Below are 57,671 nucleotides of genomic sequence, written 5' to 3' on the forward strand. Positions count from 1 at the left end.
CTTTACTTTTTTGCATTTTGGTCCAATTCTTTACGCGGTGGTTCAAGTCATTCTCACGTTCCTTCGTTACATTAAAAGGGTGCCGGTCCTGTTTGAGGAAACAAAAATCGGGCGAGAGTTACGCGAGCTGATGGCCCTGGCCGTGCCCGTTGTCTTGTCGGAGCTTGGCTGGATGTCCATGTCCATTGTGGACACCATCATGGTGGGCCGCCTCAGCGCGGAGGCCATCGGGGCCGTTGGCATGGGCAATGCGGTCTATTATGCTCCGGCGCTTTTTGGAATTGGTGTACTGCTTGGGCTGGACACGCTGGTTTCCCAGGCCTATGGCCGCGGCGACTTTGATGAGTGCCATCGCTGGCTCTCGCAGGGCGTGTATCTGGCCATCGGATTTACACCTGTCCTGATGCTGCTGCTTTGGGCCGCGCCCCTGGCCTTTCCTTATTTGCATGTAAACCCCGTCGTCAGCGGGCAAAGCGCGGATTATCTGCGAATCCTCAACTGGGGAACCTTGCCGCTGCTGCTTTACGCGGCCTTCCGTCGTTATCTGCAGGGCGTGAAGCGGGTCAAGCCGGTGAGTTTTGCCCTGATTTCGGCAAACCTCATTAACTGGGGCGGAAACTGGGCTTTGATTTACGGACACCTGGGATGTCCTGCTATGGGGGTCCGTGGATCAGCACTCTCAACCTGTCTGGCCCGTGTCTATATGGCTGCGGTGCTCATTGTTGCCGCATGGAAAAATGAAGCCGAACGTGGGCACAATCTGTTCGCACACTGGCCGGGAGTGTCACGTCGCCGTGTTCGCGCTCTGATGAAACTCGGAACACCTGCTGCGGCGCAGATTGTGATGGAAGTCGGGGCCTTTGGCGCTGCTACCGTGATGGCCAGCAGGTTGACCCCTGTTGCTTTGGCCGCACATCAGATTGCACTCAACTGCGCTTCATTCACCTATATGGTCCCTCTGGGAACATCGGCTGCGGCCGCCGTTGCCGTTGGACATGCTGTTGGAGCAGGCAACGCTCCGCGCGCCCGGCGGGCAGGATGGCTGGCGCTTGCCGTGGGAGTGGCTTTCATGGCGTGTGCAGCCATGGTCTTCATTTTTGCCCCGCATCTGGTACTCGACATCTATACCAACCAGGAAGTGGTGGTGGGCACCGGAGTGCGTCTTCTGGCCATGGCCGCGGCGTTTCAGGTCTTTGATGGGATCCAGACCATTGCCACAGGCGCACTGCGCGGGCTGGGAGAGACACGCGCCACAATGGTGGCAAATTTTTGCGGTTATTGGCTTTTTGGCCTACCCCTGGGGTATTTTCTGTGCTTCTCCCAAGGGAAAGGCATCCTGGGTTTGTGGACGGGCCTGACGCTTGCGCTGGTGTTGATCGCAATCGTTCTCTTATTCCAGTGGTCGCGCCAGTCCGGAAGACTGGCGCAGGCTGCCTGAGAACGCTACTCGTCCTGTTCCCGCAATCTGGCGATCACGCTGAAGTCCTCCAGCGTGGTGGTGTCGCCTTTAATTTCCCCATTGGTGGCAAGCTCCCTTAACAGCCGCCTCATGATTTTGCCAGATCGTGTTTTCGGTAACTGGTCGGTAAAGCGGATGTCGTCCGGTTTTGCCAGCGCGCCAATCTCCTTTGCCACCCATGCGCGAAGCTCTTCCTTCAACTCACGAGATGGCTGATGGCCGCTTTCGAGGGTCACGAAAGCGGCAACGGCCTGCCCTTTCAAATCATCAGGACGGCCAACCACTGCGGCTTCGGCCACTTTGGGATGTGCGACGAGCGCAGACTCAACCTCCATGGTCCCCAGGCGATGTCCGCTTACGTTCAAGACATCGTCCACGCGCCCCATCAGCCAGAAGCAGCCATCTTCATCCACGCGGGCCCCGTCGCCGGTGAAGTATGCACCAGGGACCTCTGACCAGTAGGCATTCACATACCGGTCCGGATCATTAAAGATTGTTCGGGCCATCGATGGCCAGGGTCTGCGAATGATCAAAAGGCCACCATGCCCGGCAGGAACAGGACTGCCATCTTTGGCTACAACTTCCGGCACGATGCCAAAGAAAGGCCTTGTTGCGGAACCAGGCTTGGTGGGAACAGCGCCGGGGATGGGGGCAATCATGATGCCCCCGGTTTCGGTCTGCCACCAGGTGTCCACTATGGGACACCGGCCCTTGCCAATGACCTCTCGATACCACATCCATGCTTCAGGATTGATGGGCTCTCCGACCGTGCCCAGCAGCCGCAGCGAATCAAGACGGTGCTTTTGCGGGTACTGGTCTCCCCATTTCATGAATGCGCGGATTGCGGTCGGTGCTGTGTAAAACACGGTGACCTTATGGTCATCAATGATCTTCCAGAAACGGTCAGGGGCAGGGAAGTTCGGTGCTCCTTCATACATGAGCGTGGTCACACCGTTCTGCAGGATTCCATAGACCACATAGGAATGACCTGTCACCCATCCAATGTCCGCCGAGCACCAGTAGATATCCTCGTCCCGCAAATCAAAGATGTATTTGCTGGTCAGATAGGTCTGCACAGCGTATCCGCCAGTAGTGTGGACCAGGCCTTTTGGCTTTCCTGTGGTCCCTGAGGTGTAGAGGATATAAAGCGGGTCTTCAGAGTCCAGTTCTTCCGCAGGGCAATCCGCGGCGGCTTGGGCGATGAGCTCATGCCACCAGTGGTCACGCCCCGGTTTCATACTGACTTCAGAGCCAGAACGTTTCAGAACCACAACATTCTTTACCGAAGGGCAGTGGGCCAGGGCCTCGTCTACAGTGGCTTTCAGCCTGACTTCTGCACCGCGGCGGAAGGACGTGTCCTGCGTAATGATGGCTGTACACTGGGCATCGTTCACGCGGTCCACGATCGCGTGTGCCGCAAACCCTCCAAAGATGACCGAGTGGACAGCGCCAATGCGCGCACAGGCAAGAATGGCTATCGCCAGCTCTGGGGTCATTCCCATATAGACTGCGACGCGGTCACCCTTCTGAATACCAAGACCTTTCAGAACATTGGCGAAGCGCTGCACCTCGGCATGGAGTTCGCCAAATGTAATTCTGCGGACTTCTCCAGGCTCTCCCTCCCACAGAATGGCGACTTTGTCTTGTTTCCCACCGAGAACATGACGGTCCACACAGTTGTAGCAAAGGTTGGTTTTACCGCCAACAAACCATTTGGCCCAGGGTTGGTTCCACTCAAGCACCTTGTTCCATGGCTGGAACCAATGCAGCTCGCGTGCAGCATCGGCCCAGAAGCCCTCTGGGTCCTCCACCGAGCGCCGGTAGATCTGTTCATATTCCGCAAGGCTTTTCACATGGGCCTTTGCGGCAAATTCCGCTGGAGGAGGAAAGACGCGATTTTCGCGCAGAATGGAATCAAGATGCGGATTGGAACTGGTAGCCGAAGACGCCATGCGTACGATGAGACCTCTTTCCGGTAAAAATCTTCCCGCATTCACGTTAAAGGCTAGCGGTAACCAGTGGCAAGATACCACGGCAAGTCCTGAGCAACCCCTCGTGGATCTTGCTGCGCATGGGCCCGGCCTGTCGTGCCTTTCTCGATGCATCCAATTGTTACAATAAGATGAATCGAACGTTTCTGTGTGTGCTTTCCAAAGGAAAGAGCCTCTTCCATGAACCTATATATTCTGCGTCATGCAAGCGCCGGAACACGGCGCAAAAACCCGCTTCTTGATGTAAAACGTCCACTGGACAAGGAAGGCAAACAGCAATGTATGCTGATTGCCAGTTATCTGAATGCGCTGGATGTACAGTTTGACCTGGTGGCCTCCAGCCCTCTGAAGCGCGCCTTGCAGACCGCATCGCTGGTTGGGACCGAGGTCGGTTATGACCAAAAAATTCAGGTGACAGAAACACTTCTGCCGGAAGCGCCAATTACCAAATTCCAGGAATTTATTGGCGGCCTTGAGAAGTACGAGAATGTGCTACTTGTAGGGCATAATCCTAATCTGCCGCAGTTTCTGGGTGCGTTGATCGCTTCTCCGGGACGGGCTAGCATTCGCCTGCGCAAGGGGGCCATTGCCAGGGTGGACTATACGCGCCGCCCCGGTGTCCTGAACTGGCTGGTAGATCCGCGGATCCTGCGGGGCGTTTATACCAGAGTGACAAAGAGGTCTTTGCGAAAGACCTCTTTAAAATAGGCCGCTTCTTTGCGTAAAGACCACATTTCCAGCTCTGCACCGGTGGGGCCGGGATAAATCTGCAGCACTACTTGTTTGGGATAGACTTGCACCTTCACCCTCAGGACATCGCTGGCACGGTCCTGGTTGAGCGCCACAGCCAGACGCAGCAAGACCACAGCCCGCCGCACATGCTCATGTTCTTCCGCCGGCACTTGCCGCATCGTGCGACCTGTGGATTCCGGACGGCTTTTCCCTAAATAGCGGGCAATGGCCGAAGTGATCGTCCGCTGTACAGGAGTGAAACCGAACATCTCAGAATTGGCGATGATGTACTGCGCATGGCGGTGATATCCCTGATAATTCAGGAATTTGCCAATGTCGCGCAGCATCGCCGCAGCCTCAAGCCAAGTAAGATACTCTTTCGGTAATCTGTGGATCGAGTTGAGATCATGAAATAGCTGTACGGCGTGATGGCGTACCGGTTCTGCCTGCCTTGGGTCTACTCCATACTTACGGCAGATTTCCAAGACCGCTTCCCAGCGCTCGCGCTCGAACTGTCTATGGGCAAGCGCGCGCGGGTCCTGCTCAGCGAGCATCTGGGCCAGGATGCCATCACGAAGGCCCATGGGAGAGTAACGGAATCCTGGCAAAGAATAGGCCTCAAGCAGTTCCGCAAAAACATGGGCCCCGGCAACAATGATTTCAGAGCGGCGAGGTCCAATCCCCGGAACACCCATGCGTTCCGCATTGTTCATCTTCGTCAGCTTTTCGGCAAGCCGGCGAATGCTTTGAGTTGAGGTGATTTTTTTAAGGCCATCGGTACGGCTTTTTGTGGTCGCCCGTCCAGCCTCTGAAAGCGCCGCGGCAGTCCCGGACGTGGCAATCACCGTCTGCACCCGCGTGGGGCGAACCCGTCGCTCGGCACGACGTAACTCCCGTGCAATGAATTGCTTAAGACGAGCAATGTCTTCTTGTGAGGGCGGGTCACTGTGCAGAAACTCCTGCGTAAGTCGGACCGCACCTAAAGGCACACTCATGGTCTCCTTGATCCGCTTGTTTTCAGAAAGCGAGATCTCACAGCTTCCACCACCAACATCAATCAGCAAACAGCGGCCAGAGGTCCCAGGCTCATTGCTCATAACGCCGCGATGGATCAGGCGGCCCTCCTCCAGTCCGGAGATAATTTCTACCTCCCATCCCGTTTCATCGCGCACCCAGGCGAGAAAGGCACGTGCGTTTCTCGCATCGCGCATCGCTGCCGTGGCCACTGCCCGGACCCGGTCTGTGCCGTGCATCTGTACCGCGCGCTGAAACCGTTTCAGGGCGTTCAGGGTGGCGGACATGGCTTCCGGGGAGACCAGCCCAGTCTCAAAGACGCTGCTACCAAGCCGGGTGACTTCACGGTCCTCATGCAGGACCTTAAGTTTATGCTGTACAACGCGCGCGATTTTAAGGCGGCAGGAGTTGGACCCGATATCAATCGCAGCAAATGTCTGCATGAAAAAGAAGATACACGAGTATCACGGCACGGTAGGGGACGCTAGCGGCTTAATTCACCCTGCAGGGTCCGACGGGAGTGATGACCCCGGCTCTTTTGAAGAAAAATCTGACGGCAAATCTGGCATTCCCAGGGGTAGAGGCCCAGCTTGGGAAGAAGGTGCTCTTGCAAAAACCCACGCCGATGTGTACGCACGAGTGCTACGTTGTTGCAGTTAGGACAGGGGCGTTTCAAAGGGGCCATAGTAAGATCGAAAAATATTACCTAAGTAAGATTTATCGTGTTACCCGGCTATCGTCAAGAAAAAGTGGGGCCCCCGCAAAGGAAATCGTGCGCAAGTATGGCCCAGGAGGGAACGCAGAACAGGGACATGCCGCTCAGCGAGGGATAGGTGATACTCACCGACTGGTGAGTATCAGGCGGTGCGACTGAGGCGTTCTTCTGTTCCCAGAATGGAACGGGTGAGCTGAATCAAGTCCGTGGGGGCAAAAGGCTTCACGCGGCAAAGCACATTCAACCCTTTATATTCTTCTTCTACGCCCGGCATTCCGCTCAATACAAGGACGGGGACTGTAGGGTGAATTTTGCGGAGTTCAGAAACAAACCGTGGCCCGTGCATTGCGGGCATAAAGTGGTCGGTTATGACGAATCCGAACTGATCGCGCCGCTCTGGATTTTCCAGCAGTGCTAAAGCCTCTTTCGGGTCTCTTGTAACGACCACTGCATTCCCGGCGCTGGCGAGGATGGCCTTTCTGGTTGCGGCCTGAACAGGATCATCATCCAGCAGAAGAATTGTTGAGGACATCTTGTTTGGGTACCCGCCTCTCGATAAGCACAATTTTCATGAAAGATGCAGAAATTTTATCTTCGGGTTGCCTCAGGATCTCTTTTCCCGGATTCAGGACAGGGTAACTGAGTCTGTGACAGCGGGCAAGGCCAAACTTTTACGGAAATATTCCAGACATAGCTTCAGGCCGGTCTCCAGGTCGATTCGGGGCTCCCATCCCAGGAGTTCCTTGGCGCGCGAGATATCAGGCTTCCGCTGCGCTGGGTCATCCTCAGGAAGGGGACGGTGGATGATCCTGCTGGTCGAACCGGTGATTCGAAGTACGGCCTTGGCGCAATCGAGGATTGTCCATTCCTTAGGGTTGCCGATATTGATGGGCGAGTGTACCTCAGACTGCGAAAGACGAAGAATGCCTTCGATCTCATCAGAGACATAACAGAAGCTGCGGGACTGTGATCCGTCTCCGTAGACGGTGATGTCTTCGCCGCGCAGGGCCTGTATCAGAAAGTTGGAAATCACCCGTCCATCACTCGGTTTCAGACGCGGCCCATATGTATTGAAGATGCGCACGATACGAGTATCAGCTTTACGGTAGCGATGGTAGGCCATGACCAGCGCTTCAGAGAAGCGTTTGGCTTCATCATATACAGAGCGCGGACCAACAGGGTTTACGTTTCCCCAATAGTCCTCTGTCTGCGGATGGACCGCAGGGTCGCCATAGCATTCCGAGGTAGAAGCATGGAGAAATCGGGCCTGATATTTCTGCGCATACTCAAGCGCATTGCGGGTCCCCGTCGAGCCGGCATCCAGCGTTTCCACACCCAGTCGCAAATAGTCCTGCGGGCTGGCCGGAGAGGCAAAGTTAAACACATAATCGACTCTGCCAAAGTCAAACGGTTGGCAAATATCATGCTCGCGGAACTCGAAGCGCGGCTCCTTCGTGAGGTGGCTGAGGTTCTCCAGCGATCCAGTGCAGAGGTTGTCGATGCCAACGACGGAATGTCCTTCTGCTAAAAGAGCATCCGTCAAATGAGAGCCCAGAAAGCCTGCTGCGCCAGTAATAAGAATTCGCATCTTTTGCGTGTCTCTCTCAAAAGAGAATAACAAGGCCAACTTTTGGATGTATTGGGTGCGTTTTCAGGCTATATTCAGCTTTCCGGAGAAACTTCATGATGAACCTCGCCAGATGTGCCAGTGTATGGTTTGCTCTTACAGCCACAATTTTTGCCCAAAGCTTCAGTCTGGAACAGGTGATGAGTGCACCTTTCAACTCACAATTGACCGCGGCCCCCTCTCGCGTGGGATTTGCTTGGGTCAGTGATGAGCTTGGACACCGGAATTTATGGGCCGCTTGGAAGAACGGCAGCGGTTTTGCGGTAAAACAACTGACGCAATACACCCAGGATGATGGTCAGGAAATCAGCGGACTGACATGGACCCCAGATGGAGAATCAGTCATTTATGTACGCGGAGGAGATTCTGAATTTCCGGAAAAGCCGGCACCCAATCCGGCACTTATTCCGGAAGGGGTGGAGCAGCAGATCTGGATGGTCTCTGCGCGGGGAGGTGCTCCCCGTGAGCTGGCAGAAGGGGCCGCGCCTGCTGTCTCGCCTTCTGGCGATATGGTGGCTTATGTACTCAAAGGACAGATCTGGGCCGTCTCCTTGAAGGAAACCAATGCAAAGCCAGAGCAATTGCTGCATACGCGGGGAAGAGCATCGTCGCTGCTTTGGTCTCCGGACGGGAAATATCTGGCATTTGTAAGCCATCGTGGAGACCACGACTTTATTGGCGTGTATGTGCGAGAAACGAAGACGCTGCGCTATCTCGACCCAGGCACCGATCATGATGGATATCCGGTTTGGTCGCCGGACAGCAAACAGGTCGGGTTCGTTCGCGTTCCCTACAACAAAAAAGAAGAGATTTTTGCCCCAGTGCGGACGGGATATCCGTGGTCCATCCGCGTGGGCGATGTTGCAACAGGCAAAGGCCGCGAAATATGGCGTGCACAGAATGGCATGGGCAGCGTCTTTCACGAGACTGAGAGCCAGCACCAGCTTTTCTGGACGGCCCAACATTCGATTGTCTTTCCCTGGGAGCGCGACGGATGGCTGCACCTTTATGCGGTCGCAGAGACTGGAGGAGATGCCAGGCTGCTGACTCCGGGTGAATTTGAAGTCGATGCCGTCACCGGCAGTCCTGACGGAAGGCGCATTCTTTATTCTTCCAACCAGGGCGATATTGACCGCAGACATATTTGGAAGATAGACATCGCGTCAGGTGAGGTCACGCAATTGACGCATGGCGAGGGCATCGAGACGTTTCCTGCGTCCGGCAGCGACAATCAGACGATTGTCGCACTGCGGGCGGATGCGAATGTGCCGATTCGTCCCGCCGAGCTGGGACCCAATGGAACACTACGCGATCTTGCTCCCCAGATGATCCCGACTGATTTTCCAGCAGGAAGTCTGGTGGTTCCACAACAGGTCATCTTTTCTGCCGCCGATGGGCTGCGCATACACGGACAGTTGTTTCTGCCCCGAAATGTTGAGGATGGAAGACGCCACCCGGCGGTGATCTTCTTTCACGGAGGTTCACGCCGCCAGATGCTTCTGGGCTGGCACTACATGCAGTACTACTCGAATGCTTATGCAATGAACCAATATCTGGCCAGTCGCGGCTACATTGTCCTTTCCGTGAATTACCGCAGCGGCATCGGATATGGCGAGGAATTTCGCGAGGCCTTAAATTATGGGGCCACGGGGGCCAGCGAATTTAACGATGTCCTGGGTGCAGGCCTGTACCTTCGCGGACGTGCTGACGTAGATGCATCCCATATTGGAGTATGGGGCGGAAGCTATGGCGGTTATCTGACCGCACTTGCGCTGGCCCGCGCGTCTGACCTCTTTGCTGCCGGAGTGGACCTGCATGGGGTCCATGATTGGAATCTGGAGCTGGGAAACTGGCTCCCGGCCTATGATCCAGCAGCCGACCCCGAGGCTGCACGCACAGCCTGGAATTCTTCGCCAATGGCTTCGTTGAGCACCTGGCATTCGCCTGTACTGCTGATTCAGGGCGATGATGATCGCAATGTCCAGTTCTCGCAGACCGTTCAGTTGGCAGCAGCGCTGCGCAACCAGAAAGTAGATGTGGAAGAATTGGTCTTCCCCGACGAGATTCATGATTTTCTGTTGCATCGCGACTGGGTTGCCGCTTACGCAGCAGGAGCCGAATTTTTTGGGAGGCATTTGAAGTAGAAACATGGCTCGTGTCCAAGGACTGGAAATCCAGGGAAAGCCGCAACTTCCTCAGCTGAAACCGGGTTAGGTTGAGACGGGAAAGGAAACCATGATGAAACTCTTCTGGAACAAGTGCACTGCTTTGATTTTTGCTTTGCTGTTTGGTGCTGCCAGCGTACATGCCCAAATGGCACCGCCTCCACCGCCTCCTCCGCGCCCACATCCACCGATGATCTTTCTGGGAATGGCGCATGTGGATGGGTTAACCGACCACGACGATATCAAGGTCGGTCCCTATGCAGGGCGCTATCACTCCATTGTGCTGCGGGTCCGATACGCTCCTATACAGTTTGAGCAGGTGGTCATCCACTACGGCAATGGTACGTCGCAGGCCCTGCCAGTCAAGGCATTGATCCGTGCCGGAGGGCAGAGCCGACCGGTCATGCTGCCGGGTGGTGAGCGGGTCATTGAATCGTTGGAACTGTGGTATTCGCGGGCGAACCCCAATAACCCCAACAAACCGGAAGTGAGACTGTTCGGAATGCCATAACGCTTGCCCACTCAGGCCGATTTCAACCTGAGTGGGTCCGCCATCTTTACCGTCCCGTTGCTGAAAATAGAAAATTCACGCGTCGTTTCGGTCCGTATATGGCCAGCGAAACCCAGACTGCAGTCGCTTGGCTGAAGAATTTTCGCTGCCTGTGAGATTCGGCAAAATCTCTCTGGACGTTTCTTCGTGAAAGCGTGTACATTGCAGTGAGAACAGCTTGGTCCAAAGCTCTTTTTTCTTGATCTTTCCGGGCCAGGTTGCGTACCTTTACCCCTGAAAAGAAGGGAAGAACTGCGCACGTGGACCTGACACTCATCGACTGGCTCATCATGCTGCTTTATTTCACGTTTGTGCTGGGCATTGGCTTTGCACTGAAACGGTTCATGCGCACGAGCAAGGACTTTTTCCAGGCGGGCCGCTCACTGCCTGCGTGGATTTGCGGACTGGCCTTCATCTCAGCCAATCTTGGCGCACAGGAAGTCATTGGCATGGGGGCCTCGGGGGCCAAATATGGCATTGCCACGAGCCACTTTTATTGGATTGGCGCCATACCGGCGATGATTTTTGTCGGCGTCTTTATGATGCCGTTTTATTACGGATCCAAGGCACGGTCTGTCCCAGAATTTCTCCGGCTGCGTTTTGATGAAAAAACACGCGCCTACAATGCCTGCTCCTTCGCCGTCATGACGGTCTTTTCCTCCGGCATTTCAATGTATGCCATGGCGCGGCTGATTCAGACCCTGCACGTTTTCGATTCGCTCTTCATCCGGCTCAACATGCCCGTGGAGTGGATCTTCCACTTCGCCATTTTTGTTTCGGCAGTCATTGTGCTTGGATACATTTTTGCCGGCGGCCTGACCAGCGCCATCTACAACGAGGTGCTGCAGTTTTTTCTGATTGTGGCCGGGTTTCTTCCCCTGGTATGGGTGGGACTCAAAAATGTTGGCGGCTGGAGCGGACTGAAGGCGGCCCTGCCCGCTGCCTACACGCACTCCTGGCATGGCATGACCAATCCTCACAATAATCCTTTGGGCGTAGAGTGGTTTGGTCTGGCAGCAGGACTGGGCTTCGTACTGTCGTTTGGATACTGGTGTACGGACTTTCTTGTGATCCAGACCGCAATGGCTTCTGATTCGGAGGAATCGGCCCGTCGCGTTCCGCTCATTGCTGCGATTCCCAAGATGTTCTTTCCATTTCTTGTCATTCTGCCCGGATTAATTGCAATCGCTACCCCGGCCGTTACGCAACATGCGATGATGCAGCCAATCTCCTCGGGAACGACGGTCGCGAGCAGCGCTTCTGCAGATCTGGCCCAATCCAGCAAAGGACTGATTCCGGCCAAGGTCAATCCGGTCACAGGGAAAGTGATGACCGACGAGCACGGAAATCCCGTCCTGGATTACGATCTTGCCATTCCGAACATGCTGCTGCATTACTTCCCGACAGGCATTCTTGGTCTCGGTTTGACGGCGCTGCTGGCCAGCTTCATGTCCGGCATGGCAGGCAACGTGACCGCTTTCAATACGGTCTGGACCTATGACCTGTATCAGTCTTACATCAACAAAAATGCGCCAGATTCGCACTACCTGAAAGTGGGCCGTTGGACGACGGTGGTCGGCATCCTCATATCCATTGGGACGGCCTATATTGCCACGTCGTTCAACAACATCATGGATACGCTCCAGCTGGTGTTCTCTTTTGTGAATGCCCCTCTGTTTGCCACGTTTTTGCTGGGCATGTTCTGGAAGCGGACCACGGGCCATGGGGCATTTACAGGGTTGGTGAGTGGCACAATTGCCGCTGTTCTCCATCATGGGCTGACCCTGCCGGTCACAGCGCACCCGGGCATTCATGGTGGATGGATTGCGATTGTGCACACCTATCCGAGCGAAATGGCACAGAACTTCTGGACGGCCATCTGGGCATTTTCCACGAATTTTGTTCTTACCGTGGTCGTCAGCCTGATGACGAAGCCGCGGCCAGAGCCGGAACTGGTGGGCCTGGTCTATTCCCTGACCCCCAAGCCGGTGGAACATCATATGGCCTGGTATGCGCGCCCCAAGGTGATTGCCGTAGGCCTGGTAGCTTTACTGGTCGCGTTAAATTTGATTTTCCGTTAGTACTCCAAGTCTGACCGTGATCATGCGGAAGACAAGCACCCTGGTTAGAGGCGAGAAGAATGAGTCTGGATTTACGAATTCCGATGGGACTGATGTTCACGATTGTTGGATTAATCCTTTCCTCCTACGGCCTGTTTACGCGAGGAAGCACCATTTATGAAAGGTCCGCTGGGATGAACATCAATTTGATCTGGGGCATAGTCATGCTCGTCTTTGGCGTTACTATGTTCTTCCTGGGACGAGCCAGTGATCGACGGGCCGCCGCCCATCCCGTGGAGGGAACAAACCGTCCGTTAGGCGGGCATGGGCGTGGAATGGGGCATTGATATCGGGCTTTGCCTGTTCTTTTACGAAGAACTGAAGCGTTTGAGACGGATGTCCTTTGGATTCGAGGATGTTTTCTTTCTCTTTTAGGAATGAACTCGGAAAACTTCCTGCTTTCTTTACACTTTCACAATGCTGCTCTCGCTACACTAGCAGTAGATGAAGCATCGCACGATTAAGCATTATGAACTGGTGCGGCGGTTGGGTGCGGGCGGCAGTGGGGTCGTCTTTCTGGCCAATGACACGCTGCTGATGCGGCCTGTAGTGCTGAAGATTCTGAAGCGTGGCGCCCTGACTCTTGAACAAATGCGCACGACCGTATTGCGCGAGGCGCGTATGGCCTCAGCCATTGAGCATCCGAATGTCTGCGCCATTTATGAGGTAGGCGAAGAGGGAGAAGAGGCCTTCATCGTCATGCAATATGTGCCGGGGCAGTCGCTGGACAAGATTATTGCGAAAGGACCGGCCAGCATTCAACTTGTACTCTCTGTGGGCATTCAGATAGCCGATGGTCTGAACGCCGCGCACTCATTGGGCATCTTTCATCGCGATTTGAAGCCTGCCAACGCCATTTTGACCGATGGAGGACTGGTCAAACTGCTTGATTTTGGCCTGGCGCGGCGCATCAGTCCTGAAGAAGCAGAATTTGACCCGGCAAAGTCATCCCGACGCAAGCCCGGGCCGGTTGCGGCCACTTATACGGCCCGAGGTGGCACGATCGCATACATGGCCCCGGAGCAGTTCGTCACCGGCCAGAGCAGCGTGCAAAGCGACATCTGGGCCCTCGGCGTAATCCTGTATGAGCTGGTCAGCGGACGTCATCCTTTTGCCCGCCCCGATGCGGATGAGTTCCAGAGTATCCGTGCCATCCAGTTTGTGGACCCTCCACCTCTCTCTCGGTGCTGTCCGGAAGTACCTCCGGAACTCAGCTCGGTCATGATGCGCTGTCTTGAGAAGAACCCGGCAGAACGCTATGCCAGTGCGGCCGAGGTGCGAGAGGCGCTCAAGACCATCATGAAGGCGCTGCAAATTGAGACCGGCATCATCCCGGGGGAGGCCGCCGCGCAGCTACCTGTCTCTGCCCCGGAAGAGGAAAAGCGCACAACGGGTCTGCTTTCCATGTTGGCCGAGCGCTTTCGTGAGTCTGGTGACACGCAGACGAGGCAGCATACCATCGTTGTCTTACCGTTCCGAAACCTGGGGCCTTCCGAAGTCGCTCCACTCTACGGATTTGCGCTCGCCGATGCCATTTCAGCGCGCATTTCGCGCATGTCTACTTTGGTCGTCCGGCCTACCAGCGCGCTGATGCATCTGCCCATCGCGCAACTTGATCCGCTGGAAGTCGGACAGAAGTTACTGGTGCGATGGGTCCTGACCGGTAATTTCATCCGCTCAGAGAAAGGCTTCGATCTGAACTGGCAGCTTCTCGATGTTTCGCGGCAGAGTGTCAGCAGCGGGGGTGCAATCAGTGTGCCTTCTTTCGATCTGGTGGCCGTGCAGACAGAAATCTGCAATGAGGTCTTTGCTTCGCTGCAGGGGATTGGCCAGCTTACACAGGCCCCTGAACGTCATGCTCCGCGGACAACGCTTACAGAAGAGATTTCCGAGGAATACCTTCAGGCGCGTGCGGTGCTCTCTGCTTTTATGCAAAGGACCGGGAGTAAGGGTGACCTGGACCATGCCCGCGAGCTCTTTGAGCGCGTGACACAGAACAACCCCTCATTCGCTCCGGCCTGGAGCGGTCTGGGAATTACCCATCTGCAGTATGTCCGTCATGGTTTTGGTGGCCACATGCACGTGATGGGAGCGCGGAAGGCTTTTGATCAGGCGCTGCGCCTGGACCCCGGACAGGTCGAAGCCAATCTCTATCGCGTGTACATGCTGTTGTCACGCGGCGAAAAAGAGAGCGCCCGTCATGGCATTGAGCATTTGCTGCGTACCGCCTCCAATGACTGGAATGTACACATGGTGGCTGGCATCACGTTGCGGCTCGATGGCATGTATGAGGAGGCCCTGGATCAGTTCAACCAGTCTTTAAAGCTGAACCCATCGAACGCTGCGGTCATCTATAACCATCGTGCCCGTGTTTACCAGTATCAAAACCAGCTTGAACTTGCCGAAGATGAACTCGAAAAAGGACTGACCCTGGAACCTCGGCATCCTTTGCTGCGCACCTCGCTTGCTTATCAGCGAATGCGGCAGGGCGATCCGCATCAGGCCATTGCCATGCTGGAATCCGTCATCCGTGATGACGAAAGTATGCGCATTGCCTTTCCCACCCTGGCCATGTGCTATGTACAGGTAGGTGAACGCGAACGGGCTGTCTCGCTGATTACAGAAGACTCGATTTCCGCGGCCGAAGCGGACAGCGAAATGGCCTATCGCCTGGCCACATATTTTGCCGTAGAAGGCGATGAAAGTGAGGCCCTGCACTGGCTGCGTCGCGCCATCTATCTGGGCAATGAAAATTACCCGTGGTTCTCAAAAAATCCCGCGTGGAACCGCCTTCATGACCACACCGATTTTGAGCGTATTTTGGAAGATCTGAAGAAAAGCTTCCGACGCAACCAGAAGACATGGAAACGGCTGTTGTCTCAGGTGCCGGAAGTCATTTGACCCCAGAAAATCCACCTGGAATTGGGCACAGGAGGGAACTGGATCACGGCATCTTCAGGCCCAATGCTTTTACAATCTCGGGATCAGGCACGGCCTTGCCGTCTTTTTTGGTAACAATGCCAAAGTTTGCCTGATAGTCCCACATGGCCCAGCCAATATGATGCTTTTCCAGTCCCACGCGCATGTCGTGCAACCATTGTGCCCTCATGGCAGGATCGGCATGATCGCGCAGCACTCCAAATTCGCCGCAATACACCGGAGCGTGATACATCTGCGACCACCTCTCAGCAAAAGAGAGGGTCTTATCGATACGCTCCGCATTCCACTGGTCCAGGCCATATTGCTCTAGCCAGTACTGGGCGGCCAGAGTGGGTTCCTGGGGCAGGTTATGCTCGATGGCCTGGGGCGTAGAAGGATAAGGAACATTGCGCAGAGGCCGGACCTGGGACGCTGTCCACGTCGCTCCCTGATGGGTAAAAGGGAATGGTTCGTAGTCATGAAATGTGTAGATGACATTTGGCAAGGCGATGGGTTCCAGCATCAGCAGATCCTCCAGACCCGACCAGTGGGCGCCGGTGGCAATCATCGTATGTTCCGGCGCCGCCTGACGAATCTGCTCTGCTATGTAGCTTTCAATGCCCTGCCAGCGGTAAGGGTCTTCCTGCTCCGGTTCATTCAATATTTCAAAGAAGACCAGATCGGGATTGGTGTCCGCAAAGTGTTTTGCCAGCGCTCGCCAGAGGCGAGCAAAGTTTTCAACGCCTTCGTTGCCCTGGCGAAGCTGGGCCTTAAAATCACTTTCGGGATGGACATCAAGAATTACGGCCAGGTTCTGCTCCAGCATGGCCTGGACAGTGTTGTCTAATTCGTGCATAAAGGGCGTCGCATGGTCCGGACTGTGCAGCCATTCCATCAGCGGCTGGGCATCAATGCTTAACCTGACGTGGTCAAAACCAAGCTGACGCATCAAAGCGATGTCCTCTGTGGTTGTGAATATACGCAACCGTTCCACGGAGTAGTTCCCGGGAGACTGGGCAAACCACATACTGGCATTGATCCCGCGCCGCAGATGCTCCGCTCGTTGAAAAGCAAGGTCGTTGCCTTCGGACTGTGCCCATGAAGGAAGCCCAGCGCTGAAGAGCATCCATGCCAGTAGAAAAACGGTTTTCTTCATATCGATGTATATGTCCTGTGTTGGTCCAGATACCTGGTTTTCATCCTTGCATGGCAGAATACAGGTGGAGACCTATGAGCATCAAGACACTCAGCAGCCGTGAAGTTTACCGCAATGCATGGCTTCGTTTCCGCGAAGACGAGATTGAGCGCAGCAATGGCACGCATGGCATTTACGGCGTTGTGGACAAAGACGATTGCGCCGTCATTGTCCCCATTGACGGCGATCGCATTTATCTGGTCGGCCAGTATCGCTATACCGTGCAGGAACATTGCCTGGAGCTGCCGCAGGGTGGCTGGGAGACCCCCGACGTAGACCCTGAGGAGCTGGCCCGCGGAGAGTTGCGCGAAGAGACAGGATTCGACGCCGAAGAGATGACCTATCTTGGCATGATGTACATTGCCTATGGTTTCGCAAACCAGAAACAGCATGTTTTTCTGGCCCGCGGACTCAAACATGTCGGGACTGACTTCGACCCAGAGGAGCACGATCTGACAACGCACGCCTTCACGATCGCAGAATTTGAGCAGATGCTGCTGGATGGTTCCATTCGCGATAGCTGTACCCTTGCGGCCTGGGGGCTGTACAAGATCTGGAAAGAGAAGCACCAGGCTTAGCGCAGCCGGTCTTCAACAATGCGCAAAATCTGATGATGGACATCTTCGATTCCATCATCTCCTTCAATCACTGCCACCCTGCCCGTGTCCCGGAGAGCAATTTCACGGTACTTTTCATAGACGCGCCGATAGAAATCCTCGGCCTCTTGCTCAAAGCGGCCTTCGTCATTTCCCGCACGGGCATTCCGCTCATTGCGCCGGCGCGCGCGGTGAAGCGATTTTGCAAAGTCGGGCATCAGCAGAATGGTCAGGTCGGGTTGAAGACCACCGCACATTAGCTCATGGAGCTGAAGGATGACCTTGCTGCCGAGCTGGCGGCCACCTCCCTGATAAGCCTCCGTCGAGTCCGTGTATCGGTCGCAGATCACAATCTGCCCTGCACCCAGCGCAGGTAGTATGACTTCTGCTATCGCCTGGGCGCGATCGGAAAACATCAGTCCCAGCTCAGCCAATGGAGCAAGACCGTCCGTTCGGGAATCAAGAAGAATCTGACGGATACGGTCTCCAATCCGAGTACCGCCGGGCTGCCGTACCACTGTAACTTTATGACCGCGGCTTTCCAACTGGGCGGTCAGCTTGCGAATCTGAGTTGTCTTGCCGGACCCGTCCAGTCCCTCAAAGCTGAGAAAGAAGCCGCGCCTCATACCTCAAGCTTACATGCCGCCAAGATGGTAAAGGTCAACCGTCTCGTAGTCCTTGCGCTCAATGCCGTCGCGGATTTGTCTGGGAGTTTTTCCCATCTTCGTCATCTGATAGGCATATGCGCCTTCTTTGGCGCAGGTTGAGCAGATCGCGCCATGCGTGCCCTCAAAACAGCTATGCAGGCTGCTGTGACCCAACGCCTTGTCGCAACGACAATAGCAGGGAAGCTGATACAGGACGCGAGGAATCCGCGCCGCCTCTCTGTAGACCTCTTTCTGCCAGGCAAACTGGGAGTACTCCGCCGGCAGCTGTTCTGGAGTCAGTATCGGAGGAAGCGCTTCACCTTTGGCAGGCGGGGCAGTGTGGTATGCAGGAATATCATCAGCTGGGTTTGACCATTGTGCATAGCCGACAATGGTCATCAGACAGGCGGCAAGGGCCAGAAGGACACGTCTCATAGGATCTTCTCTTGTCTTTTAGACGATACCAAATCAATAGGAGACAGAAGAAGGACAGCCTGAAGAAAAAAAGACGGCACGAACGATGCTTTGTCCGTGCCGGGAGGCCAGTGACGCAACTTGTAAACTTACTAAACTTACGCTGCCGGGAGAGCTTCGCTCATCGACCAGCATTTGCTTCTACTACCTTAGACGCCAACTCTCAGAAAAAGTTTCTTCTGTTTGAGAATTTCTATGATATCCCGTACGTCTTCTTCAATTTCCTGTAGTGTACTGGATGCCGCAGCCTGATGCAAGCTTTTTTAAAGCAAAAAAGCTTTTTTCATGGGTTCGTGCAACTCGAAATGGGTTTCGTGTCACTATATCCTTAAAATGGTCCGGAAACTACCAGAAGCATCTATGGTCCAAGCGATTGAAAACAAAGATCTTGATTCCAAAAAATCTCGCATTCGAGCAGGCTTGTGGCTTTTAGGCTCGGCGGTCTTCGGAGGAGTCGCGGTCGCCCTTTGGAATCGAAGAACTCTGGCGAAGATGCAGGAAAAACAAAAAGAGGGCCAACCGCAATCCCAAAAAGCGGATGAAAACGTGATTTATTGAATCCGCAATTTCATTTTATGTAGAGGATTGATTGATGGCTGCTGCCAGGCTGAAATCCTTGTCTGTCAGCCCGCCCGCATCGTGTGAAGTCAGCGCCAGACGGACTTTGTTATAGCGGATATCGATGTCCGGATGATGTCCTGCTGCCTCGGCCTGTTGTGCAACCGTATTCACAAACTTCATGGCCTCAACAAAGTTCTCAAACGAAAAGTCCCGGACAATCTCTTGTCCTTGTAACCGCCAGCCTTGCAGATGTTCCAGCTTCTCCTTGATCTGGTCCGGTTGCAATCGCGTCATGGGTACCTCCATCCACAATCATAAGATTCAGAATCGAAGTTCCGGAGAACTGAGAGCTACAGAGGTAAACCGCGGATGCTGGCTGATTTCGCGGCGAAGTTCCATCCAGAGACGGTCCGGCATACTTGCATAAAGCTCAACAACGCGGGGATCGAACTGTGTTCCTGAGCAGCGCTGGATCTCTCTACGGGCGATTTCAATACTTTGCGCCCTGCGATAGGGACGGTCGGAAGTAATGGCATCCAGAGTATCGGCAACAGCAAAAATACGCGATCCCAGAGGAATCTCATTGCCTTTCAGGCCACGAGGATAACCGCTTCCGTCATACCGCTCCTGATGGGTGTAGACAATCTCGGCCGCCTCCCTGAGATAAGGGATCTTGGAGAGAATTTGATAGCCACGAACACAATGTTCGCGCATCAGGGACTGCTCATCCATTGTCAGCTTGCCAGGTTTCAGCAGAATGGCATCAGGAATGGCCATTTTCCCAATGTCATGCAGAAAGGCCCCACGGGCAATGATGCGGATCTCAGAGGGCGCCAGCCCCATAGCGCGGGCCAAGGCAACGGTATAGGCGGTGACCCGCTTGGAATGCCCCTCCGTCTCTGTGTCTTTCAGGTCCAGAGCGTCTCCCAGGGCTTCAAGCGTAATGTCGTAGGAACGCTCAAGGTCGGAGACGGCGCGGCGCAGCATCTCGGTCCTGGTTGCGATCACCTGCTCCAGGTTCGGTTGAAGAAGATAGGACTGCTGCATGTGGCGTTTATGATGAATCGCTTCACCGACAGCCGACAGCAAAGTATTGATTTCAATGGGCTTCAGCAAGCAGTCAAAAGCCCCTTTGCGCAGGGCATGGATGGCTTCCTTGGCGTGGTCCTGGCTGGCGGTAATCAATACAGGGACATCTGGCTGGGCCCGGGAAATGATCTCAAGCAGTTCAATTCCGGGAGCGCCTCCCATGAGGTCTACCAACACAATCTCGTAGGGAGGATCCTCCTTGAAACGGCGGATCGCTTCCTGACGGGTGCTTGCGGTTATCGTGTAGTAACCTGCACTCTCCAAAGCAGATGCAATCATGGCTCTTCCTCTCTGCTCTGTATCCACTACCAGTATTCTTTCGGAAGCCATAGAAAAATTTATGTAATCTCTTATACATTGAAAATGTAAGCCCGTGTTTCTCTTCGTACAGAAAACAATTCAGCTTTTTCTCATACATTTCCATTTGTGTTTTTGTGTTTCAAACGAAGGGAAAGTTGCACTGCTCTTTCTCCCCTGAGAGAAATGTGCCGACGCCAGGGGGGATGCCTGCAGGGTTGCTCGAAGACGCTGACTCTTTCCAGAGGAGGTACTGAACGACAAAAAAGCACACAACTCAAAAATCTTATGGCCTATTCTTTGAGATGACAACTGAAATTTCCTCACGGTGCATCCTATCTGCCACAATGGGAGAGCAATCCGTTCTTATCTCTGGACGCAATCTCCTTACAAGGACAGTACGTGACGACTGAATTCGGTGGATTTTCCCCCCAGAGCAGAACTGCCATAGCCGCCGTTCGCGCGGAGAAACAGCAAAAGGAGCAGGTACAGCGGGACATTTATGACAGCCACCGTCACCGCGTTTTTTCTTTGGCCTTTTACATGACCGGGAACGAGGCCCTGGCCGAAGAGATTTTGACCCAGACATTTGTCACCGCTTTTCAGAAGCATCCGCACCCAGACCGCGAGTGTATTGATAAGGCACTCATGGCCCAGTTGCACTGCCCGGATGAAGTCTCCACGCCACTGCCCGCAGAGGAGCAGAGTGAACAGCGCCTTCAGAAAAACGTAAAGCGTACCGAACTTGAGATCGCCCTCCAGCATTTGCCGGGCATGGAGAGGCTGGCTTTTCTGTTAAAAGACGTTGAGGGCTATCCTCTCGAAGAGATTTCCGGCCTAATGCAGCTCCCGCCGGCGCAAATCTGCCGCATTCTGATTTCGGCGAAAATCCGGTTACGCAGGGTATTGGCAGGAATGCAATCGGGTGCATCCCGGGAAGGTTCCACCTAACGATGGATTGTGCCGGGCAGGCAAGAGGCTTACACTCTCGGCCATGACCCTACCTACCGAACCAATCGGAAGCATTCCACGCCCCCAAAAGCTTCTTCAAGCTCTGCTGGAGTTTCAACGCGGAGCCATCCCGCAGGAGTCTCTGGACCAGGCACTGGAAGAGGCAGTCATCGACACGCTAAAGAGGTTTGAAGAGACCGGATCTCCTATCATTACCGATGGCGAGCAGCGGAAATCCAGCTTTCTCACCTACCCACTCGATGGTGCAGCCCATCTTGCTCCCGATGGGGTTCTGGTTCCTTTTGCTGATGGACACACAAGGCGCCTTCCCCGTCTGACTGCGGGGCCTTTCCGTTATACAAAATATTCCGGGACGTTTGTCGAGCAGGCGAAACCCTACACCTTCCGGCCGCTTAAACAGGCGGTGATTGCGGCATCGGCTCTCAGTCTTCTCTATCCTCCGGATGGGATACCGGGATATTCGCAGGATGCTTTTCTCCTGGACCTGGTCGAGGAAGCGGTACGAGACATCCGCTCGGCCTTTGCAGCCGGAGCACAGGTTGTCCAGATCGATTTTACTGAGGCGCGGTTGTCTCTCAAGCTTGATCCTTCCGGCTCTCTGCTGAGAAACTTCATCCATCTCAACAATCGGGTACTGGAACAGTTCACGGATGAAGAGAGGAAGAGAATCGGCATTCATTCCTGCGCCGGAGGCGACCAGGACTCCACACATTCGGCAGACGTGGACTATGAGGGGCTTTTGCCCGAGCTGTTTCAACTGAAAGCCGGCCGGTTTTATCTCCAGATGACCAGCGAGCCCAACCGCAAAGAAATCTTTCAGCAAATTCGGCAGTGCATGGGAAAAGACCATCTTGTCCTGATCGGAGTGACAAGTCCTATCTGTTCCCGAATCGAAACGCCGGAAGAAGTCTGTGCCAGCCTGCTTGAAGCGGCCTCCTGGATTCCGGCAGACCAGCTGGGCTCCACCGACGATTGCGGATTTTCGCCCTTTGCGGATGACACATCTACAGCACGAGACATTGCCTTTGCCAAGGTCCGTTCCCGGGTAGAAGGTACGGCGATGGCAGCGCAGAGACTCGGGCTGAGGTGAAGGGCTTTGCGTTGCGCGGCCTAACTTCCTTTCACAGCGTCTTTAGCCGGTTGGCGAGTGCCGCGGTGTGCGCTTACCCATCCGGGTTTGGTGGTCTGTCGCGCCCTGCCCAGGGCCAAAGCATCTTCCGGGACATCCTCAGTAATACAGGACGCGGCTGCGATGTAAGCTCCACGTCCGATGACAATGGGGGCCACCAGCGTGGAATCACTGCCCACAAAAACACCATCTTCAATCAAAGTGCGGTGCTTGCTGGTGCCATCGTAGTTACAGGTGATGGTGCCAGCACCGATGTTGACGCCGCTCCCGATTTCCGCATCGCCAAGATAAGTAAGATGGTTGGCCTTGGAGCCTTTACCTAAACGGACCTTCTTGGTCTCAACAAAGTTTCCGATGTGGGCCTCTTCGCCGATTTCACTGCCTGGCCGCAGATGGGCGTAGGGGCCAATCAGTGCACCTGCGCGAACATGGGAATCGAGGATGACGCACCCCTGCCGCACGAGCACGTGGTTCTCAAGCGTTGAGTTTTCAATGACCGAATAGGAACGAATTCGGCAGCCTTCGCCAATCCTGGTGTGGCCCAGCAACTGCACAAAGGGCTCAATGATGGTATCCGGTGCAACTTCAACGTCGGCATCCAGCACGGTGGTTTCCGGACGGTAAATTGTGACGCCGCTGGCCATGAGCCTGCGCGCGGTAGCGAGTCGTATCTCGGCATCAAGCGAGGCCAATTCGGCCAGCGTATTCGCACCAAGCACCTGGGTTGCTGACGGGGCCTGAAGTGCGATGACCCGTTCGCCCTCTTCAACCAAAATGCGGGCCATGTCGGTAAGGTAGTATTCGCCGTGCGCGTTGTTCGTGCTCAATTCCTGAATGTGCTCAAAAAGCGGCTTGGTGGAGAAAGCATAAATTCCTGAATTGATTTCTCCGATTTTTTCCTGAGCCGAGGTAAGCGCTTTTTGTTCTACGATTGCTGCAACTTCCGGCGAGTTGGCTGATTTGCGCAAAATACGGCCGTACCCGAAGGGATTTTCGGGTACAGCTGTCAGGATGGTCATGGCAGCGTGCTCGGCAATGTGAAAATCGCGAAGCTGCGCGATAGTTTGTGCTTCGAGCAGCGGAACATCGCCAGAAAGGACCAGAATATGCTCGTATCCATGCACGGCCTGCCGGGCGCAAAGGATGGCGTGCCCTGTTCCGCGTTGTTCAGACTGCAGGACAAAATTTACGCCCGTGTGCGCCATTTCGGCCTGTACTGCTCCGGCCTGATGTCCAACGATGACGAAGATGTCCTGTGGAGGAACAATCTGCCGTGCAGCAGAGATGACATGTTCCAGCAGAGGCTTACCGCCAATCTGGTGCAGTACCTTGGCGCGTTTTGATTTCAGCCGCGTTCCTTTGCCCGCGGCCATAATCACAATGGCGATTCGCATTTCACTGCGCTCCTTCAGGACTTCCAGCAACTTTTGGTTCCTGAGGCGGAAGTCCAGGAATCGAGATATCAATCGGGTGTGGCGTACCCATGTTAAGAGCAGTCAATGGCGTCCCAAACTCCTTTTCGTTACCAACGACAAGCACCGCCAGCCTGGACGGATCGATATACTTCCGGGACACACGCTCCAAATCCGCAATCGTTACCTTTTCTACGTTTTCGCGATAGCGTTCCAGAAAGTCGGGCGGGTAGCCATAAAATTCAAGCTTTGCTGCTTCTGCCAGCACTTTGTCTTTGGTGTCGTAATTGAAAATAAACGAGTTCAGGACCTCATCCTTGGCGCGGCGAAGCTCATCCTCGGTAAAGGGTCTGGTCTTCAGGCCGCGGACCTCATCGAGCATGGCCTCCGCCGCCTGCACGGTGGTCTGGCTCTTTGTTGCCGCGATCACGCGGAACATGCCGGGATGATCATAAGAGGACCCATAACTGCCTCCGACCGCATAGGCAAGTCCCAGCTTCGTGCGCACATCCTGAAAGAGTCGCGACCCAAAGCCGCCGGAGAAGATTTCGTTCATCACCGAAAGCGCAAAATAGTCCGGATTGTTCCGCTGCGTGCCTAGTCCAACAATGAAAACGTTGCTCTGGTTTACGTCGCTCTTGTCCACGTAGTAGACGCCCGGTTTTGGCCCGGTGAACTCTTCCTTCACAGGGGGTATGGCTTCGCCACGGGGCAAGTTCGCGAAGGCATGCCGCAGGACCTTCTCCATTTCGTCCGTGTTGAAATCACCAGAAATCCCGAGAACCATATTGCTGGCAACAACTGTCTTGTCGTGCCACTGCCTCAGATCATCCAGCGTGACCGCCTGGATGGTTGCAAGCTCGGGCTGACGTGCGTAGGGGCTGTCTGGCCCATAGACAAGCTTGGCCGCCTCGCGGGCAGCAATACCTTCGGCATCATCGTTGCGGCGAACAATCGAGGCCGCGGCCTGCTGTTTTGCCAGCTGAAGTTTGTCTTCGCGGAAGACCGGGTGTTCCAGCAGGTCTAAGACGACACCAAAGACGAAATCCTCATCCCTCGTCAGGCAGGACCAGGAAAGGGAAGTAGAGTCGATGTCGCCTCCGGTCTCCACTTTGGCCGCGCGCGCTTCCAGAAGGTCATCCAGTTGGTCGCCGTTGTGCGTGGCTGTTCCGCTGGTGCGCCATGCATCCGCGTAAAGCCCCACCAGGCCGGCCTTGGTGGCTGCTTCATCCCGTGATCCGCCGCGTATCTCAATAAAGCCGTTGATCAATGGCAGCTCGTGGTCTTCCTGAAGAAGAATGACCATGCCATTGGGCAATGGAATGCGCTTCGGTTGCTGCGGATGAAATGGATGCAGCGGGGGAATGGGAATCTGTTTCCAGGGCTGTGCCTGCTGCGCGGGGGCAAGGCAGGGAACCAGAAAGAGCATCGCTACAAGGAGAAACTGCACTGCGCCGAAGACGCGGTGTCCAAACTTGCCGGACCCCGGATGGTAAGTCATCTTCTTCTGCTCGGAGAGGGAAATGAAGGAAGGGCAAATCTCAGTCACTGCGCACCTCCCTTGGTTTGCCGGGCCTGTTCAGGGGCATGAAATTCAACCATCGTGTATGTCCTGTTGGTGGGCACAAATGTTTTATTGGCTACGCGCCGGATGTCCGCCTTACTCACCGCATCAATGCGCTTCAGCTGATTGAATAACTCTCGCCAGTCGCCGTAGCGCAGTTGATAGGTAGCCAGTTGTTCAGCCAGTCCTTGATTATCAGCCAGTCCGCGCAGGATGTCCGCGCGGGCGCGGGTCTTAAACATGGCGAGCTCTTCATCGGAAACATCGGTGGTTTTCAGCCTGTCAATTTCTTTGTGGATTGCGGTCCTCATTTCCTGAGGGGTATGCCCTGGGGCGGGGACAGCAAAAAACGCGAAAAGGCCCGGATATTTGTCCCCAGGAAACCCGCTGAATCCTTCTGCTTCCACCGCAATCTTCTGGTCCCGTACCAGGCTGCGGTATAAACGGGAGGTGCGTCCGTTGGAAAAGATGTCCTGGATGGCGTCATAGACAGCGTCGTCTGGATCACGGTAGTCAGGCCTGTGATATCCCTCAAGATAAAGCGGCTGTGTCGGTTCCTGGATAACCACAGACTTTTCAGCGGTCTGGGGGGGCTCAACGGTGGTCATCTCTGGCGGCTTAGGGCCGGCCGGGATGGCCCCGAAATACTTTTCCAGCACGGGCATGGCCTGGGCCGGGTCCACATCTCCTACCACGGCGATCACAATGTTAGAAGGCACATAATACTCTTTGTGGAAGGCATCCGCCTCCGTTGCTGTAATGTGGCTCAGCTCGCTGGCCCAGCCCACTCCGGGACGGCGATACGGGTGCGCCATATATGCCGTGGCAAGAAACTGTTCCACCATCCGGCCAATGGGGCTGGAATCCACCCTCATCCGTCGCTCTTCCATGACGACGTCTCGCTCCTTATAAAACTCCCGCGGAACCGGGTTGGCGATGCGGTCGCTTTCCAGATACGCCCACAGCTGGAGGCGGTTTGAAGGCATACTCCAGAAATACTGCGTGGCGTCCAGGCTGGTCTCAGCATTAAGGCCGACTGCGCCATTTTCTTCCGCGATTTCTGTGAACTGATTGGGAATGACATACTTCTGCGCCTCAGCTACAGCCTGCTCAAAGGCGGCATGGAGCTGCTTCAGCTTCTCCGGATCGCGCCCGACTCGTTTGAGTGACTCAGTATCGTAAGCGGCATAGGCCTTTTCCACTTTATCCAGCGCGACCTTTTCCGCTGCGTAATCTGTGGTGCCAATGTCTTTTGTGCCTTTGAAGGCCAGATGCTCAAACATATGCGCCAGTCCGGACTCTCCCCCGGGATCATTCGCACTTCCTGCATCCACAATCGTGAAGTAGGAAAACACCGGTGCCTCTGGGCGCTGGCAGAGAACGATCGTCAGGCCGTTGGGCAGGACCTTCGTCGTGACGCGCTTTTCAAAGCTGGCCAGGTCCTGCGCAAAGGCTGCAAGTGTTGCACACCAGAAGAGGGCAAGCAAACGGACGGCGGAAGAGAATCTCATGCGGCCTCTTATGTAAAAATTCTGCTGCTGAAACTATTTTGACGCTACCTGTAGGCCGATAGCGTGTCAAACTTGACCCGCAAGGAACGCCCTTAGTATTCTGCGCCGTACTCCGGGAGCATTCAAATGAAGACAGCCAACGCCTCCTCTCCTCCCCTCTTCCGCCGCTGTGCTGTACTCGGTGCGGGCACCATGGGATCGCGTATCGCTGCGCATCTGGCCAATGCCGGCGTCCCCGTGCTGTTGCTGGATATTGTTCCGGAAGGTGCAGACGCTGGCAGCCGGGACCGCGTCGCCACGCAGGCCGTGCAGTCGTTGCTGAAAGGGAAACCTGCAGCGTTTTTTGACGCGACAAACGCAAATCTGATTACACCAGGAAATTTTGAGGATGATCTGCCGCACCTGACAACCTGCGACTGGATTATTGAAGCAGTTACGGAAGACCTTGAGATTAAACAGGCATTGCTGACAAGAATTGCCCCCTACCTGGGGCCGGCGTCCATTGTGACCACCAATACCAGTGGTCTTCCGGTGGCCTCGATTGCTGCAAAAATGCCATCGGAGTTCCGGCGGCGCTGGTTCGGGACGCACTTCTTCAATCCACCGCGCTATATGCGGCTGCTCGAAATCATCCAGACGCCGGAAGCGGACCCTCAGGCTGTGGCCGCCATCGCTTCCTTTGCCGACCGCAGATTGGGCAAGGCCATTGTTTACGCCCGCGACACGCCAAACTTCATCGCAAACCGCATCGGCGTCTTTGCCATGCTGACAGCCATAGAACTGATGCAGCAGCTCGACCTGACCATCGAGGAAGTGGATGCGCTGACAGGTTCAGCGATTGGTTGGCCGCGCACTGGGACCTTTCGCCTTGCTGACATGGTAGGCATTGATGTGCTCGCACACGTGGCGAAGAACTTTTCCAGAATAAAGTCAGAAGATGCGGCTGCAGCAAAGCTGCCCGATTTTCTGGAGGTGATGCTGGAGCGAAAGTGGCTCGGAGACAAAACCGGCCAGGGTTTTTACAAAAAGCTTCCGGATGCGCCGGACCCCAGAAACAACCGGCTGGCTCTGGACTGGAAAACACTGGAATATCGCCCGGCACAAAGGCCGAAATTTCCTGCGCTGGAAATGGCAAAGAACGCTGAGACCCTGCCGGAGCGCCTGCGTCTTTTGATTGCGCCCGGCCCAGGCAAAGACAAGGGAAGCCTTTTTCAATGGACTCTTTTGACACGCATCTGGAACTACGCCGCAGATTGCTGGCCTGAAATCGCCGATGATCTTGCTTCCATCGACCGGGCCATGCGTGCCGGATTCAACTGGGAGCTTGGACCATTTGAGATGTGGGACGCTGTCGGCGTGCCGGAATCCTGTGAAAAGTTGAAGTCTCGCGGCGAGCATGTGAGTCAACAGGCTTGGGATCTGCTTGCCTCAGGTAAAACAAGCTGGTACAGCAAAGACGCGGAGTTCGACCTTGCCACACACAGTTATCAGACTGTTCCTGTGCCTGAGGGAATTGCCAGCGTCGCAGCCATCAAGCGCGCAAACGGCGTCATTCGCAGCAATGCGGGCGCTTCTCTGGTGGACATTGGTGAGGGCATCGCCTGCATCGAGCTGCATTCGAAGAAAAACGCAATTGGAGACGACATCGTCTCTCTGGTGACCCAGGTGCTGCATTCCGACAGCGGGCCGGTGCGGAATTTTCGGGGCTTCGTCATCACTGGTGACGCCTCTGATTTTTCCGTCGGCGCAAACCTGATGCAGTTGCTGCTCGCCATGCAGGAAGGGGAATGGGACGAGGTAGACCTGGCCGTCCGCGCCTTCCAGCGCATGACCTCCGCCATCAAGTTTTGCCCGCGACCGGTGGTCGTGGCGCCTTTTCATTTATGTCTGGGCGGCGGGGTGGAAATTTCCTTGCATGGCGCGGCGCGCCAGCCTCATGCAGAGCTTTACATGGGGCTGGTGGAAACCGGGGTCGGCCTCATTCCCGCCGGGGGCGGTACGAAAGAGATGGTGCTGCATGCGGTCGAGGCCGCAGCGCAGAGTTCAGGAATCTGTCCCGAGAATGATCCCAGAAGATTTGCTTTTTCTGCGGAGTATCAGGAAGCACTCAAGAAGCGCTTTGAAACCATTGCAATGGCCAGGGTTTCTACCTCCGCCGCTGAAGCGCGCAGGCTTGACCTGCTCCAGGCATCTGACAAGATTACCGTCAATCGTGATCGCCTGTTGCTCGATGCGCGTGAGACTGCGGTTTATCTGGCCGAATCCGGATACGCTCCTCCCGCACAGCCGATGAAAGTCCCCGTCCCGGGTGAACAGGTGGGCGCGACGTTGAAGCTCGGCGTACACCTGATGCGTCAGGCAGAATTCATCAGCGATTATGATGTCATCATTGCACACCATCTCATTCGCGTCATGTGTGGAGGAAACCTCACTCCGGGAAGCATGGTGACCGAACAATATTTTCTGGACCTCGAACGTGAGGCCTTCCTTTCCTTGTGTGGCGAGCGCCGGACGCAGGAACGGATTGCATTCACTTTAAAGACAGGAAAACCACTGCGAAATTAAAGATGGGAAAGATACCGAATCATCCTGATCGAAGTGATTGCCGAAGGCAAGGTCGAAGGACGCAGCCCCTGTTTGCTCTCCGACCGGCCTTCCTGGTCCTCTGCTTGTTGTCGGCCTTTGTTTCTGCGCAGACTTCAGAGCAGGACCTGACTGGTCAAATCCCGACCGCGCAGGGGATGCGCCGTTACACTGTCCGTTTGTTGCCGCCTGCCTCTTTTCCGGCGTTGCCCCAGAAGATTGCCGCGCAGCTCAACGAGATGCAATGCATGGTGCCGCAGACCTTTGAGGCGCACCATCCGGAAAATGTCATTCATGGCTCCTTTGAGAAGAAGGGAAGCGAAGACTGGGCAGTGCTATGTGCCCATGACGCAATCATCGATCTGTTTGCATTCTTTTCCAGCGCTCCGGACAGGCCCTTCCGGTTGGCGACGCATGGTCTGACCGAGCGCATGGGTGCAGACACCCCAGCAAGCGAGATGGGGTCGGCATGGGGCATCACGGCCATCCCGGCTGACGGCATGGCACATACACCCGGAGTGCATCAGCATGGGCCGTTTGAACATGATGGCATTGAAGATGATTTTGTCGGGCGGTCGTCAGTCATCCACTATTACAGGGCCGGAAACTGGCTAACGCTCGAAGGCAATAACTGAGGTGAAGCATGAGAGATGCGGTGATTGTCAGCGCAGTGCGCACAGCCGTAGGAAAAGCACCGAAGGGAACACTCTCCTCGACGCGGCCCGATGAGCTGGCGGCGGTTGCCATCAGAGGTGCGATGGAAAAAGTCGCCGCCCTGGATGCGAAGCAAATTGAGGACGTGGTCCTGGGTTGCGCCATGCCTGAGGCCGAGCAGGGAATGAACGTCGCCCGCATTGCCAGTCTGCGCACCGGGCTTCCTGTAGAAGCGTCGGCCATGACGATCAATCGGTTCTGCTCCTCCGGACTTCAGGCCATTGCCATAGCGGCAGACCGGGTCCGTACCGGGTCGGCCGAGGTGATGATTGCCGGAGGAACGGAGTCCATGAGTATGGTGCCGATGGGCGGCAATAAAGTGAGCGCGAATCCCTGGCTCATGGAGCATTATGCAGACAGCTATCTTTCCATGGGACTGACCGCAGAGCGTGTTGCAGCAAAATATGGGATCACACGCGAGCAGGCAGACGCATTTTCTCTAAGCAGCCATCAAAAGGCGCTGGCGGCAATCCAGTCAGACAAGTTTGTCGAAGAAATTGTTCCTGTAACAGTTACGTATGTTTTGCCGACGCAGAATCCGGCAAAGCCTGAACGGAAGACCATCGAATTCACAACCGATGAGGGTCCGCGAGCAGACACCTCCCTGGAAGCCCTGGCAAAGCTCCGGCCCGCCTTCCACGCCAACGGGACGGTGACGGCGGGGAACTCATCGCAGACATCGGACGGCGCTGCGGCCGTCATCGTGATGTCCGCCGAGCGCGCACATGCCCTGGGACTCAAGCCGCTGGCCCGCTTCGTCAGCTTCGCTACGGCCGGATGCCTGCCTGAAGAGATGGGCCTCGGCCCGGTCTTCGCAATTCCGAAGGCGTTGAAGCTGGCCGGATTGTCGCTGGACCAGATCGACCTCATTGAACTGAACGAGGCCTTTGCAGCCCAATCGCTGGCAGTCATCCAGCAAGCAGGGCTCGATCCGGAAAAGGTCAATGTAAACGGGGGTGCCATTGCGCTGGGACATCCTCTGGGCTGCACCGGGGCCAAGCTGACGGCGACGCTTCTGCATGAAATGAAACGCCGCAAACTGCGCTATGGACTGGTGACGATGTGTGTGGGCGGAGGCATGGGGGCTGCCGGAGTGTTTGAGAACCTGGAATAGGTTTTCCTTCTTTTGAAGCCGACACTTGGCGGCAGCAAGCAAAGGGAGCCTGGGCTTTCAGACCGGAAGGCCCCCAAAGGCCGCACACAAATTTCATCAAACAAGCGTAAGATGCTTCGTTGAGCAAAAACCGGAGCTTTCCTTATGGCAACTGTTTCCCATCCCACGTCCGCTTCCGTTCAGGCCCCGGCCGGAGGCAGCTTTCTCATCGAAGACCGTCTGCCTGCAGAAATCTTTACCCCTGAAGACTTTTCTGACGAACAACGCCAGATAGCGGAAACGGCTGCGCAGTTTGCGGTCAATGAGGTACTCGCTGCGGCTGAGGAAATTGAAGCCAAAAACTTTGATGTGACGCGCGCCCTGCTCAAGAAGGCCGGAGATCTGGGCCTGATGGCCGTAGATGTTCCTGAAGAGTACGGGGGCCTGGCCATGGACAAGGTGACCTCGGCCATCATTGCAGACCGCATGTCCATGCTTGCCAGCTTTTCGGTTGCCTTCAGCGCGCACGTGGGGATCGGCACTCTGCCGATCGTCTGGTATGGGACCGATGCGCAGAGAGAAAAGTATCTGCCAAAGCTGGCGACCGGTGAATGGATCGCCGCCTATGCACTCTCTGAGGCGTCTTCCGGATCGGATGCGATGAATATCCGCACGCGTGCTGTTCTCTCTGAGGACGGCCGCCATTACATCCTGAACGGTGAAAAGATGTGGATTACCAACGCTGGTTTTGCCGACCTGTTTACTGTTTTTGCAAAAATCGCCGATACCACAGATCCCGACCCCCAGGCCCGGGAAAGGTCCGCAAAGTTTTCAGCGTTTCTGATTGAACGCAACACACCGGGGTTGACCGTTGGGGCCGAAGAGCACAAGCTTGGCATTCGTGGATCGTCCACCTGCCCGCTGGTCCTTTCTGACTGCAAGGTCCCGGTGGAAAATCTGCTGGGCGAGGCAGGGAAGGGCCATCACATCGCATTTAACATTCTGAACATTGGCCGCTTCAAACTGGGCGCCGCATGTGTCGGCGGCGCTCGCACATCGCTTGCCCATGGAATCAAATACGCAAAAGAGCGCAAGGCCTTCGGCAAGTCCATTGCTGATTTCGGGCTGATTCAGCAGAAGATCGCCGATTGCACGGCGCGCATTTTTGTCGGCGAAAGCATGGCCTATCGTACGGTCGGCATGATTGATGCGGCGCTGGCAGCCATTCCAGAAGACCAGAAGCGCAATTCGCGTGAAATTCAAAAGCGTATTGAAGAATACGCCGTGGAGTGCTCCATCCTGAAGGTGTGGGGCTCAGAGATGCTGGATGCGGTCGTGGACCACGTCGTCCAGATCTATGCCGGGTATGGATATGTCGAGGAGTATCCGGCAGAGCGGGCCTATCGCGATTCGCGGATCAACCGTATTTTTGAGGGGACAAATGAGATCAACCGGCTCATCATTACCGGATTTTTGATGAAGCGGGCCATGACGGGCCAGCTTGCTCTGCTTCCGGCGATCAAGCAAATCATGGATGAGGTGATGTCTCCGCCTGCTTTGAATTTCGATGAGTCTGCCGGCGATGCACTTGCGCGCGAAGCAGCACTCCTGGCCAACGCCAAAAAAATCGCACTCTTCTGCGCTGGAAGCGCAAGCCAGAAATACATGAACACCCTGGCCGACCAGCAGGAGATCATGGCCGATCTGGCCGACATGCTGATAGAAGTTTACGCCCTTGAGTCAGCACTTCTGCGCGCCAGAAAGAACAGCTCGCCTTTAGGGACCCTCTGCACCCGATACTATGCAGCACATGCCATCCAGACAATCGAAGCTGCTGCGCGTCGCCTGATCGCGGCAGTTTCTGAAGGGGATCTGCTGCGGACACAGCTGGCCATCCTGCGCCGCCTGCTGAAGCATGAGCCGGCAAATGCAGTGGAAACGGGCCGGACTTTGTCCAGATACGCCATCGAAGCAGGAAGATATCCGTTGTAGTATGACAAAAAAAAATTCACCCCCAACAACTTCCTGTGTCAAAATGCGGTTTAATCTAACACACGGAGTTACGCTTGCAATCGCGTAGTGACAAGCCGCTTCCCCCCAACTTGTCTTCAGGCGGTGCTGTTCCGTTGCACTGGAACTTCTACCCGAATCGATTGTTTACGCACTTTACAGGATGGCCATGTTCGACCAATATTTACGTGGACGCGCTCTTTCGTGTCTGGTAGCGGTAGCCGCCGGACTTTTTGTCTTCACTGCCTGGGCCTTTGCTCAGAACCAATCTGACGCAATCGTACCCAACCGCATTACACAACCGATCAATCCGGACCAGCGGGTCACCCTGCAGCACAATGTGCATCCTCTGGCCCAGGCACGGTTTGACCGGGCAGCGGCCCGGAAGCCATGCCCACCGGTCGCCTGATGCTGCTTCTGAAGCATAGCTCCGCACAAGAGATTGCGCTGAAGCAGTTTCTGAGCGAGGTGCAGGACCCGTCATCGCCCAACTACCACAAGTGGCTTACCCCAGCGCAATATGGGCAGCGTTTCGGAGTCAGCGATGCGGACCTGAATACGGTCACGGCATGGCTGCAGTCTCAGGGATTCACAATCGACAAAGTACCGCAGGCCCGCAACGTGGTCATTTTTTCAGGAAATGTGGCCCAGCTCGAACAGGCATTTCACACCTCGATCCATAAGTATGTTGTGAACGGCGAAACACATTTTGCCAATGCCACGGACCCGCAGATTCCTGCGGCGCTTGCGCCCGTTGTGGCAGGGGTGGGCCCACTGAATGATTTTCATCCCAAACCTGGCGCGATTCTCAAGGCAAAGGCCCACTATGATGCGGAAAGCAAGCGCATTGTGCCGGACCTCACCCTTACAGACAGCTCTGGGAATGACTACCTGTTTATGGCTCCGGCAGATGCTGCAACAGTTTATGACACGCCCAATTCACAGCTGAATGGAAACTACAACTCCAAGCTTTTAGGAGGGAAAAGTTACGATGGATCAGGTGTAACGATTGGGATCGCCGGGGATTCCAATATCAACGCCCAGGACGTTGCAAATTATCGGGCGGCCTTTCTTCCTTCAACCTACAGCACCAATGTGCCGAATGTGATCGTGGATGGAAATGATCCTGGCGTGAATGGGGACGCCATCGAGGCATTACTCGATCTGGAAGTTGCAGGGGGAATTGCTCCCGGAGCGACGATCAATTTCTACACTTCAGGCGATACCGACCTTCAGTCAGGGCTTTTTCTCGCAATTTATCGCGCCCTGGATGACAACCAGATCAGTATCCTCAATGTCAGTTTTGGAGCTTGTGAATACAACCAGGGATCGTCCGGGAACCAGCAGATTTTGAACGCTTGGGAGCAGGCGGCAGCCCAAGGGATTACGGTCACCGTCTCCAGCGGGGACAACGGATCGGCTGGCTGCGACAATGAGAACACTGAGACCCAAGCCCAGTATGGTCTGGCTGTCAACGGACTTGCCTCGACTCCTTATAACATTGCTGTTGGTGGTACCGACTATGACGTCCTGAGCAGCTCCTTTAGCACCTACGTCAGTTCTACAAACAGCGCTTCAAACTATTACCGCACGGCACTCAACTATATCCCGGAAAACCCCTGGAATGATTCCACCAAGACAAACACTGGTGGCTACACCATGAATTCGCCTTTAACTGACAGCAATGGAAATACAAACATTGTTGGCGGCGGAGGCGGCCCGAGCAATTGCAGCAGCATTACGACCCAGAACAATACACCTCAATGCTCTGGTGGCTATCCGGTACCATCTTTCCAGACGGGACTCTCCTCCACGCTGAATTTCACTTTCAACGCACGCACACTTCCTGATGTTTCATTTCTTGCTGCCGATGGCCTTTATGGAGCACTCTGGTTGGTTTGCGCCGACAGTTCCATCACAAATTCCGGCTCTGGTGCGGACTGCCAGTTGAGCAATGGGCAACTCACGCAAAGCAGCACATTCTACGGAGTCGGGGGCACTTCCGCTGCAGCGCCTGCATTTGCCGGTATGCTTGCACTGGTTGCACAGTCCCAGGGAGGAGCGCGGCTTGGACAAGCTGATTATGTCTTGTACAATCTTGCTTCTCAGGCTGGACTATACAGCAGTATCTTCCATGATGTAAGCGCTGGAAATAACTCGGTCTATTGCAAAACCGGCAGCCCAAATTGCGGCAGCAACAACTTTCTTACTGGCTACAATGCCGCAGTAGGTTACGATGCGGCCAGCGGCCTGGGTAGCGTGGATGTTTCTCAACTCGTGGCCAACTGGACCAAGGCATCCTTCGCTTCCAGCAGCACGACGCTGCAAATGGGCACCAGTTCTGGTTCGTTGAGTACATCGCCAACCATCAATGTCACCCACGGCACCAATCTATACTTTGGCGTTTCTGTAAATCCCGGAAGTGCCAGCGGAGACGTGAGCATCAACACCAATGCGAATGAAACAAACTCCAACACTTACAACAGTGATGCGATTGGCCTGCTGACCTTGCAGAATGGATCTGCTACGGGTTCTACAAATACTTTGCCCGGTGGTACCTATAAGGTATATGCGTACTACGGTGGAGATAAGAACACCGCGGCCAGTACTTCAAACCAGATACAAGTGACCATCAGTCCTGAAAACAGCGCGACTCTGCTCTGCGCCAATGTTTATGACGCTCTCACTGGAAACCCCATAAGCTCACCTGTTCCCTATGGCAGCTATATGTTGCTGAACGCGCAGCCTTACGGGACCAGCGGAAACGCCCCTTCTTGCAGTAACATCGGAAATACCAATGGATACGCTACCGGTAGCATTGTTTTTCTGAATAACAACGTGCAGATTGCAACCGAGAAGATCAATTCCAATGGATTTGCTTCTTATAACAATGTTTACTCGCAGAGCGCATCGCTACCTCCAGGCAATTACAGCATCACTACGAACTATTCCGGCGATGCCAGCTTTAAAGCAAGCAATGGCGGACCGGTCACATTTACTGTGACAAAAGGCAACACAAGCGTCGCAGTAACACCGACAAGCGCAACGATTTCTGCGTCCGGCACCGTAACGTTGACCGCAGAGGTCAACACCGACAGCATCGGCGAGTTTCCGACAGGTTCGGTAACATTTACTGCAGGCAGTACCACCCTGGGAACGGCCAATTTCTCAAAAACAGGATTTGCTAATAATACCGTTGCTGCCGTTGCCAGCTTCACGGTCAACGGGAGCCAGCTTACTTCTGGCACAAACACCATTACGGCCACTTACAGCGGAGACACGAACTACGCCGGCTCTGGCGGGACTGCAAGTGTTACCGTGACAGGTGGCGGCTCAGGCAGCGCCAGTTTTGGTCTGTCCGGGCCGTCCGGCGGAATTACGATCGCCAGCCCAGGGCAGTCTGGTAGCGGGACCATCACTATCACTCCTGCGAATGGCTTCACCGGAAACGTGGCGTTGTCCTGCTCACTAACATCCAGTCCCTCAGGTGCGACGGACCTGCCCTCATGCAGCATCAACTCTCCAGTCGTTATTAGCAGCAGCGCGGCAGGAACTGCTACCTTGACGGTGACAACGACCGCTGCAACAAGCTCCTTGAGCTATCCGCTCGACCGTTTCTTCCGGAGCGCCGGCGCAACAGCTTTGGCATTTGTTGTACTTCTGGTGGTCCCCGCAAGACGGCGTAGCTGGAAGAATCTACTCGGACTGGTCCTGTTTGCTGTCGTCCTCTCCTCTGTCCTGGGCTGTGGCGGAAGCAGTAATGGCGGCGGTGGCGGCGGAGGCGGCAATCCAGGAACGACCGCTGGAACCTATACATTCACCGTGACCGGTACTTCAGGCAGCATTACCGCGAGCACAACGGTGAATGTCACTGTGCAGTAGATGGAGAAGGCCGCGTGCAAAAGCGCGGCCTTTTCCTCTACCATGCATGGTATCGTTACACCATGAAGAAGATGCTTCTGTCCCTGGCAGTCCTGGCTCTTTCCTCTGTACTTCAGGCCCAGCAGCCAAAGGCCCTCTTTTACCTCACGCGAAGTGCCGATGGTGTGCGTTCCTTTTATGCTCATCAAAATAAGATTGATATCCTGGTGCCGGCCTGGTATGAGGTCGATGCGGATGGTCTGGTCTCCGGAGGCCCTGATCCAGCCGTGCTTTCTGCGGCAAAGCAGCACCACATTGAAGTAATGCCTATTGTTGCCAGCTCTGGTTTCAGGCAGGAGCCGTTTCATCGGCTCATCACAACTCCGGCTGCCTGGCGGCGCATGGTTGAGCAATTGATAGCGGCCTGCAAGCAGAATGGTTATTCTGGCTTTCAGTTCGACTTTGAAAATATTGCCTGGACAGACCGGGACACACTGAGTCAGGCAGTGGCTGAGGCTGCTCAGGCACTGCACAACGAAGGGCTCAGGCTTTCCATTGCGACAGTACCGAATGCCCCCGGAAGACCGGGGCAAAGTGCGTTTTCCGCCTGGCTCTATGCCAACTGGCGGGGTGCTTATGACCTTGCGGCCTTGGCCAAATCTGTAGACCTGATCTGCCTGATGACCTATGACCAGCATACGCGCTGGACAGCGCCCGGGCCGGTAGGCGGATGGGGCTGGACCGTCGAAAATCTGGATGACGCACTGAAAGTTGTTCCCAAAGAAAAGCTCTCTCTTGGCATCCCCCTTTACGGTTATCACTGGTTCGCCGGACCGCCGCAAAATGATAAGCCAAATCCCAGCGCAGAATATATTGGCGGACAGGACGCACTCGACCTCGCGCGGGCCTATGGTGGTAAGGTGGAATGGGACCCCGTGGATCGCACTGCATGGACATGGTTTTATCGGGATGATATGCGTGAATGGATCTTTTTCACCGATGAGCGTACCTTCCGTGAACGCTATGACCTGGTAAAGCAGCGTGGGCTCCAGGGATTCTGCTCCTGGGTGCTTGGACAGGAAGATCCGTCCATCTGGAACGCTTTACCGAGTCATCCGTGAAGCCCCTCGAGGAGAATGCGCATCCATACAGGCATGACCATCGCTACACATCTAGAGACGCGGCAGCTTGGCAATTCTGACCTCCATCTTACCCGCATTGGCTTTGGAGCATGGGCCATCGGAGGAGGGAACTGGGAGTTCGCCTGGGGACCCCAGGATGATCAGGAATCCATTCAAACCATCGAACGTGCCATCGAAAGCGGCCTTAACTGGATTGATACGGCCGCCGTCTACGGCCTGGGTCACTCTGAAGAGGTCGTGGCACAGGCGGTAAAACGGGTCAGTAAAAAGCCCTACATTTTCACCAAATGTTCCATGCGCTGGGACGCAGAGAGAAAAATCTATCGCAGCCTGAAGGCCTCCTCCTTGCAGGAAGAGCTGGACAACTCTCTGCGCCGTCTTCAGGTCGAGGCGATTGACCTGTATCAAATTCACTGGCCCAACCCTGAAGGAGAAATTGAAGAGGGCTGGGAGACACTGGCGCGCTTTAAAAAGCAGGGCAAAGTTCGCTATATCGGTGTGTCGAATTTCAATGTCGAGCAGATCAAGCGCGTGCAGAAAATTGCTCCTGTCACCTCGCTCCAGCCACCGTATTCCTTATTGAACCGCACCGTGGAGACGGAGATCCTGCCGTTCTGTCAAAAGAACAACATCGGCGTCATCAATTATTCGCCGATGGTCTCAGGCCTTTTGACCGGAAAGATGACTCGGGAACGCATTGCCAGCCTGCCGGCCGATGACTGGAGAAAGCGCAGTCCGAACTTTAACGAACCCAGACTCACGCGCAATCTTCAGCTCGTGGAGCTTTTACGCGAAATTGGAAACAGACATGGTGTAGAGCCTGGAGTTGTTGCAATTGCCTGGACCCTCCGTCATCCTGCGATCACGGCTGCCATTGTCGGAGCGCGGCGCCCTGACCAGATCGCAGGGGTCCTGCCGGCCGCCAGCTTCAATCTGAGTCAAGAAGAAGCCGAGCAAATTGAGGCCTTCCTCAAGTCTGACATTCAGGCATAGATGGAGCATTGGATATGGATTCAATCATCACGGTCGCAACATTTACTGAGCCGCTGGAGGCAGAGATGGCCAAACTCAGGCTCGAATCTGCTGGCATCGAAACATTCCTCTCCGGAGAAAATGCCCGAATCCTGGAACCGGGACTAGGCCCGCTGCAACTTCAGGTCAAGTCTGAAGATGAGGCCGATGCCCGCGCCATTCTGGCCGATCCCGGGGCATCTTCCGGTACAGCCAACGTTTCAGAACCCGACATTACTTAACGAATGGGGACTTTACATGTCAGTTTTCCATGACAGACGCGACGACCTGGAGAAGTACGAGTTCATGATGGGCGTCGCGCGGGGCCGTCTGGCGGTCACGCTGGATGCGCTGACAGATGCGCTGGTCCTCGTTGGCCAGCATGGTATCTACTGTGCTTCCAGCAGAAATCCGGCCAAACCAGCACTGGACCTCCAGACGATTATGCGAGACATCAACGGAGCCAAAGAACTGGTGCAGTCCGTGATGCAGGTGCTGGAGCAGAATCCAGCAAGATAATCTCAGAGCATGTTATGTCTGATAATGTATATTATGTAAACTTAAATTCATACACTTCCGCCATGTAGGCATTCCCGTCGCATGGGCGTTTTTTCGCAATGAAAACGCCCATGCGATCCTGCACACTTTCTTAAACGCCAATCACCGCACACAACTCGCGGACGGCTTCTGCGCTTTTCTTTAATGCCGCAGACTCTTCCTCAGTCAGCTTGATTTCAAGAATCTGCTCTAGGCCGCGTGCACCTAGTTTGCAAGGGACCCCTACATACAGGCCGTTGATGCCATATTCGCCCTGAAGATAGGCAGCGCATGGAAGGATCTTCTTTTTGTCCTTCAAGATGGCTTCGACCATCTCAACTGTGGCTGCCGACGGCGCATAGTATGCGCTTCCTGTTTTCAGATACTTCACAATTTCGGCGCCGCCGTCGCGTGTACGCTGCACGAGAGCTTCAAGCCTCGATTTTTCAATTAGTTCTGTAATCGGAATTCCAGCAACGGTTGAATATCTGGGAAGAGGGACCATCGTATCTCCATGACCACCCAGTACAAAGGCCGTTACATTCTCAACCGAGACCTTCAGCTCTTCCGCAATAAAGGTACGGAACCGGGCAGAATCCAGCACTCCAGCCATGCCGATGACGCGCTCGCGGTTGAATTTTGACTGTTTGAAAGCAGCCTGGGCCATGGCATCCAGAGGGTTGGAGACAACAATCAGAATGCAGTTTGGAGAAACTGCGGTAACTTTGCCGACAACGTCGGACATAATCTTGTAATTGGTTTGCAGCAAGTCATCCCGGCTCATTCCCGGCTTGCGCGGAATACCGGCTGTAATGACGACAATGTCAGAATTTGCCGTGTCGGCGTAATCATTGGTGCCGATGATGTGACAGTCCCGCTTCTCAATCGGCATGGCTTCGAGCAAATCGAGGCCCTTACCCTGCGGAATTCCTTCCACAACATCAATCAGGACTACGTCGGCCAGCTCTTTAGAGGCGATCCAATGGGCCGCTGTCGCGCCTACATTTCCGGCGCCTACGATCGTTACCTTTTTACGCATTACTTCTCCTTGATGATTTCCTAAAAACCTCAGGAGGCCCAAAAGGCCTCAAAACATTGGCTGAATGGTATGGTCAGAGCCGTGTCTTTTGAAAAGGCAAGGTCATCCATTCCCTCTTACATGTTCTCAATCATGCGTGTTGCAAACTCGCTGGTTTTGACCTTGGTTGCACCTTCCATCTGGCGTTCAAAGTCGTAAGTAACATATTTCTGCTGGATGGTTTTTTCCATCGAAGATTCAATCAGTTTTGCCGCCTCATGCCAGCCCAGGAATTCAAAGAGCATTACGCCAGAAAGCATGACCGAACCGGGGTTGATCACGTCCTTATCGGCATATTTCGGGGCCGTTCCGTGCGTGGCTTCAAAGACGGCGTAGCCGTCCCCAATATTGGCCCCCGGGGCGATACCCAGGCCCCCGACCTGCGCCGCGCAAGCGTCTGAGATGTAATCACCATTCAGATTCGGGCAGGCCAGCACGCTATATTCATCGGGGCGAATGATGACCTGCTGAAAGATCGAGTCAGCAATGCGGTCGTTGATCAGAATCTTCTTTTTCCACTCTCCATTGCCATGCGACTTGCCAATGGAGTCGAGTACGCTTTTTACCTCCGCGTAAAGGTTTTTGCGGAACTCTTCGGAGCCAAACTCAAGTCCAGGTTCAATCAGGGCTGCGTTCTGCTCTACCGTGAGGTTCGGGTTCGCTTCCAGGTTCCCCAGAATCCAGCTCTCACGCTCCGTCACCACCGCGTCGCGGAACTCCTGGATCGCGACTTCGTATCCCCACTCACGGAAGGCGCCTTCGGTAAACTTTTGAATATTGCCCTTGTGCACCAGTGTGACTGACTTGCGCTGGTTCTCGATTGCATATCGGATGGCAAACCGCACCAGGCGCTTGGTCCCGGTAATCGAAATCGGTTTAATGCCTACGCCGGAATCTTCGCGGACCTTCTTTTTGCCGCCCTTGAGCATTTCATGATTCAGGAAGTCAATCAGCTTTTTGGCCTCTGCACTTCCTTCTTTAAACTCAACCCCAGCATAGACATCCTCCGTGTTCTCGCGGAAGATGACGACGTCCAGCTTTTCTGGATGCTTCACCGGGCTGGGCACACCTTGGTAATACTTCACCGGGCGCACGCAGGCATACAAGTCGAGAATCTGCCGCAGTGCAACGTTCAACGAGCGGATGCCTCCGCCCACCGGAGTCGTCAGAGGGCCCTTAATGGAGACGCGCAGGTCGCGCGCGGCATTCACCGTATCATCCGGCAGCCAGGTATTAAATTCGCGAAAGGCCTTCTCTCCTGCATAAATCTCAAACCACTTTACTGATCGCTTGCCGCCATAGGCTTTCTCGACCGCCGCATCAAAAACACGCTGCGAAGCGCGCCAGATGTCGCGCCCGGTCCCATCACCTTCAATAAAAGGAATGATCGGGTGGTCGGGGACCTGATACTTTCCATTTACGTATTCAATCGGTTTTCCGTCCTGCGGCAAAGACTTGCCGTTATATGTCGTCTGCATTTTTGTGGCTGTCTCCAAGCACAATGAAAGAATGAGGACTGCAAAGGATGATCCACTTTTGAGGCTATCATTCACAGAATACGAGTGGCAATGGAGCGCCAGATAGATGAAGAATGTGGTCCTTGCAGGCAGGTTTGTTCGAATACAGCAGTTGCTTCAGTAGCGGGGCATTTTATCGATCCATGCACATGGTTCAGGCACTATTGCAGCATCTCTCAGGGATTCATAATCCGGTGCAGATCAACAGACGGGGGCGGGACCGGCGTCTGGCTCAACATCACATGCAGCTGTCCGCGGTGATGGGTCTGGTGATTGAAAAAATGGGCCACGGCAACTTGCGCGGTTTCGATCATGTGCCGCCCCTGAGAGTTTGTGTAATGAAATGATCGGTCCATAAAGTCGGGAGACAACTGCTTGAAGTATTCTTCGATTCTGATGTCCTCTTCTCTCCGGGCAGACCACAAATTCTCAAAATCATCGAACAAAATCGTATCGAGAGGTGGAGTTTGTTTCCCTTCGCCTTCAAAGCGCGCCATCCATATCCTGTCTGCAAGCAACAGATGATTCAGCAGGCCATGAATACTGCCAAAAGAGCCTTCCCTCTTCTTCAGATATTCAGCAGCTTCCAGATACGAACACCGCTCATACATACGTTCGTTGGCGACCCGGTTATACTGCGCAAGCATCTGGAAGTGCAGGAAAAGGCCCGTTCGCATGGATTCCCCTTGCAGAAAATACCGTTGTTCCGATGATAGGGTACAATTCCCACGGAATCGTTACCATGCAGATTTTTTCCCGTCTTTCAGCTCTGTTTGCCTGCGCGGCACTTTCGACCATCGGTTTCGCGCAATCGCCCGCACCCATTCGCGTTGCCATTGTCGGACTGGAACACGGCCACGTTGCCGGATTCCTGCATCAGTTCCCTCTTCAGCATGATGCCGATCTGGTCGCCATTGTGGACCCGGACAAAGCGCTCGTCGCCCGCTATCAGCAGCAGTTTCATCTGGACTCGAAGCTGTTCTACAACACGCTTGACGAAGCCGTAGCTGCCACCCACCCGCAAGCTGTGCTTGGATACACCTCAGTAGGCGAACACCGGCACGTGATTGAAGAGGCAGCGCAACATGGTTTGACCGTGATGGTCGAAAAGCCCCTTACCCTCTCGCTTGCCGATGCGCTCGCCATCCAACGCACGGCAGAAAAGTACCACATTCAGGTGCTCGTGAATTATGAAACCACGTGGTATGCAAGCAACCGCGCGGTCTTTGATGAGATCAGCAGCGGCAAGCTGGGAGACCTGCGCAAGGCCGTGATCCATGACGGTCATGAAGGCCCAAAAGAGATCGGGATCCAGCCGGAGTTTTTGAAGTGGCTGACTGATCCGGCGCAAAATGGGGCGGGCGCGCTCTATGACTTTGGCTGTTACGGCGCTGACCTGATGACCTGGTGGATGCATGGAGAAACGCCGCTTAGCGTCACCGCCGTTGCACAGACTGACAAACCTGAAACCTATCCGCGAGTGGATGACGACGCAACCATCATCCTGCAATATCCTCATGCCCAGGCTGTGCTGATGCCATCATGGAACTGGCCATTTTCGCGCAAAGATTCCGAGGTTTATGGCACCAGAGGATACGCAATCACAGTAGGACCAGACCAACTGCGGGTGCGCTATACCGGCGAGGAACAGGAGCAAAACATTTCTGCCGCTCCACTCACTCCTCCACAAGACACTTCCCTGCACTACCTGGCCGCCGTTGTCCGTGGAGAATTACGGCCTCAAGGCGATTTGACGTCGCTCAACACCAATGTCATCGTCATGCAGATTCTGGATGCTGCAAGAGAATCTGCTCGTACAGGCCGCACCGTCAGGATTACGCCCTTAAAGTAAGAAATTCTTCTTTTTTTCAGATTTAAAGGATGCTCTGGACGCGTTTTGCCGCAGAGCTGTAAACGCTGTTGGCAGAATCCAGGGCATCTTCCACAGCTTCCCTGCCCGCTTTGTAAACAGAGCTGGCGCGCTCGCTGATGGTGTCTGCCGTGTCGCGAACATAATCAGCTGCATCTTCCAATTTGCGCCGGACCTGACGACGGGTCTTTTCTCCGGCTTGCGGAGCATAAAGCAGAGCAACCGTTGCTCCAGCGGTAACTCCGATGGCAAACGCTGCCCAGAATTTCCATCCATTCATGACAAAACTCCTTGTGATTCCGATGCATTCGCTACTCGAAGTGAGATACACAAAACGGGCCGGAAGGTTGCTGTTTGTAAACGGGCGTTTCTGTCTCTGCGTCTATACAATGGATGTTGGCCACCTTGTCCGGTGCCGGTAAGCCGAGCTGCATGCAGATTTGTTATTTTTTCCGCTTTTTGCGGTTCCTGGATCCTATCTTTTTGTGCCATGCTCTCTGGATTGGAGCGTGCGCATGAAGCGTCAGCCAGTTGCAATCATTATTGGTGCCGGTCCTGCCGGCCTGACGGCCGCCCTGGAGTTTGTGCGTCGCTCTGACATTCGCCCCATTGTGCTTGAGGCCAGCCATGAGATTGGAGGCATCTCACGCACCATCCGCTATAAAGGCAACCGGATGGACATCGGTGGCCACCGTTTTTTCTCAAAGTCCGACCGGGTGATGAATTGGTGGACCGAACTCATGCCAATCTGTGCTGAAGAAGACGGAGAGCATTCTGTCCGGTACCAAAACAAGGAACGAAAGGTTGCAGCGTCTACCACCTACCTGGATTCCGACCGGGTGATGCTGGTACGCCCGCGCAAAAGCCGCATCTATTTTTTGCGCAGCTTCTTTGACTATCCCCTGAGCCTGAATCTGCGGACCCTACGTCAACTGGGGGCCTGGCGTGTACTGAAAATCGGTGTGGGATATCTTCATGCGCGGATCTTCCCTCGAAAGCGGGAAGAAACTCTGGAGGACTTTTTAATAAACCGTTTCGGTACAGAACTTTATAAGACTTTCTTCGAGTCTTACACTGAGAAAGTATGGGGAGTGCCTTGCCGGGAAATCAGTGCTGCCTGGGGGGCGCAACGGATTAAAGGTCTTTCTTTGCGATCAGCGATTACACACTTTGTGAAAAAGACATTCAGGCAACGCAGTGCGGCGGACATCGCACAAAAGCAGACAGAGACATCGCTGATTGAAAAGTTTCTCTATCCCAAATACGGTCCGGGGCAGCTTTGGGAGTATGTAGCTGAGTTGGTCCAAGAGCAGGGGGGATGCGTGCAACTAGGCTGGCGCGTGGACAAGCTGCATACTTCCGGTGACCGTGTCACTGCCGTGGAAGCAGTCAGCGACACGGGACAAAGACGGGTACTCGAAGCAGACTATGTTTTTTCCACGATGCCCGTGCGTGAGCTGGTCCGCAGCCTCGACGTTCAGGTCCCGGATGAAATTCGAAGCATCAGTGAGGGGTTGGTCTACCGAGACTTTATCACCGTCGGTTTGCTGGTAAACAAACTTCTGGTCACAGAACCGGATGGGTCTCCGCTCAAAGACACATGGATCTATATCCAGGAGCCCGATGTGCTTGTGGGTCGATTACAGATCTTCAACAACTGGAGCCCTTATCTGGTCTCTGACCCTGACAAGGTATGGATTGGACTGGAGTATTTCTGCTATGACACGGATGCGCTGTGGCGCAAAAGTGATGAGGAAATCAAGAAATTTGCCATTGCCGAGGTAGAGAAGATCGGTATTCTGCGGGCTTCCGATGTTCTGGATTCGCATGTTGTGCGCGTTCCCAAAACTTATCCAGCTTATTTCGGCAGTTATGAGCGATTCGACGAGATTGTCCGCTACCTGGACCGTTTTGAAAACCTTTTTCTTGTCGGCCGAAACGGGATGCATAAGTACAACAACCAGGACCATTCCATGCTGACCGCAATGACGGCTGTAGACCAGATCCTGGCCGGAAAGATAGACAAAGACGTGCTTTGGCAAATCAATACGGAGCAGGAATATCACGAGGAAAAGAAATAGCCCTGGCATCCCCTGGCCCAAAACCTGTACACTGCTATGTCTTTAGGGGAAAGACATGGGCCCATACAGCACGCTGCGTACTCATACCACGGAAGAAGGCGTCCTCACCATAACGCTGCATCGTCCGGAGCGGCGCAACGCATTGGATCCTGAGATGATTCAGGAACTGACCCATGCGCTGACCGCAGCCGAGCATTTGCACGTTGAGGCAGTCATCCTTACGGGAGCAGGTTCTGCCTTTTGCGCCGGGCTCGATCTGGACCATCTCCAGACGCTCCATGCAAAAACGCCCGAAGAGCACCGGGCGGATTCCAACAACATTGCCCATCTTTTAAGGACGCTTTATGACTTCAGCAAGCCAACAATTGCCGCGGTCAATGGTGCGGCCATTGCAGGTGGTATGGGTCTGGCTACCGTCTGTGATTTCACCCTTGCGGTCCCTGAGGCGAAATTCGGCTATACAGAGGTGAAGATTGGTTTCATTCCCGCGATTGTTTCGGCCTTTCTGGTCCGGCAGGTTGGGGACAAAATTGCCCGCGATCTGCTCCTCTCAGGACGATTATTCAAGGCTGAAGAGGCATACTCCTATGGCCTCGTGAATCGAGTTGTTGCCGAACAGGACCTTATGCCAGAGGCGCGGTCCCTGGCCCAGTGCCTGACGCGGAACAGCCCGGAAGCGATGCGGGCCACCAAGCGGCTTTTGAACCACTATGCCGCTGATAGACTCGACGCAGAATTACAAGCGGCCATCTCTGCTAATGTAAATGCTCGCGCTACAGAGGACTTCAAGGAAGGCATCCGTGCATTTTTAGAAAAACGCAAACCTGAGTGGCCCAGCAAAAAAATTCCGGCATAACTCATGGAGTCGCTGGGGACATGGCCACGGAAACCAACGAATCGGCGCAGCCATAGTATAAAAACCACTTCCCCGAAAGAAGACAAGACCCTCGGCAAAGGTGGTCCCGGCCGCGTATTGCCCCGTTTTTTCATAGGGGAGCTCCGGTTGTAAGACCGGCGCATCCGTCTGTGCCAACAGGTGCGAAGGATCGTCCTTAGAGAAAAGCGCCTCCCCTGCTGCATACGCATTTGGCCCTAAGGAGGGATCGCCGCCTTCTGGCGCGTTTTTTCCATTGTAGATGACAAGGATCCCGTTCTGAGTCAGCACCGGAGGTGGGCCAGTCTCGGGAAAGCTGCTGTCGAAGTGCCCTGGGCGTGGCTTCAGGACCTCCACTGGGTTGCCATTGGCGTCTTCGACCGGGGACCAGTGGATCAGATCGGTCGACGTGGCAAGATGGATGGCGCCTTCTCCCCAGAACATCCAATATTTTCCCTGAATGCGCACCGCCATCAGTCGACCATTCTGGACCCTTGTCACAATCCCGGCAGACTTGTATTTCAGCTCTTGATATTTCCCACCTGCCGCATCCTGAAAGGCCGGCCCGTATTTTGTCCAGTGGATGAGGTCGCGGGAAGTGGCAATGCCCACCGTGTATGTCTTCCGGTTCCATTGCGTGTAAGTCAGGATGTATGTCCCATCCTCGGATTCGACGACACGCGGATCTTCCACTCCGCCGGGCCATTCGCGGTCCTTTTGCGCATCCTCTGCCGGATAGAAAACAGGTATGCCGCTACGCTTAAAGTGGATGCCATCGCTGCTCACGGCCAGCCCCAGCCGCGAGGTGTGCATTCCAATCTGCATTTCACCTGTGTTGTCCTCTGCCCGGTACAGCACATAAATCTTTCCATTGCGGACAATGGCGGCTGGATTAAAGGTATGGAGCGCCTCCCAGTGGACTTCTTCATGCAGGATCGGGTCCTTGAATAGGGACGCGGGAACGGGCCGGATGACGGGGTTGCCAGTGGCCGGACGCGTAAAAGGAGCAATGACCCAGGAGCGCTGGGCCCTGACAAAGCAAGGGCAACCCATCATAAACAGAAAGACCCACAGTCGCCGGAACCTTCGCTGCATCTTTGTTCTCCCGTCCAATCGCTTTGCCTTAAAGTCGAGCATGGTGGGCGCGCAGCTCTGAGACAATTTCTGCGGCCGCCTTGCGTGCCAGCTCGCTCTTGTCCGGAGGAAAGCTGATGGCTCCCACCCGTGCATGCCCTCCACCCCCGTAGCGTTCACAGATGGTCGCTAGATTTACCATGTCCTCCGGTCTTGTCTTTGTCCAGGGATTCGAGCCAACAGCCACCTTGGTCCGGAAGGATGATTTGGAAAGGCCGATGGAGTATGTGGCTTCCGGATAAAGATAGTAGGGAATGAATTTGTTATATCCCTCCAGGGGATGATCGGTGATGTCGAAATAAATAGTGCCGTCTTTGTACTCAGCACGCTCCCGAATCAGTTTTAATGACTGCTCATGACGTTCCAGCAGGGGCGGCAAGAGCTCCGCAACAAAAGGCTGCTGCAGCACTTCTGCCAGAGGCATTTCAGTCATCAAAGGAATCAACCGGGGCGTAAAAGCAGGGTCCTGCGTGGATTCAATAATGAGCGTAAGCTTCATTGCCGGCTCAGCCATCTCCACCGCAGCCTGAGGGCTTTCATAAAGCGCGCCATCTACGATATCGGCCCATTTCACCAGCTCCCGGACGGGAGTCGCGTCAAATCCGAAGCGCGTCTCTGCAATATGGGCCAGAAAGCTGGTGCATGAGGTGTAATCAGGATCATAAAAACGCCGATAAATGTACCGCCCATCGGCAATCCCCTTCCGATAGTCTTCGTGGTCCTCCGGGGTAAGAAAAGCGCTCAGATGATGATCAAACCACCAGGTAATCCTGGGCGATGCCGAATACTTGAAGTCAACAATTGCATTTTCATCACCGATAAAATCGGCTTCACGGAACAAGGCCCCGGCGCGATGGACCAGACCGTGATACTCATAGTCAGCATCCGGTCGAATCCGCTCCCTGTGAAAGCGGGCAAATAAAGAAGCCGAGCAGACCCCGTCAAAGCATTTATCGTGATAAAAAACGCGTACCTTCAAAATGACATGTGCTCCCGAAGTACAGAAATAAAAAGCAGGAATCTCTTAGGATTGCCGGACTCGCTTTAGGTGTCAAGCCAAGGCACCTCGGGGAGCCGGAAATCACCAGGATCAAAGGAACACCAACCCGTGTGGATGGTGAAAAACCCATAAGGCGGATCGCGATGCAGGCCCTCCCGTTACCATTCCGGTGACCTTTGTTACAATCCGGCCCTCTGGTTCGTCTAAGCTAAAGTAAACTGGGTTCGATTATGAGCGCGTCCATGTATATCGTGGTCGAAGGGGAAGATCCAGGCTTTGACATCTTTGTGAACGGACGTGCGCTGGCCCGGAATGAGGATGCCCTGGAAAAGCTTGCCTTCCGGCTTGGGGTCAAGCCTTTGCTCGACTTTTTTTCTGCCGATGAAAACTCGATGGCCCTGCTTCTAGAAGAGGGCGCAGGCGACCCGGAATGGGTAAAAACGCTGCCTCCTCCGCAGTGGTTTTCTCCCGAAGATGGCCTTGAGACCATCTCTACTCTGCTCAATTTTCTGCGGAAAAATCCTCTCGCTCTGGGTTCAGAAACAGTCCCCGTCATGAATGAACTGGAAGAATACGAGCGGGTTTTGCGCAAGACTGCCGAACGGAGTCTGCGCTGGCAGCTGGCCGTCAGCTGGCGTTAACTCGCCTTGTCCAGACATCCACCTTGAGCACGATGTGCATCTTCACTTGATTTCCATTTAGGATGATGGAAGCCGCGCTGAATTTCCCTCATGCCCGGATGGCGAAATCGGCAGACGCAGCGGACTTAAAATCCGCAGGAGATAACCCTCCGTGGGGGTTCAAGTCCCCCTCCGGGCACCATATAATAAGCAGACTTAATGTGATTTAGCCTCTCAAAATTTGAGAGGCCAGTATTGCTTGGTGGCTGTTGGTTTTTACTGGTGGCTGAATGGCTGTTTTTGCGCCGCGGCGAGTTGCAACCGAGAGCAGGACAGACGTGTATGAGGAGGTGGAAGCCTCTTCATTGATTGCTAAACTCCAAGGTATGAATGATCCCATCGTTCCCGAGCCAAGCGCTGTTTATCCGGAATCCGCATTTGAGGCGGCGATTACAGAAGTTGTTCGTGCTCTGCTTGATGGTATTGACCACGCCGTGGTTCCCAGGTTCGGGCTCGACATCGCCGTGTTTAGAAAGAGTGCAGAGGGAAGTCGGGTTTCTCTGATAGAAGTAAAGTCTTTCAATGACCAGCGTCAGGGAGGCATTGGCTTCGGAAATGGTCGCGGAGAAGGTCCTCAAGTCGACCTTTTGCTCTGCAACTCAGATCAGATGAATATCATCAACAAGCACATTCGCTGGGCATTCGTGAATGCACGCCTGCCGCATCGGTCATCAAGGTATGCACTGATAAACTCCTCGCAAGCCTTGCGCATTGTTATGGGCGAAGTGAAGAAGGGTAAGCAGAACAATTTCAGCGTGATCCGTCTTGCACCCCACTTGACTTCGTGGCAGGTATTTTGTGAAGAGCTGTCCAATTTTTTGTTGAACTGAATTCGCCGTCACGGCATTCCCCGAATGCCCGGAGTTATAGCTGGAAGCCGGGCCTGAGTCAATGCCGTGCTAAAGAGTGCTGCCCGCGCTGGTCTACAAACCCTGCTTCAGATTCAGCGCATAAATATTGACCGAGGAGCTCTGGGTATTGACGATGGGCTGGTCTCCAGGGGCAAGGGCAATCAAACGGTAATCTGAAGCGTAGGCGGGCTGAAGGTCTGCCAGGGTTGCAATCTTGTGTGCGGTCCCGGTGGCTATGTCCAGCCGGTAGAGCGGCTCTCCCGGCTCCAGAAAGTTCTGATAATAGAGTGACCTGCTGTCGCTTGCCCATACCGGATCAGAGGCGCCGTTGTCTACCATCTCGACCCAATGCTGGGTGTGAAAATCATAGAGCATCATGGTCTTCTGGTCTGGACGCAAAGCAGCCAGATAACGTCCATCCGGAGAAAGCCGGGGACTGAACAATCCATCCGAACCGGGGACCTTTTCGACCACATGCGTATGAAGATTTACCGAGAAGATCGCCTTTGGCTGCGATTCCCCTCCCATGATGTCTGGCACGCGCCCGAACACGATTGTGCTTCCGTCCGGAGACCAGTTCGGATCCGCCTGGCCACGGTCCTCTTTGAGAACAAGCTGAAGATTTCCGCCATTGGCGTCTACCAGATAAATGGCCCAAATCCCCCCGGCCCTACGCGCCATCAGGGCCAGCGAGTGATTGTCCGGCGACCACCGCATACTAAAGATAGAAATTGCAGGTGTTGATGGAATGGTGAGTTGCAGGCGCTCTGTTCCGTCAGCCCGGCTGCGCCAAAGAGTACTGTCTGCGGCATTGAGCCAGGCAACCCACTGACCATCCCGCGAATATTCCACTAAGGCCGTGGATGCCAGATTGTTTGCCAGAGGAAGAAAGCGGTGCGCCGAAGCTGAGTACATCAGCATCTCGCGGCGCGAATCCACACCGGTAAAGAAAATATGTTTGGCCCCGCTTACTGGAGATTGATACGCCAGCGGGCCATTGGTGAGCCGGACTGGACTGTGATCCAGAATGCCGCGACGCAATTCCCAGATGTCGGCTGAGCCGTCATGAGTGGAGGCAAACACATAGGCATGCCCGTCCGGGGTCCAGTTCCCGCAGCACTCTGCTGAAGGCTGACTCCAACCCTCCAGCAGACGGCGCAATTTGCCTCCGGAAGCGGCATATTCCCACAGTGAGGGTGCACCGGTCTCAGGATCAAGCACGGTGAAACGCAGCAGCTTCCCATCTGGAGACCACCGCAGCCAGAAGGCCCGGCCGGGAAGCGCCAGAAAGGCGCGCTGCTCCTGGCCGTCTTCACGGGCAAGAAAGAGCGAGTTCCCTGCTGCGTACAGAATATGCTGTCCGTCCGGCATCCACGTCGCATCATGCGCCAGCACATTGCCGATCCGTTGTGCTTGTCCGCCCAGGGCCGGCACAATCCAGAGGGGTTGTTCGGGCTCTCGCGCCAGGTGGCTCCTTACGATCAGTCGCGATCCATCCTGGGAAATGGAGCAGATGAGCGGCGCAGCAATCTCGGAGGGCAGACGAAGGTCTTCAACCTCGCCATTTGCCGTAAGCGCTTCGGCCAGAACAGGACGGCCCTCTTCCAGCTGGGAAAAATAGATCCGGCCTCCCTCAACCGCCATGGCAGAAAAGTTCTCAATGTCTAACTGGGTCGCCAGAACTTTGCCATGGTGCGTCACAGAGGAAATCCGCAACGGCACTTTCGCAGGCCTGAAAAACCAAGTCCCGATCACGACAATGCAGATAACGGCCGCAGAACAGCTCCATTGCAGAAAACCACGTCGATCTTTTCGAGAGGGATTTTGATGCTGCTGCGCGCGCGCCCCGTCAACGTTCGACACGATGCCCGATCCAGGGCCAGAAGCAGGCAGGAAAGGACCCGCAGTGAGATCCGATGATGCTCCCGGCGGGAGCTCTTTTAGGGCATAGGGAGCATGGATTTCGCGGACCGGAGCAATGAAGCGATATCCCCGCCGTGCAAGCGTCTCAATAAATCGCGGATTCTCGGCGGAATCACCCAGCGCATCACGCAGCTTATTGACCGCGATTCCCAGACTGTGATCAAAGTCGACAGTGGTGTTGTCTCCCCACAGCCGCTTCTGTATCTGCTCTTTACTTACCACTTCGCCGTGGTGTTCCAGAAGCACTGCCAGAACCCGGAAGGGCTGCCCCTGGATACGCACGCGTTTCCCATTTTTGCGGAGTTCACCTGCCTTTATGTCCGCTTCAAAAAGACCAAAAGCGTAACGCTCTGGCAAAGATGACAACCTGCTGAGTGGTTCTTCCGCTTCCATGGAAAAATCCAATCATCTCCTGTCGGTTTATACTCCTTCGCACTTGCTCAAGTCAATCCAGGGCCTCTGGAGAATAAGCTTTATATATAAATGAAAACAAACAAGTTATTTGGAGATAAATATTTGATTGGAAATAGGGGCTCTGGGGATTGCCAACTGTGCTGCGGAAGAGCGATGTTTTACGGCGGCCAAGGAAACTTGCCTCCTGGTCCAAAGCATTTCACAAGGAAAAATGTAGTCCCGTCTTTAACCTTTACGGAGCCATTCGATGCATACGACCAAGTATCCTTTCTATCGTTTTCCGCTGAGCATAGCGCCTCTGGCGGCGATCCTCCTTCTTGTGGTCGCCCTCTGCGGAGGCAGGACTGCGTTCAGCCAGACGGACACTGCCCGGATCCAGGGTACGGTCCTCGATCAGAGCGGTGCGGCAATTCCCAATGCCACAATTACCCTGACCAACACCGACACGGGTGTGATCCAGACAGCGACCAGTGATAGCGCCGGCAATTTCACTTTCAATGCGCTTACACGCGGAAATTACACGGCCGAGGCGCAGGCGGCAGGCTTCACCACGCAGACGCAGAAGCTGACGCTCGAAGTCTCGCAGGTGCAGGCCCTCAATTTCCGGATGCAGCCAGGAGCAGTTTCAACCTCTGTCACCGTCACCGACGCCGCGCCCATTGTCGATACTGCTACCTCTTCCACCGGGGCGGTGATTCAGGGAAAGCAGATTACTGAGCTGCCGCTGAATGGACGCAATTTCACGCAACTGGCGCTACTCTCACCCGGCGTCACACGCGGCGCTTACGGTGATAACGCTGACGGCTCCCAGGGAAACACGGAGACCTATCGCTATGCCGAAAGTGGTGGTGCGGCGCTTTCGGTCAACGGTCTGCGCCCGCAGTCGAACAATTTTCTGCTCGATGGCATTGATAACAATGAATCCCTGGTAAATACCCTGGTCTTCTTTCCACCGGTAGACGCAACGCAGGAGTTCCGGATTACGACCAGTGTTGCTCCGGCGGAGTTCGGCCGTGCCGGGGGCGCAATTATAGAAAGCTCGATCAAATCCGGGAGCAACAGCATTCACGGCTCTCTGTTTGAGTTCTATCGGAGCCAGGCCTTTGATTCCAATCCGAATTACCGGTTCTTCGGCACGCAAGAGGTTGCACCGCTGCCATTCAACCGCAATCAGTTTGGCGGGTCGCTCGGACTTCCCCTTATCAAGGACAGGCTCTTTGCTTTTGGTGATTATCAAGGGCTTCGGGAAAAATATCCAACAAACCTAGGCTTTGCAACTGTGCCCACAGCACTGATGCGCACAGGAAACTTCTCTGAGCTGCTGAATCCGGCGTTGAGTGGAGGAAATTATCTGACTACGGTTCCCAGTTGCGCGTATCCGTCGGGTACGACGGCACCTCCCAGTAAAGGACAGATTTACGACCCGCTGACCTGTACGCCGATTCCTGGCAATGTGGTTCCCCCGGGCAGATACATGAACCAGGCTGCCCTGAACTACCTGAATGCTTTCCCTTTGCCGAATGTTCCCGGAGTCATCGAAAACAACTGGGAAGGTACGCAGTCTTTTATCAGCCACTATAACGACTTCGACGTGCGGCTTGACTTTGTTCCGGACACCAAAGATGCCTTCTTTGTGCGATACAGTTATGCTCACGATTACTCAAACAAGACATCTCTGTTTGAAAACCTTCCTGCAGGCTTCGGCCTGGGCAATGGAGCGAACTTCACCCACGCGCAGGGAGTGGCGGTAGGGTATACACGCACCTTTACCCCGTCCATCGTCAATGAACTGCGGCTTGGATATATTCGTGACACATTTGGACAAACTCCAGAGCTGAGCGGCATCCCGGTCTCTGCCAACCTCGGCATCGTAAATGCTAACCGCACGCCGGAATTGGGTGGGGGAGCGCTTATTGGCGGCTACAACGCTGAGATCCAGTACACCGGCGATTATGGCAGCTATCTGGTCCCTGAGAATACCTATGAGATCAGCAATGTGACCACCTGGACGCATGGGGCCCACAACATCCGCCTCGGCGCGATGGGCATCCGCCGTGAAGTCGCCTTCTTCCGTCCCATTGCTGGCAAGGGCTATTTCTTTATCGGTCCCGGAACAGGAGACTACACCGGCTATGAGGTTTCTGAACTGCTGCTGGGTTTTGTTGATAACTATCAGATTGGTTCGCAAGACGGCTTCTTTGGCACCCGCAATTATGAGATTGGCGTCTTCGGGCAGGACGATTGGCGGGTTTCACGCAGGCTAACACTGAACCTGGGACTGCGATATGACATCCTGACCTGGCCGACTGAAGAGCATAACCGGCAAGCTGCCTTGAATGTGGCCACAGGCACGGTCATGCTGGCTGGAGCCAATGGAATCCCCCGCACCATTCTGAATAATGATTATGGTGACATCGGCCCCCGTATCGGATTTGCTTACGACCTTTTTGGAAATGGCAAAGCAGCGCTGCGCGGCGGATACGGGATGTTTTATTTTGTTGACCGCGGAGGCATCAGCAACCAGTTAGGCCAGCAGCCGCCTTTCGGAGGCAGCACAACTTATTTCGCAAATCAGGGCTACCGCATCACCTTCAGCGGGCAGGGACCCAAGGGTAATGGTCTCTCAGGTTCCACTGACAATGCAGCGGCCACTGCTGCGCTGTTTGCTCCAGGATATCCCAACTTTGACCCCGCCAATCCACCTGCTGGGACAAACTTTCTTGCTGTGGAGCGCGACAGCAAAAACTCACGGATCCAGCAATGGAACCTGCAGCTGGAACAGCAGATTACAAGCAAGACCGTTGCTGACATCACGTATATCGGTACAAAGGCCGACCACCTTTCTACTTACTACGACTACAACGACAATCAATTCACTACCGGGAACAAGAACTTCCCGCTTCTGGGCTCCATTACCTGGCAGCGCTATGCCGGCACACTGAAGTACAACGGCTTACAGACATCCATCAGCCATCGTTACAGCCAGGGACTGATTGTTACCGGTGCATACACCTGGTCACATGCTCTCGACAATTCTCCAGGTGCATTTGAAGGCGCCAGCGCCCTGTTTTACTTTGATCCTGCCGCCAATTATGGAAACTCCAATACAGACCAGCGCAATGTAGCCAGCGCCAGCATTTTGTATGAGCTTCCCTTTGGACGTGGGAAGACCTATGGCGGCAATGTTTCACGCCCCATGGACTGGCTCATCGGCGGATGGCAAACCAATCTGGTTGCTTTCCTGGGAACCGGAACTCCAACCGACATTTCGGCCAACCAGAACAACCCGAATCGGCCTGACCTGATTGCACCCATCCGCTACCCGAAAAGCATCACTGGACACTGGTTCGATCCAGGCTCGTTTTCTGACAGCAGTATTCCAGTCGTCAGCACACCCAATGGCAATGTATGGGCCCGTATCGGCACCCTGCGTCGCAATCAGGTCTACGGTCCAGGGACCCGGACGGTAGATTTTTCTCTACAAAAAAATCTTCACCTGACCGAGCGCTACAACCTTGAATTGCACGGAGATGGCTTTAACATCTTCAACACACCGCAGTTCACCAATCCCGATTCTGGCTTCACCGATGCCAATTTTGGAAAGATTACCGGGACACGGCAGTTCTCCAACCGGGAAATCCAACTGGCAGCGCGGCTGACCTTCTGATATTCATCTTTTACTGCGCTGCGCCGGCTCTTCCGGCGTAGCGCTCTTTTTTCAAAAAAAGGATTCCTCATGCTGCTGCGGAAGTGTGTGCTGGCTGCTCTGGCCCTGGCTTTTTCTATTTCCAGCCCTTTGCTGGCCCAGGATGTGGCAAAGTGCGAAGAGGGGCAAGGCTCTGCTCCCTGCATCGACAGAATTGACCCGCCAAACTGGTGGGCAGAAATGCCCGCACCCATGCTTCTGCTGCATGGAGTACACCTCGATCATGCGCACTTTCTTTTAGAGGGGACGCATATTGGGCTGACAAAGAAACAAGTTTCAGAAAATGGCCACTGGGCCTTTCTCTGGTTGGATACGCAGGGCTCTCCCGTGCAAAAACTCAGAATCGTGGCTGAATCCACATCCGGACATGCGGAAAAGACATTCGAGTTGATGCAGCGTAGACCCTCCTCGGCCGGGTTCCAGGGCATTGCCCCAAAAGATGTCATTTACTTGATTATGACCGACCGTTTTGCTGACGGCGATCCATCCAATGACAGCATCGGCGGTGACGATGGAGGCCGCGGGGCGCCGCGCGGCTGGCATGGCGGTGACTTCAAGGGCATCGAAGAGCACCTGGATTATCTTCAACATCTGGGTGTTACCACCCTCTGGCTGACGCCTATTGAAAGCAATGCTGGAATGAAAGACTCATACCATGGGTACGGGGCCACAGACTTGTACGCCACCGACCCGCATTTTGGCTCCATCGACGATTATCTGGACTTGGTGAAGGCGCTGCACGCCAGGGGGATGAAGATCATGATGGATGTGGTGCCAAACCACGTAGGGGCCGCAATTTTGTGGGTGAAAGACCCTCCTGCGCCTGAGTGGTTCCACGGCACGCCTGCACACC

46 protein-coding genes and 1 tRNA gene (1 of these 47 cut by a window edge) are annotated in these 57,671 nt (G+C 54.7%); 28 read left to right on the top strand and 19 right to left on the bottom strand.

Annotation, left to right across the window (positions count from 1 at the left end):
* Positions 1 to 79: 79 nt before the first annotated feature.
* Complete coding sequence (locus N655_RS0114325) at positions 80 to 1,438, top strand: MATE family efflux transporter (RefSeq protein ID WP_238324763.1); 1,359 nt, start codon at positions 80 to 82, stop codon at positions 1,436 to 1,438.
* Positions 1,439 to 1,443: 5 nt separating this feature from the next.
* Here the strand turns inward: N655_RS0114325 and acs are convergent, their stop codons facing one another.
* Positions 1,444 to 3,411 carry an acetate--CoA ligase gene (acs, locus tag N655_RS0114330; protein WP_026443535.1) on the bottom strand — a complete coding sequence of 656 codons (1,968 nt, stop codon included), beginning with the start codon at positions 3,409 to 3,411 and terminating at the stop codon, positions 1,444 to 1,446.
* Between the two features lie 219 nt (positions 3,412 to 3,630).
* Here acs and sixA point away from each other — a divergent pair, with 219 nt between their 5' ends.
* Positions 3,631 to 4,158: a phosphohistidine phosphatase SixA gene (gene sixA, locus N655_RS0114340; protein WP_026443536.1), complete on the top strand. Its 528-nt coding sequence runs from the start codon at positions 3,631 to 3,633 to the stop codon at positions 4,156 to 4,158.
* Here the strand turns inward: sixA and ppx are convergent.
* The 3 genes from ppx to N655_RS0114360 form a co-directional block, all read right to left on the bottom strand.
* Complete coding sequence (gene ppx, locus N655_RS0114345; protein ID WP_026443537.1) at positions 4,110 to 5,639, bottom strand: exopolyphosphatase; 1,530 nt, start codon at positions 5,637 to 5,639, stop codon at positions 4,110 to 4,112. The genes sixA and ppx overlap by 49 nt on opposite strands.
* A gap of 414 nt (positions 5,640 to 6,053) precedes the next feature.
* Positions 6,054 to 6,443, bottom strand: a complete 390-nt coding sequence (locus N655_RS0114355) for a response regulator (protein ID WP_026443539.1) — start codon at positions 6,441 to 6,443, stop codon at positions 6,054 to 6,056.
* A gap of 93 nt (positions 6,444 to 6,536) precedes the next feature.
* Positions 6,537 to 7,499: a UDP-glucuronic acid decarboxylase family protein gene (locus N655_RS0114360; RefSeq protein WP_026443540.1), complete on the bottom strand. Its 963-nt coding sequence runs from the start codon at positions 7,497 to 7,499 to the stop codon at positions 6,537 to 6,539.
* A gap of 95 nt (positions 7,500 to 7,594) precedes the next feature.
* Between N655_RS0114360 and N655_RS0114365 the strand changes: the two genes are divergently transcribed.
* The 4 genes from N655_RS0114365 to N655_RS0114385 all read left to right on the top strand — a co-directional run bounded on the left by N655_RS0114365 (position 7,595) and on the right by N655_RS0114385 (position 15,274).
* Positions 7,595 to 9,682 carry a prolyl oligopeptidase family serine peptidase gene (locus N655_RS0114365; protein WP_026443541.1) on the top strand — a complete coding sequence of 696 codons (2,088 nt, stop codon included), beginning with the start codon at positions 7,595 to 7,597 and terminating at the stop codon, positions 9,680 to 9,682.
* A gap of 91 nt (positions 9,683 to 9,773) precedes the next feature.
* Positions 9,774 to 10,214 carry a DUF2541 family protein gene (locus N655_RS20015; RefSeq protein ID WP_049961454.1) on the top strand — a complete coding sequence of 147 codons (441 nt, stop codon included), beginning with the start codon at positions 9,774 to 9,776 and terminating at the stop codon, positions 10,212 to 10,214.
* A 299-nt stretch (positions 10,215 to 10,513) separates the two neighbouring features.
* The gene (locus tag N655_RS0114375) at positions 10,514 to 12,334 is read left to right on the top strand and encodes a sodium:solute symporter family protein (protein WP_026443542.1); all 1,821 of its coding nucleotides are present in this window, start codon (positions 10,514 to 10,516) and stop codon (positions 12,332 to 12,334) included.
* A 483-nt stretch (positions 12,335 to 12,817) separates the two neighbouring features.
* The gene (locus tag N655_RS0114385; protein WP_026443543.1) at positions 12,818 to 15,274 is read left to right on the top strand and encodes a protein kinase domain-containing protein; all 2,457 of its coding nucleotides are present in this window, start codon (positions 12,818 to 12,820) and stop codon (positions 15,272 to 15,274) included.
* A 43-nt stretch (positions 15,275 to 15,317) separates the two neighbouring features.
* Here the strand turns inward: N655_RS0114385 and N655_RS0114390 are convergent, their stop codons facing one another.
* Entirely contained in the window at positions 15,318 to 16,448 is a 1,131-nt protein-coding gene (locus N655_RS0114390) for a glycoside hydrolase family 5 protein (RefSeq protein ID WP_026443544.1), read from the bottom strand.
* Between the two features lie 74 nt (positions 16,449 to 16,522).
* Between N655_RS0114390 and N655_RS0114395 the strand changes: the two genes are divergently transcribed.
* Entirely contained in the window at positions 16,523 to 17,065 is a 543-nt protein-coding gene (locus N655_RS0114395; protein ID WP_026443545.1) for an NUDIX domain-containing protein, read from the top strand.
* Here the strand turns inward: N655_RS0114395 and tmk are convergent.
* Positions 17,062 to 17,709: a dTMP kinase gene (gene tmk / locus N655_RS0114400; RefSeq protein ID WP_026443546.1), complete on the bottom strand. Its 648-nt coding sequence runs from the start codon at positions 17,707 to 17,709 to the stop codon at positions 17,062 to 17,064. The genes N655_RS0114395 and tmk overlap by 4 nt on opposite strands.
* 9 nt (positions 17,710 to 17,718) lie before the next feature.
* Complete coding sequence (locus tag N655_RS0114405) at positions 17,719 to 18,165, bottom strand: CYCXC family (seleno)protein (RefSeq protein WP_026443547.1); 447 nt, start codon at positions 18,163 to 18,165, stop codon at positions 17,719 to 17,721.
* A 399-nt stretch (positions 18,166 to 18,564) separates the two neighbouring features.
* Here N655_RS0114405 and N655_RS0114410 point away from each other — a divergent pair, with 399 nt between their 5' ends.
* Positions 18,565 to 18,762 (top strand): hypothetical protein, encoded by a 198-nt coding sequence (locus tag N655_RS0114410; protein WP_026443548.1) that lies wholly within the window; start codon positions 18,565 to 18,567, stop codon positions 18,760 to 18,762.
* 15 nt (positions 18,763 to 18,777) lie between these two features.
* Here the strand turns inward: N655_RS0114410 and N655_RS0114415 are convergent, their stop codons facing one another.
* Both N655_RS0114415 and N655_RS0114420 read right to left on the bottom strand, forming a co-directional pair.
* Positions 18,778 to 19,059, bottom strand: coding sequence for a 4a-hydroxytetrahydrobiopterin dehydratase (locus tag N655_RS0114415; RefSeq protein ID WP_026443549.1), 282 nt, complete (start codon positions 19,057 to 19,059; stop codon positions 18,778 to 18,780).
* Between the two features lie 27 nt (positions 19,060 to 19,086).
* Positions 19,087 to 20,184, bottom strand: coding sequence for a response regulator (locus N655_RS0114420; RefSeq protein ID WP_026443550.1), 1,098 nt, complete (start codon positions 20,182 to 20,184; stop codon positions 19,087 to 19,089).
* A gap of 369 nt (positions 20,185 to 20,553) precedes the next feature.
* Here N655_RS0114420 and N655_RS0114425 point away from each other — a divergent pair, with 369 nt between their 5' ends.
* Entirely contained in the window at positions 20,554 to 21,102 is a 549-nt protein-coding gene (locus N655_RS0114425) for an RNA polymerase sigma factor (protein WP_026443551.1), read from the top strand.
* 43 nt (positions 21,103 to 21,145) lie between these two features.
* Positions 21,146 to 22,213: a cobalamin-independent methionine synthase II family protein gene (locus N655_RS0114430; protein ID WP_026443552.1), complete on the top strand. Its 1,068-nt coding sequence runs from the start codon at positions 21,146 to 21,148 to the stop codon at positions 22,211 to 22,213.
* 20 nt (positions 22,214 to 22,233) lie between these two features.
* Here N655_RS0114430 and glmU read toward each other — a convergent pair whose 3' ends face one another.
* Genes glmU through N655_RS0114445 form a run of 3 tightly spaced genes read right to left on the bottom strand, consistent with a single transcriptional unit; the run spans position 22,234 to position 26,739 of the window.
* Positions 22,234 to 23,646, bottom strand: coding sequence for a bifunctional UDP-N-acetylglucosamine diphosphorylase/glucosamine-1-phosphate N-acetyltransferase GlmU (glmU, locus tag N655_RS0114435; protein ID WP_026443553.1), 1,413 nt, complete (start codon positions 23,644 to 23,646; stop codon positions 22,234 to 22,236).
* A gap of 1 nt (position 23,647) precedes the next feature.
* A complete protein-coding gene (locus tag N655_RS19210) occupies positions 23,648 to 25,165 on the bottom strand; it encodes a M16 family metallopeptidase (RefSeq protein ID WP_049961543.1) in 1,518 nt (505 codons plus the stop codon).
* Between the two features lie 44 nt (positions 25,166 to 25,209).
* Entirely contained in the window at positions 25,210 to 26,739 is a 1,530-nt protein-coding gene (locus N655_RS0114445; protein WP_049961455.1) for a M16 family metallopeptidase, read from the bottom strand.
* Positions 26,740 to 26,865: 126 nt separating this feature from the next.
* On the opposite strand from N655_RS0114445, the gene N655_RS0114450 reads away from it, so the two are divergent.
* The 10 genes from N655_RS0114450 to N655_RS0114495 all read left to right on the top strand — a co-directional run bounded on the left by N655_RS0114450 (position 26,866) and on the right by N655_RS0114495 (position 39,672).
* Complete coding sequence (locus N655_RS0114450; protein ID WP_044934765.1) at positions 26,866 to 29,304, top strand: 3-hydroxyacyl-CoA dehydrogenase/enoyl-CoA hydratase family protein; 2,439 nt, start codon at positions 26,866 to 26,868, stop codon at positions 29,302 to 29,304.
* Between the two features lie 176 nt (positions 29,305 to 29,480).
* Complete coding sequence (locus tag N655_RS19215; RefSeq protein ID WP_026443556.1) at positions 29,481 to 29,957, top strand: hypothetical protein; 477 nt, start codon at positions 29,481 to 29,483, stop codon at positions 29,955 to 29,957.
* Between the two features lie 8 nt (positions 29,958 to 29,965).
* A complete protein-coding gene (locus N655_RS0114460; RefSeq protein WP_026443557.1) occupies positions 29,966 to 31,150 on the top strand; it encodes an acetyl-CoA C-acyltransferase in 1,185 nt (394 codons plus the stop codon).
* A 144-nt stretch (positions 31,151 to 31,294) separates the two neighbouring features.
* A complete protein-coding gene (locus N655_RS0114465) occupies positions 31,295 to 33,121 on the top strand; it encodes an acyl-CoA dehydrogenase FadE (RefSeq protein ID WP_026443558.1) in 1,827 nt (608 codons plus the stop codon).
* Between the two features lie 187 nt (positions 33,122 to 33,308).
* Positions 33,309 to 33,548, top strand: coding sequence for a hypothetical protein (locus N655_RS0114470; RefSeq protein WP_026443559.1), 240 nt, complete (start codon positions 33,309 to 33,311; stop codon positions 33,546 to 33,548).
* Complete coding sequence (locus N655_RS0114475; RefSeq protein WP_026443560.1) at positions 33,530 to 37,021, top strand: protease pro-enzyme activation domain-containing protein; 3,492 nt, start codon at positions 33,530 to 33,532, stop codon at positions 37,019 to 37,021. The genes N655_RS0114470 and N655_RS0114475 overlap by 19 nt, the downstream gene beginning before the upstream one ends.
* 14 nt (positions 37,022 to 37,035) lie before the next feature.
* Entirely contained in the window at positions 37,036 to 38,121 is a 1,086-nt protein-coding gene (locus N655_RS0114480; protein WP_238324767.1) for a glycosyl hydrolase family 18 protein, read from the top strand.
* A 15-nt stretch (positions 38,122 to 38,136) separates the two neighbouring features.
* Positions 38,137 to 39,135 carry an aldo/keto reductase gene (locus N655_RS0114485; RefSeq protein WP_026443562.1) on the top strand — a complete coding sequence of 333 codons (999 nt, stop codon included), beginning with the start codon at positions 38,137 to 38,139 and terminating at the stop codon, positions 39,133 to 39,135.
* Between the two features lie 14 nt (positions 39,136 to 39,149).
* Positions 39,150 to 39,395: a putative signal transducing protein gene (locus N655_RS19220; protein WP_049961456.1), complete on the top strand. Its 246-nt coding sequence runs from the start codon at positions 39,150 to 39,152 to the stop codon at positions 39,393 to 39,395.
* A gap of 16 nt (positions 39,396 to 39,411) precedes the next feature.
* The gene (locus N655_RS0114495; protein WP_026443563.1) at positions 39,412 to 39,672 is read left to right on the top strand and encodes a hypothetical protein; all 261 of its coding nucleotides are present in this window, start codon (positions 39,412 to 39,414) and stop codon (positions 39,670 to 39,672) included.
* Between the two features lie 130 nt (positions 39,673 to 39,802).
* Here N655_RS0114495 and mdh read toward each other — a convergent pair whose 3' ends face one another.
* From mdh to N655_RS0114515, 3 genes are all read right to left on the bottom strand, one after another.
* A complete protein-coding gene (gene mdh / locus N655_RS0114505) occupies positions 39,803 to 40,729 on the bottom strand; it encodes a malate dehydrogenase (protein WP_026443564.1) in 927 nt (308 codons plus the stop codon).
* Between the two features lie 116 nt (positions 40,730 to 40,845).
* Positions 40,846 to 42,246, bottom strand: coding sequence for an NADP-dependent isocitrate dehydrogenase (locus N655_RS0114510; protein WP_026443565.1), 1,401 nt, complete (start codon positions 42,244 to 42,246; stop codon positions 40,846 to 40,848).
* Between the two features lie 215 nt (positions 42,247 to 42,461).
* A complete protein-coding gene (locus N655_RS0114515; protein ID WP_026443566.1) occupies positions 42,462 to 42,962 on the bottom strand; it encodes a DinB family protein in 501 nt (166 codons plus the stop codon).
* Between the two features lie 65 nt (positions 42,963 to 43,027).
* On the opposite strand from N655_RS0114515, the gene N655_RS0114520 reads away from it, so the two are divergent.
* Positions 43,028 to 44,137 carry a Gfo/Idh/MocA family protein gene (locus tag N655_RS0114520; RefSeq protein WP_026443567.1) on the top strand — a complete coding sequence of 370 codons (1,110 nt, stop codon included), beginning with the start codon at positions 43,028 to 43,030 and terminating at the stop codon, positions 44,135 to 44,137.
* A gap of 22 nt (positions 44,138 to 44,159) precedes the next feature.
* Here the strand turns inward: N655_RS0114520 and N655_RS0114525 are convergent, their stop codons facing one another.
* Positions 44,160 to 44,435: a YtxH domain-containing protein gene (locus N655_RS0114525; protein WP_026443568.1), complete on the bottom strand. Its 276-nt coding sequence runs from the start codon at positions 44,433 to 44,435 to the stop codon at positions 44,160 to 44,162.
* 235 nt (positions 44,436 to 44,670) lie between these two features.
* On the opposite strand from N655_RS0114525, the gene N655_RS0114530 reads away from it, so the two are divergent.
* Both N655_RS0114530 and N655_RS0114535 read left to right on the top strand, forming a co-directional pair.
* A complete protein-coding gene (locus N655_RS0114530) occupies positions 44,671 to 46,236 on the top strand; it encodes an NAD(P)/FAD-dependent oxidoreductase (RefSeq protein ID WP_026443569.1) in 1,566 nt (521 codons plus the stop codon).
* 55 nt (positions 46,237 to 46,291) lie between these two features.
* Positions 46,292 to 47,092 carry an enoyl-CoA hydratase/isomerase family protein gene (locus N655_RS0114535; RefSeq protein WP_026443570.1) on the top strand — a complete coding sequence of 267 codons (801 nt, stop codon included), beginning with the start codon at positions 46,292 to 46,294 and terminating at the stop codon, positions 47,090 to 47,092.
* On the opposite strand, the gene N655_RS19225 is transcribed toward N655_RS0114535, so the two are convergent.
* Together N655_RS19225 and N655_RS0114545 are read right to left on the bottom strand one after the other, a co-directional pair.
* Positions 47,045 to 48,205: a glycoside hydrolase family 130 protein gene (locus N655_RS19225; protein WP_238324769.1), complete on the bottom strand. Its 1,161-nt coding sequence runs from the start codon at positions 48,203 to 48,205 to the stop codon at positions 47,045 to 47,047. The two genes, N655_RS0114535 and N655_RS19225, sit on opposite strands and share 48 nt — an antisense overlap.
* A 28-nt stretch (positions 48,206 to 48,233) precedes the next feature.
* A complete protein-coding gene (locus N655_RS0114545; protein WP_026443571.1) occupies positions 48,234 to 49,223 on the bottom strand; it encodes a hypothetical protein in 990 nt (329 codons plus the stop codon).
* A 251-nt stretch (positions 49,224 to 49,474) separates the two neighbouring features.
* Between N655_RS0114545 and N655_RS0114550 the strand changes: the two genes are divergently transcribed.
* From N655_RS0114550 to N655_RS0114560, 3 genes are all read left to right on the top strand, one after another.
* Complete coding sequence (locus N655_RS0114550; protein ID WP_026443572.1) at positions 49,475 to 49,885, top strand: hypothetical protein; 411 nt, start codon at positions 49,475 to 49,477, stop codon at positions 49,883 to 49,885.
* A 92-nt stretch (positions 49,886 to 49,977) separates the two neighbouring features.
* Positions 49,978 to 50,066 (top strand) — tRNA-Leu (locus tag N655_RS0114555).
* An 88-nt stretch (positions 50,067 to 50,154) separates the two neighbouring features.
* A complete protein-coding gene (locus tag N655_RS0114560; protein WP_155987608.1) occupies positions 50,155 to 50,754 on the top strand; it encodes a hypothetical protein in 600 nt (199 codons plus the stop codon).
* Positions 50,755 to 50,847: 93 nt separating this feature from the next.
* Here the strand turns inward: N655_RS0114560 and N655_RS19230 are convergent, their stop codons facing one another.
* On the bottom strand, positions 50,848 to 53,055 hold the full coding sequence (locus tag N655_RS19230; protein WP_162173561.1) for a winged helix-turn-helix domain-containing protein: 2,208 nt from the start codon (positions 53,053 to 53,055) through the stop codon (positions 50,848 to 50,850).
* A 304-nt stretch (positions 53,056 to 53,359) separates the two neighbouring features.
* Between N655_RS19230 and N655_RS0114570 the strand changes: the two genes are divergently transcribed.
* Entirely contained in the window at positions 53,360 to 56,779 is a 3,420-nt protein-coding gene (locus N655_RS0114570) for a TonB-dependent receptor (RefSeq protein ID WP_049961458.1), read from the top strand.
* Between the two features lie 69 nt (positions 56,780 to 56,848).
* A protein-coding gene (locus N655_RS19235; RefSeq protein ID WP_049961459.1) for an alpha-amylase family glycosyl hydrolase crosses the window boundary here: on the top strand, positions 56,849 to 57,671 show its start. 1,076 nt of this gene lie beyond the right edge of the window; only the first 823 of its 1,899 coding nucleotides appear in the window; the start codon lies at positions 56,849 to 56,851; the stop codon falls past the right edge of the window.

The organism is Pseudacidobacterium ailaaui (assembly GCF_000688455.1).
Lineage (GTDB): Bacteria > Acidobacteriota > Terriglobia > Terriglobales > Acidobacteriaceae > Pseudacidobacterium > Pseudacidobacterium ailaaui.

Excerpts from the sequence above, each read along its gene's own strand:
- N655_RS20015 (WP_049961454.1), top strand. The coding sequence starts at position 9,774 with ATGATGAAACTCTTCTGGAACAAGTGCACTGCTTTGATTTTTGCTTTG.
- N655_RS0114365 (WP_026443541.1), top strand. The coding sequence starts at position 7,595 with ATGATGAACCTCGCCAGATGTGCCAGTGTATGGTTTGCTCTTACAGCC.
- N655_RS0114450 (WP_044934765.1), top strand. The coding sequence starts at position 26,866 with ATGAAGACAGCCAACGCCTCCTCTCCTCCCCTCTTCCGCCGCTGTGCT.
- N655_RS0114405 (WP_026443547.1), bottom strand. The coding sequence starts at position 18,165 with ATGAGACGTGTCCTTCTGGCCCTTGCCGCCTGTCTGATGACCATTGTC.
- N655_RS0114415 (WP_026443549.1), bottom strand. The coding sequence starts at position 19,059 with ATGACGCGATTGCAACCGGACCAGATCAAGGAGAAGCTGGAACATCTG.
- N655_RS0114560 (WP_155987608.1), top strand. The coding sequence starts at position 50,155 with ATGGCTGTTTTTGCGCCGCGGCGAGTTGCAACCGAGAGCAGGACAGAC.
- N655_RS0114485 (WP_026443562.1), top strand. The coding sequence starts at position 38,137 with ATGCGCATCCATACAGGCATGACCATCGCTACACATCTAGAGACGCGG.
- acs (WP_026443535.1), bottom strand. The coding sequence starts at position 3,411 with ATGGCGTCTTCGGCTACCAGTTCCAATCCGCATCTTGATTCCATTCTG.
- N655_RS19220 (WP_049961456.1), top strand. The coding sequence starts at position 39,150 with ATGGATTCAATCATCACGGTCGCAACATTTACTGAGCCGCTGGAGGCA.
- N655_RS0114355 (WP_026443539.1), bottom strand. The coding sequence starts at position 6,443 with ATGTCCTCAACAATTCTTCTGCTGGATGATGATCCTGTTCAGGCCGCA.
- N655_RS0114460 (WP_026443557.1), top strand. The coding sequence starts at position 29,966 with ATGAGAGATGCGGTGATTGTCAGCGCAGTGCGCACAGCCGTAGGAAAA.
- N655_RS0114525 (WP_026443568.1), bottom strand. The coding sequence starts at position 44,435 with ATGAATGGATGGAAATTCTGGGCAGCGTTTGCCATCGGAGTTACCGCT.
- N655_RS0114475 (WP_026443560.1), top strand. The coding sequence starts at position 33,530 with ATGCCCACCGGTCGCCTGATGCTGCTTCTGAAGCATAGCTCCGCACAA.
- N655_RS0114515 (WP_026443566.1), bottom strand. The coding sequence starts at position 42,962 with ATGCGAACGGGCCTTTTCCTGCACTTCCAGATGCTTGCGCAGTATAAC.
- N655_RS0114570 (WP_049961458.1), top strand. The coding sequence starts at position 53,360 with ATGCATACGACCAAGTATCCTTTCTATCGTTTTCCGCTGAGCATAGCG.
- N655_RS19215 (WP_026443556.1), top strand. The coding sequence starts at position 29,481 with ATGCGCCGTTACACTGTCCGTTTGTTGCCGCCTGCCTCTTTTCCGGCG.
- N655_RS0114465 (WP_026443558.1), top strand. The coding sequence starts at position 31,295 with ATGGCAACTGTTTCCCATCCCACGTCCGCTTCCGTTCAGGCCCCGGCC.
- N655_RS0114410 (WP_026443548.1), top strand. The coding sequence starts at position 18,565 with ATGGTCCAAGCGATTGAAAACAAAGATCTTGATTCCAAAAAATCTCGC.
- N655_RS0114430 (WP_026443552.1), top strand. The coding sequence starts at position 21,146 with ATGACCCTACCTACCGAACCAATCGGAAGCATTCCACGCCCCCAAAAG.
- sixA (WP_026443536.1), top strand. The coding sequence starts at position 3,631 with ATGAACCTATATATTCTGCGTCATGCAAGCGCCGGAACACGGCGCAAA.
- N655_RS0114390 (WP_026443544.1), bottom strand. The coding sequence starts at position 16,448 with ATGAAGAAAACCGTTTTTCTACTGGCATGGATGCTCTTCAGCGCTGGG.
- mdh (WP_026443564.1), bottom strand. The coding sequence starts at position 40,729 with ATGCGTAAAAAGGTAACGATCGTAGGCGCCGGAAATGTAGGCGCGACA.
- N655_RS0114535 (WP_026443570.1), top strand. The coding sequence starts at position 46,292 with ATGGGCCCATACAGCACGCTGCGTACTCATACCACGGAAGAAGGCGTC.
- N655_RS0114495 (WP_026443563.1), top strand. The coding sequence starts at position 39,412 with ATGTCAGTTTTCCATGACAGACGCGACGACCTGGAGAAGTACGAGTTC.
- N655_RS0114520 (WP_026443567.1), top strand. The coding sequence starts at position 43,028 with ATGCAGATTTTTTCCCGTCTTTCAGCTCTGTTTGCCTGCGCGGCACTT.
- glmU (WP_026443553.1), bottom strand. The coding sequence starts at position 23,646 with ATGCGAATCGCCATTGTGATTATGGCCGCGGGCAAAGGAACGCGGCTG.
- N655_RS19210 (WP_049961543.1), bottom strand. The coding sequence starts at position 25,165 with ATGACTTACCATCCGGGGTCCGGCAAGTTTGGACACCGCGTCTTCGGC.
- N655_RS0114385 (WP_026443543.1), top strand. The coding sequence starts at position 12,818 with ATGAAGCATCGCACGATTAAGCATTATGAACTGGTGCGGCGGTTGGGT.
- tmk (WP_026443546.1), bottom strand. The coding sequence starts at position 17,709 with ATGAGGCGCGGCTTCTTTCTCAGCTTTGAGGGACTGGACGGGTCCGGC.
- N655_RS0114510 (WP_026443565.1), bottom strand. The coding sequence starts at position 42,246 with ATGCAGACGACATATAACGGCAAGTCTTTGCCGCAGGACGGAAAACCG.
- N655_RS0114470 (WP_026443559.1), top strand. The coding sequence starts at position 33,309 with ATGTTCGACCAATATTTACGTGGACGCGCTCTTTCGTGTCTGGTAGCG.
- N655_RS0114550 (WP_026443572.1), top strand. The coding sequence starts at position 49,475 with ATGAGCGCGTCCATGTATATCGTGGTCGAAGGGGAAGATCCAGGCTTT.
- N655_RS19225 (WP_238324769.1), bottom strand. The coding sequence starts at position 48,205 with ATGCAGCGAAGGTTCCGGCGACTGTGGGTCTTTCTGTTTATGATGGGT.
- N655_RS0114395 (WP_026443545.1), top strand. The coding sequence starts at position 16,523 with ATGAGCATCAAGACACTCAGCAGCCGTGAAGTTTACCGCAATGCATGG.
- N655_RS0114420 (WP_026443550.1), bottom strand. The coding sequence starts at position 20,184 with ATGGCTTCCGAAAGAATACTGGTAGTGGATACAGAGCAGAGAGGAAGA.
- N655_RS0114530 (WP_026443569.1), top strand. The coding sequence starts at position 44,671 with ATGAAGCGTCAGCCAGTTGCAATCATTATTGGTGCCGGTCCTGCCGGC.
- ppx (WP_026443537.1), bottom strand. The coding sequence starts at position 5,639 with ATGCAGACATTTGCTGCGATTGATATCGGGTCCAACTCCTGCCGCCTT.
- N655_RS0114445 (WP_049961455.1), bottom strand. The coding sequence starts at position 26,739 with ATGAGATTCTCTTCCGCCGTCCGTTTGCTTGCCCTCTTCTGGTGTGCA.
- N655_RS0114360 (WP_026443540.1), bottom strand. The coding sequence starts at position 7,499 with ATGCGAATTCTTATTACTGGCGCAGCAGGCTTTCTGGGCTCTCATTTG.